The 40,626-nt window shown below is 64.6% G+C and carries 43 protein-coding genes, 1 other RNA gene and 1 pseudogene; 27 read left to right on the forward strand and 18 right to left on the reverse strand.

The genetic code is table 11. The features are described 5' to 3' along the window. The 12 genes and pseudogenes from VIM95_RS07905 to mnmG form a co-directional block, all read right to left on the reverse strand. A pseudogene (locus VIM95_RS07905) lies at positions 1-785 on the reverse strand (F0F1 ATP synthase subunit beta); the annotation flags it as partial. A gap of 40 nt (positions 786-825) precedes the next feature. Then, positions 826-1,692: a F0F1 ATP synthase subunit gamma gene (atpG, locus tag VIM95_RS07910; protein ID WP_331984492.1), complete on the reverse strand. Its 867-nt coding sequence runs from the start codon at positions 1,690-1,692 to the stop codon at positions 826-828. Positions 1,693-1,720: 28 nt separating this feature from the next. Continuing rightward, positions 1,721-3,262 carry a F0F1 ATP synthase subunit alpha gene (gene atpA / locus VIM95_RS07915; protein WP_331984493.1) on the reverse strand — a complete coding sequence of 514 codons (1,542 nt, stop codon included), beginning with the start codon at positions 3,260-3,262 and terminating at the stop codon, positions 1,721-1,723. 11 nt (positions 3,263-3,273) lie between these two features. Then, the gene (locus VIM95_RS07920; protein WP_331984494.1) at positions 3,274-3,810 is read right to left on the reverse strand and encodes a F0F1 ATP synthase subunit delta; all 537 of its coding nucleotides are present in this window, start codon (positions 3,808-3,810) and stop codon (positions 3,274-3,276) included. Between the two features lie 6 nt (positions 3,811-3,816). Next, positions 3,817-4,287 (reverse strand): F0F1 ATP synthase subunit B, encoded by a 471-nt coding sequence (locus VIM95_RS07925; RefSeq protein WP_331984495.1) that lies wholly within the window; start codon positions 4,285-4,287, stop codon positions 3,817-3,819. A gap of 34 nt (positions 4,288-4,321) precedes the next feature. After that, entirely contained in the window at positions 4,322-4,594 is a 273-nt protein-coding gene (gene atpE, locus VIM95_RS07930) for a F0F1 ATP synthase subunit C (protein ID WP_331984496.1), read from the reverse strand. Between the two features lie 54 nt (positions 4,595-4,648). Continuing rightward, positions 4,649-5,500 carry a F0F1 ATP synthase subunit A gene (atpB, locus tag VIM95_RS07935; RefSeq protein ID WP_331984497.1) on the reverse strand — a complete coding sequence of 284 codons (852 nt, stop codon included), beginning with the start codon at positions 5,498-5,500 and terminating at the stop codon, positions 4,649-4,651. A gap of 17 nt (positions 5,501-5,517) precedes the next feature. Continuing rightward, a complete protein-coding gene (locus tag VIM95_RS07940) occupies positions 5,518-5,925 on the reverse strand; it encodes a hypothetical protein (RefSeq protein WP_331984498.1) in 408 nt (135 codons plus the stop codon). A 100-nt stretch (positions 5,926-6,025) separates the two neighbouring features. Then, positions 6,026-6,874: a ParB/RepB/Spo0J family partition protein gene (locus VIM95_RS07945; protein WP_331984499.1), complete on the reverse strand. Its 849-nt coding sequence runs from the start codon at positions 6,872-6,874 to the stop codon at positions 6,026-6,028. A 5-nt stretch (positions 6,875-6,879) separates the two neighbouring features. Beyond that, a complete protein-coding gene (locus VIM95_RS07950) occupies positions 6,880-7,644 on the reverse strand; it encodes a ParA family protein (RefSeq protein ID WP_331984500.1) in 765 nt (254 codons plus the stop codon). Next, positions 7,641-8,282: a 16S rRNA (guanine(527)-N(7))-methyltransferase RsmG gene (rsmG, locus tag VIM95_RS07955; protein WP_331984501.1), complete on the reverse strand. Its 642-nt coding sequence runs from the start codon at positions 8,280-8,282 to the stop codon at positions 7,641-7,643. The genes VIM95_RS07950 and rsmG overlap by 4 nt, the downstream gene beginning before the upstream one ends. Next, the gene (mnmG, locus tag VIM95_RS07960; RefSeq protein WP_331984502.1) at positions 8,279-10,186 is read right to left on the reverse strand and encodes a tRNA uridine-5-carboxymethylaminomethyl(34) synthesis enzyme MnmG; all 1,908 of its coding nucleotides are present in this window, start codon (positions 10,184-10,186) and stop codon (positions 8,279-8,281) included. Before mnmG ends, rsmG begins: the two co-directional genes overlap by 4 nt. Positions 10,187-10,397: 211 nt before the next feature. Between mnmG and VIM95_RS07965 the strand changes: the two genes are divergently transcribed. From VIM95_RS07965 to VIM95_RS07985, 5 genes are all read left to right on the forward strand, one after another. Further along, positions 10,398-10,823, forward strand: coding sequence for an NfeD family protein (locus VIM95_RS07965; protein WP_331984503.1), 426 nt, complete (start codon positions 10,398-10,400; stop codon positions 10,821-10,823). Positions 10,824-11,078: 255 nt separating this feature from the next. Further along, positions 11,079-12,023, forward strand: coding sequence for a stomatin-like protein (locus VIM95_RS07970; RefSeq protein WP_331984504.1), 945 nt, complete (start codon positions 11,079-11,081; stop codon positions 12,021-12,023). 7 nt (positions 12,024-12,030) lie between these two features. Further along, positions 12,031-12,795, forward strand: coding sequence for a substrate-binding periplasmic protein (locus VIM95_RS07975; RefSeq protein ID WP_331984505.1), 765 nt, complete (start codon positions 12,031-12,033; stop codon positions 12,793-12,795). A 43-nt stretch (positions 12,796-12,838) separates the two neighbouring features. After that, the gene (locus VIM95_RS07980) at positions 12,839-13,768 is read left to right on the forward strand and encodes an exopolyphosphatase (protein ID WP_331984506.1); all 930 of its coding nucleotides are present in this window, start codon (positions 12,839-12,841) and stop codon (positions 13,766-13,768) included. Between the two features lie 33 nt (positions 13,769-13,801). Then, complete coding sequence (locus tag VIM95_RS07985) at positions 13,802-14,173, forward strand: TfoX/Sxy family protein (RefSeq protein ID WP_331984507.1); 372 nt, start codon at positions 13,802-13,804, stop codon at positions 14,171-14,173. Between the two features lie 12 nt (positions 14,174-14,185). On the opposite strand, the gene VIM95_RS07990 is transcribed toward VIM95_RS07985, so the two are convergent. Continuing rightward, on the reverse strand, positions 14,186-15,199 hold the full coding sequence (locus VIM95_RS07990) for a cation diffusion facilitator family transporter (protein ID WP_331984508.1): 1,014 nt from the start codon (positions 15,197-15,199) through the stop codon (positions 14,186-14,188). Next, positions 15,196-15,951, reverse strand: coding sequence for an NRDE family protein (locus tag VIM95_RS07995; protein WP_331984509.1), 756 nt, complete (start codon positions 15,949-15,951; stop codon positions 15,196-15,198). The genes VIM95_RS07990 and VIM95_RS07995 overlap by 4 nt, the downstream gene beginning before the upstream one ends. 68 nt (positions 15,952-16,019) lie before the next feature. Between VIM95_RS07995 and VIM95_RS08000 the strand changes: the two genes are divergently transcribed. The 4 genes from VIM95_RS08000 (at position 16,020) to rnpB (ending at position 18,839) form a co-directional block, all read left to right on the forward strand. After that, positions 16,020-16,592 carry a HutD family protein gene (locus tag VIM95_RS08000; RefSeq protein WP_331984510.1) on the forward strand — a complete coding sequence of 191 codons (573 nt, stop codon included), beginning with the start codon at positions 16,020-16,022 and terminating at the stop codon, positions 16,590-16,592. Positions 16,593-16,622: 30 nt separating this feature from the next. Then, positions 16,623-16,859, forward strand: a complete 237-nt coding sequence (locus tag VIM95_RS08005) for a sulfurtransferase TusA family protein (protein WP_331984511.1) — start codon at positions 16,623-16,625, stop codon at positions 16,857-16,859. A gap of 448 nt (positions 16,860-17,307) precedes the next feature. Further along, positions 17,308-18,345: a dihydroorotase gene (gene pyrC / locus VIM95_RS08010; protein WP_331984512.1), complete on the forward strand. Its 1,038-nt coding sequence runs from the start codon at positions 17,308-17,310 to the stop codon at positions 18,343-18,345. Between the two features lie 80 nt (positions 18,346-18,425). Next, positions 18,426-18,839, forward strand: an RNA gene (rnpB, locus tag VIM95_RS08015) — RNase P RNA component class A. Between the two features lie 642 nt (positions 18,840-19,481). On the opposite strand, the gene msrP is transcribed toward rnpB, so the two are convergent. The 3 genes from msrP to VIM95_RS08030 all read right to left on the reverse strand — a co-directional run bounded on the left by msrP (position 19,482) and on the right by VIM95_RS08030 (position 21,039). Beyond that, complete coding sequence (gene msrP / locus VIM95_RS08020) at positions 19,482-20,423, reverse strand: protein-methionine-sulfoxide reductase catalytic subunit MsrP (RefSeq protein ID WP_331984513.1); 942 nt, start codon at positions 20,421-20,423, stop codon at positions 19,482-19,484. 72 nt (positions 20,424-20,495) lie between these two features. Continuing rightward, positions 20,496-20,678: a protein MIGRI gene (locus VIM95_RS08025; protein ID WP_331984514.1), complete on the reverse strand. Its 183-nt coding sequence runs from the start codon at positions 20,676-20,678 to the stop codon at positions 20,496-20,498. A gap of 28 nt (positions 20,679-20,706) precedes the next feature. Further along, positions 20,707-21,039, reverse strand: coding sequence for a hypothetical protein (locus tag VIM95_RS08030; protein ID WP_331984515.1), 333 nt, complete (start codon positions 21,037-21,039; stop codon positions 20,707-20,709). A 277-nt stretch (positions 21,040-21,316) separates the two neighbouring features. Between VIM95_RS08030 and mraZ the strand changes: the two genes are divergently transcribed. The 17 genes from mraZ (at position 21,317) to VIM95_RS08115 (ending at position 39,388) form a co-directional block, all read left to right on the forward strand. After that, positions 21,317-21,763: a division/cell wall cluster transcriptional repressor MraZ gene (gene mraZ, locus VIM95_RS08035; RefSeq protein ID WP_331984516.1), complete on the forward strand. Its 447-nt coding sequence runs from the start codon at positions 21,317-21,319 to the stop codon at positions 21,761-21,763. Next, positions 21,760-22,701, forward strand: a complete 942-nt coding sequence (gene rsmH, locus VIM95_RS08040) for a 16S rRNA (cytosine(1402)-N(4))-methyltransferase RsmH (RefSeq protein ID WP_331984517.1) — start codon at positions 21,760-21,762, stop codon at positions 22,699-22,701. Before mraZ ends, rsmH begins: the two co-directional genes overlap by 4 nt. Continuing rightward, complete coding sequence (gene ftsL / locus VIM95_RS08045; RefSeq protein ID WP_331984518.1) at positions 22,698-22,970, forward strand: cell division protein FtsL; 273 nt, start codon at positions 22,698-22,700, stop codon at positions 22,968-22,970. The genes rsmH and ftsL overlap by 4 nt, the downstream gene beginning before the upstream one ends. Before the next feature lie 6 nt (positions 22,971-22,976). Next, a complete protein-coding gene (locus VIM95_RS08050) occupies positions 22,977-24,710 on the forward strand; it encodes a penicillin-binding protein 2 (RefSeq protein WP_331984519.1) in 1,734 nt (577 codons plus the stop codon). Next, entirely contained in the window at positions 24,707-26,215 is a 1,509-nt protein-coding gene (locus VIM95_RS08055; protein WP_331984520.1) for a UDP-N-acetylmuramoyl-L-alanyl-D-glutamate--2,6-diaminopimelate ligase, read from the forward strand. The genes VIM95_RS08050 and VIM95_RS08055 overlap by 4 nt, the downstream gene beginning before the upstream one ends. 8 nt (positions 26,216-26,223) lie before the next feature. Then, positions 26,224-27,600 (forward strand): UDP-N-acetylmuramoyl-tripeptide--D-alanyl-D-alanine ligase, encoded by a 1,377-nt coding sequence (locus VIM95_RS08060; RefSeq protein ID WP_331984521.1) that lies wholly within the window; start codon positions 26,224-26,226, stop codon positions 27,598-27,600. A gap of 1 nt (position 27,601) precedes the next feature. Then, positions 27,602-28,687 carry a phospho-N-acetylmuramoyl-pentapeptide-transferase gene (gene mraY / locus VIM95_RS08065; protein ID WP_331984522.1) on the forward strand — a complete coding sequence of 362 codons (1,086 nt, stop codon included), beginning with the start codon at positions 27,602-27,604 and terminating at the stop codon, positions 28,685-28,687. Between the two features lie 14 nt (positions 28,688-28,701). Beyond that, positions 28,702-30,075, forward strand: coding sequence for a UDP-N-acetylmuramoyl-L-alanine--D-glutamate ligase (gene murD / locus VIM95_RS08070; RefSeq protein ID WP_331984523.1), 1,374 nt, complete (start codon positions 28,702-28,704; stop codon positions 30,073-30,075). 10 nt (positions 30,076-30,085) lie between these two features. Continuing rightward, positions 30,086-31,246 (forward strand): putative lipid II flippase FtsW, encoded by a 1,161-nt coding sequence (ftsW, locus tag VIM95_RS08075; protein WP_414648498.1) that lies wholly within the window; start codon positions 30,086-30,088, stop codon positions 31,244-31,246. A 109-nt stretch (positions 31,247-31,355) separates the two neighbouring features. After that, a complete protein-coding gene (murG, locus tag VIM95_RS08080) occupies positions 31,356-32,426 on the forward strand; it encodes an undecaprenyldiphospho-muramoylpentapeptide beta-N-acetylglucosaminyltransferase (RefSeq protein ID WP_331984525.1) in 1,071 nt (356 codons plus the stop codon). Beyond that, positions 32,423-33,817, forward strand: a complete 1,395-nt coding sequence (gene murC / locus VIM95_RS08085) for a UDP-N-acetylmuramate--L-alanine ligase (RefSeq protein ID WP_331984526.1) — start codon at positions 32,423-32,425, stop codon at positions 33,815-33,817. Before murG ends, murC begins: the two co-directional genes overlap by 4 nt. Beyond that, the gene (locus VIM95_RS08090; protein WP_331984527.1) at positions 33,814-34,740 is read left to right on the forward strand and encodes a D-alanine--D-alanine ligase; all 927 of its coding nucleotides are present in this window, start codon (positions 33,814-33,816) and stop codon (positions 34,738-34,740) included. The genes murC and VIM95_RS08090 overlap by 4 nt, the downstream gene beginning before the upstream one ends. A gap of 6 nt (positions 34,741-34,746) precedes the next feature. Next, on the forward strand, positions 34,747-35,478 hold the full coding sequence (locus tag VIM95_RS08095; protein ID WP_331984528.1) for a cell division protein FtsQ/DivIB: 732 nt from the start codon (positions 34,747-34,749) through the stop codon (positions 35,476-35,478). A 60-nt stretch (positions 35,479-35,538) separates the two neighbouring features. Then, positions 35,539-36,777, forward strand: coding sequence for a cell division protein FtsA (gene ftsA, locus VIM95_RS08100; RefSeq protein WP_331984529.1), 1,239 nt, complete (start codon positions 35,539-35,541; stop codon positions 36,775-36,777). A gap of 90 nt (positions 36,778-36,867) precedes the next feature. Further along, on the forward strand, positions 36,868-38,049 hold the full coding sequence (gene ftsZ, locus VIM95_RS08105; RefSeq protein ID WP_331984530.1) for a cell division protein FtsZ: 1,182 nt from the start codon (positions 36,868-36,870) through the stop codon (positions 38,047-38,049). A 235-nt stretch (positions 38,050-38,284) separates the two neighbouring features. Then, entirely contained in the window at positions 38,285-39,199 is a 915-nt protein-coding gene (gene lpxC, locus VIM95_RS08110) for a UDP-3-O-acyl-N-acetylglucosamine deacetylase (RefSeq protein ID WP_331984532.1), read from the forward strand. Positions 39,200-39,205: 6 nt separating this feature from the next. Then, complete coding sequence (locus VIM95_RS08115; protein WP_331984531.1) at positions 39,206-39,388, forward strand: hypothetical protein; 183 nt, start codon at positions 39,206-39,208, stop codon at positions 39,386-39,388. A 35-nt stretch (positions 39,389-39,423) separates the two neighbouring features. On the opposite strand, the gene VIM95_RS08120 is transcribed toward VIM95_RS08115, so the two are convergent. Further along, positions 39,424-40,332, reverse strand: a complete 909-nt coding sequence (locus VIM95_RS08120; protein ID WP_331984534.1) for a LysR substrate-binding domain-containing protein — start codon at positions 40,330-40,332, stop codon at positions 39,424-39,426. A gap of 127 nt (positions 40,333-40,459) precedes the next feature. Here VIM95_RS08120 and VIM95_RS23370 point away from each other — a divergent pair. Beyond that, positions 40,460-40,626, forward strand: a 167-nt coding sequence (locus tag VIM95_RS23370; protein ID WP_414648499.1) for a PAS domain-containing protein, incomplete at its 3' end; no start/stop codon positions are given.

A 40,626-nucleotide genomic window follows, 5' to 3' on the forward strand; every position in this document is an offset into this window, starting at 1 on the left:
GCCAGGGTGTAACGGTAGATGTTGTCCACGAAGAACAGCACGTCACGGCCCTTGCCGTTTTCGTCCTTCTCGTCGCGGAAGTACTCGGCCATGGTCAGACCGGTCAGCGCAGCGCGCAGACGGTTGCCCGGGGGCTCGTTCATCTGGCCGTAAACCATGGCGACCTTGGATTCGGCCAGGTTGTCCAGCTTGATAACGCCGGAGTCAGCCATTTCGTGATAGAAGTCGTTACCTTCACGAGTACGCTCACCCACACCAGCGAACACCGACAGACCCGAGTGAGCCTTGGCGATGTTGTTGATGAGTTCCAGCATGTTCACGGTCTTGCCCACACCGGCGCCACCGAACAGACCCACCTTGCCGCCCTTGGCGAACGGGCAGATCAGGTCGATCACCTTGATACCGGTCTCGAGCAGGTCGACGGTCTGGTTCAGCTCGTCGAAGCTCGGGGCCTTGCGGTGGATGGACCAGCGCTCTTCGGCGACCACGGGACCGACTTCGTCCACCGGGTTGCCCAGCACGTCCATGATACGACCCAGCGTAGCCTTGCCCACCGGCACCGAGATCGGGTTGCCAGTGTTCTGCACGGCCAGACCGCGCTTCACGCCATCGGTCGAACCCATGGCGATCGCACGGACTACGCCATCACCCAGTTGCTGCTGAACTTCCAGCGTCAGTTCCGGGTTGGCCAGCGTCAGCGCGTCAAATACCTTCGGCATGGCGTCGCGCGGGAATTCCACGTCGACCACCGGGCCAATGATTTGCACGATTTTACCTTGGCTCATCGTTGCATTCCTTAATGTTAAATACTGTTCCGCGCTGCGATCAGACCGCGGCGGCGCCGGCGACGATTTCCGACAGTTCCTTGGTGATGGCTGCCTGGCGGGTCTTGTTGTAGACCAGCTTGAGCTCATCAATCACCGTTCCGGCGTTGTCGGAAGCGGCCTTCATGGCCACCATCCGCGCGCTTTGTTCGGAAGCGATGTTTTCGGACACTGCCTGGTACACCAGCGCCTCGATGTAACGCACCAGCAGATCGTCGATCACCACTTCGGGCGCCGGTTCGTAGATGTACTCGAACGGGTGCTCGCTGACCGGTTTCATCCGGTCTGCCGGCACCGGCAGGAGTTGTTCCATCACCGGTTCCTGCCGCATCGTGTTGATGAAGCGGGTGTAGACGATATGCAGTTCGTCGATCTGGCCAGCCAGGTATGCGTCGAGCATGACCTTGACCGGGCCGATCAGTTTGTCGAGGTGCGGCGTGTCGCCGAGCTGCGTGACATGCGAAGTCACACGCGCGCCAGCGCGCTGCATGAAGCCAAAGCCCTTGTTACCGATGGCGGTGACATCGACTTCGATGCCGGCTTGTTGCCAAGCCTTCATCTGACCCAGTGCGGTGCGCAACACGTTGGTGTTGAGGCCGCCGCACAGGCCCTTGTCGGTCGTAACCACGATAATGCCGGCGCGCTTCACTTGCGCACGCTTGGTCAGGAAGGGGTGGGCGTAGTCCTGCAGGGCCTGGGCCAGATGGGCGGTCACATTACGGATTTTTTCACCGTAAGGACGAGCCGCCTTCATCCGGGTCTGGGCCTTGCGCATCTTGGACGCGGCCACCATTTCCATGGCGCGGGTGATCTTGCGCGTGTTTTGCACGCTCTTGATCTTGTTGCGTATTTCCTTGCCGCCTGCCATGACTTGACCTTTCTCTCGTTAGATCAAATCAGAAAGCGCCGTTGGCCTTGAACGACTTGATGGCTTCCGCCAGCTTCTTGTCGTTGTCGCCAGACAGCTCACCCTTGCCGTCCATCTCAGCGATGATTTCAGCATGGTTGGCCTTCACATAGGCATACAGCGCGGCTTCGAAGGCCAAGGCCTTCTCGACCGGAACGTCATCGGCCAGGCCCTTTTCCACGGCGTACAGGGTCACGGACAGCTGCGACACCTTGAACGGGGCGTATTGGCCTTGCTTCAGGAGTTCGGTCACCAGACGGCCGCGGTCCAGCTGCTTGCGGGTTGCTTCGTCGAGGTCGGAAGCAAACTGGGCAAAGGCAGCGAGTTCACGGTACTGGGCCAGAGCGGTACGGATACCACCGGCGAGCTTCTTGACGACCTTGGTCTGGGCTGCACCACCGACGCGCGACACCGAGATACCGGCGTTGATGGCGGGGCGGATACCAGCGTTGAACAGGTCCGATTCCAGGAAGATCTGGCCGTCGGTAATCGAGATCACGTTGGTTGGCACGAAGGCGGACACGTCACCGGCTTGGGTTTCGATGATAGGCAGGGCGGTCAGCGAACCGGTCTTGCCCTTCACGGCGCCGTTGGTGATCTTCTCGATGTAGTCTTCGTTGACGCGCGATGCACGCTCGAGCAGACGCGAGTGGATGTAGAACACATCACCCGGGTAGGCTTCACGGCCCGGCGGACGACGCAGCAGCAGCGAGATCTGACGGTAAGCAACGGCTTGCTTGGACAAGTCGTCGTACACGATCAGCGCATCTTCGCCGATGTCGCGGAAGTATTCACCCATGGCGCAACCGGCGTAGGGCGACAGATACTGCATCGCGGCCGATTCGGAAGCCGAGGCGGCCACCACGATGGTGTGGTCCAGGGCGCCGTGTTCTTCCAGCTTGCGCACCACGTTGGCGATCGAGGAAGCCTTCTGGCCGATCGCAACGTAGATACAGGTAACGCCGTTACCCTTCTGGTTGATGATGGCGTCGAGGGCAACAGCGGTCTTGCCGGTCTGGCGGTCACCAATGATCAGCTCACGCTGACCACGGCCGACCGGCACCATGGCGTCAATGGCCTTGATACCGGTTTGCAGCGGCTGCGACACCGATTGACGGGCAATAACGCCCGGGGCGATCTTTTCGATCGGGCTGCTGCTGGTCGCGTTGATCGGACCCTTGCCGTCGATAGGCTGGCCCAGTGCGTTAACGACACGACCCTTCAGTTCCGGACCAACCGGCACTTCCAGGATACGGCCGGTGCACTTCACTTCCGAACCTTCGGAGATGTGCTCGTAGTCGCCCAGAATAACGGCGCCAACGGAGTCACGCTCCAGGTTCAGTGCGAGACCGAAGGTGTTGCCCGCGAATTCGAGCATTTCGCCCTGCATGACTTCAGACAGGCCGTGCACGCGGACGATGCCGTCGGTCACCGAGACCACGGTACCGGTCGTGCGGCTTTCTGCGCCAGCGGACAGGTTCTGAATCTTGCTCTTGATCAGGTCGCTGATCTCGGACGGATTCAATTGCATTGTTTGCACTCCTAACTGGTGAGGCGAGCCGCGAGGGCTGCCAGCTTGCCACGCACCGAGGCGTCGATGACGTCATCGCCCACGGTCATGCGCACGCCGCCGATCAGATCGGCGTTGAGGCTGACGGTGGTCTCGATCTTCTTGCCGACGCGCGCGGTCAGGATGGACTTGATCTCGTCCAGCTGGGCAGCGGTCAACTCGAAGGCCGACTCGATGTGCGCCGTAACCGAACCCTCTTCTGCGGCCTTCAGTTGCTCGAACAGCTCGGCAATGGCAGGCAGCAGGGCAAAGCGGCGGCTCTCCAGCACGGTGGCAACGAAGTTGCTCACCTGCGGGGTGGCGCGCGCGCCCAGGAGTTCGGTCAGGAGCGCTTGTACTTGGCTCGCGGAGAACTTCGGATTGGCGGCGAACTCGACTGCCAGCGGGTCTTGCGCGGCGGCGGCCAACACAGCCAGCGCCTCCGACCAGGCCGGCAGGCTGTTCGCTTCCTTCGCCAGCCGGAACACGGCTTCGGCGTAGGGTCTTGCGACGGTAATGAGTTCAGCCATGAGCGTTTACAGCTCCGCTTTCAGGGAAGCCAAGAGGTCGGCGTGACGCGCGGCATCCACTTCCTTGCGCAGGATCTTCTCTGCGCCGGCAACGGCCAGGGCGGACACTTGCTGACGCAGGGTCTCCTTGGCTTGGTGAACTTGCTGGTCAACTTCGGCCTTGGCACCGGCGATCAGGCGGTCGCCTTCGACGCGAGCTGCGTCCTTGGCTTCTTCCACGATCTGGCTGGCGCGCTTTTCGGCTTGGGCAATGATTTCGGAGGCTTGCGACTTGGCCTTACGCAGTTCCTCGGCAGCGCGCTTTTCAGCGAGCTCGAGGTCGTGCTTGGCGCGGTCGGCGGCGGACAGGCCGTCGGCGATGCGCTTGGCACGCTCATCCAGTGCAGCGACCAGTGGAGGCCAAATGAACTTCCACGTTACCAGCACCAGAATCGCAAAGACCAACGCCTGCAAAAACAGGGTTGCGTTCGGATTCATGGATTAACCCTTTCGATTAAACGGGGGTTAACGATTAGCGAATCAGAGCGACCAGCGGGTTACCGAAGGCGAACATCAGGGCCACAGCAACGGCGATAATGAAGATGGCGTCAACCAGACCGGCGATAACGAACAGCTTGGGTTGCAGGGCAGCAGCGGATTCCGGCTGGCGAGCAGCGCCTTCCAGGAACTTGGCACCAACCAGAGCCACGCCGATAGCGGCGCCAACGCCTGCCAGACCAATCATCAGGCCGATGGCGATAGCGGTGAATTGCTGAACGTTAGCGATCAGGACTGCGTGTTCCATTTGTTACTCCTAGTGAGGATGGTGATTTAAAGAAAAAAGTGAAACGAAATTGTCTTAGTGATCTTCAACGGCGAGGCCGCAGTACACAATGGTCAGCATCATGAAGATGTAGGCCTGCAGCACCACGATCAGGATGTGGAAGATGGCCCACACCGAACCGGCAACCACCTGGCCGAAAGCACCCAGCAGGGAGCCGGCGTCAAAACCGGTCCAACCCATGCCCAAGAGCGCGATCAGCATGAACACCAGTTCACCGGCGAACATGTTGCCGACGAGACGCAGGGCCAGCGACAGGATGCGCGAACCGTATTCGATACACTGCATGGCGGCGTTGACCGGCAGCAGGATGATCTTCATCACGATGTTGTCGGCGTGGAACGGAGCAGTGAAGAATTCCACGAAGAAGCCGACAAAGCCCTTGGCCTGGATGCCGAGGCCGATGGACAGCAGCACCACGGACAGCGACATGGCCAGACCCTGGTTGATGTCGGCGGTGGGCACGACCTTCAGGTGTTGCAGACCGAACCAGGCGCCGACGCGCGGCAGCAGGTCCACAGGCAGGAAGTCCATGGCGTTCATGAGCACAACCCACATGAACACGGTCAGGCCCAGCGGGGCAACGATGGTGCTCTTGCCGTGGAAGATTTCCTTGGCATTGGCGTGAACCATTTCGACGATCATCTCGACGAAGAGCTGGAACTTGGAAGGCTTGTCCACCGAAGCGCGGCGGGCCACCAGGCCGAAGACCGCCACGAACAGGAAGCCCAGCAAGAGGGCGATCCAGAAGGTATCGAGGTGGATGTTGCCCGGATCGTTGGCGGCGAGGTCGTAATTGGCGCGCAGGTTCAGCAGGTGATGCTGGATGTATTCTGTCGCGTTGGCGGGTGCGTGGTGTTCAGCCGACATAGTGTTTGAGTAAAGATTTATTTGGAAATAAGTACCAGCAAGTAGGCCGCCAGGGCGACCACGAATGCGCCGGCAAACCACAGCGCATTCGCTCCGAAAAACACAAAGCCGGCGAGCAAGAGCATCAGCGCGACAATGAGCTTGACGATTTCCGCCAGCAGAAACTGGGCGAGCATCGCTTTCGGAGCCGGAATTCCTCGGAATCGGCTGATCCGGCCGTAGGCAAATACCGCTGCGATCTGGCTCAAGCCACCGGCTAGGGCGGCGAGCATCGCTTTGGCATCGGCGATAAAAAATGCTGTCGCGGCAACGATCCCGGTCAGGATCGACATCACGAGCAGCACGGCGCGTATCTGTTTCCTCAGTTTTTCGGCCGGATCAAGCGGCCGAGAAAACTCGCGGATATTAGCGTTGTGTTGGTGCATAGGTCAAGCCGAACGCCCGATAACAGGGCGTAATCGCCTGTTTTTTCGGGCTAATTCCATCTGGTAGGTGGCGGCGCGTGACTACGCGCCGCCGGGTAAGTTACTTGCCGAGCAACTCAAGGATGGTATCGAGCTGGTCCAGCGAACCATACTCGATAGTCATCTTGCCGCGGCCCTTGCGGCCTGCGGCGATCTGCACCTTGGCGCCGAGCTTGTCCGAGAGGTCGGTCTGCAGGCGGGCGAGGTCCGGGTCCACCTTCTTCTGCACCACGGCGGCCGGCGCCGGCCGGCCGGCCAGCAGGGTCTGCACCAGCTTTTCGGTCTCGCGTACCGACAGGCCCTTCTCGGCCACCAGCTTGGCGGTCTCGATCTGCTTGAGCACCGGCAGGCTCAGGAGTGCACGGGCGTGACCCATGTCCAGCGCGCCCTGCATCAGCTGCTCGCGCACGGGCTCGGCCAGGTTCAGGAGGCGCAAGAGGTTGGTGACCGCCGAGCGCGACTTGCCCACCGCATGGGCGCAAGCCTCGTGAGTCATGCCGAATTCGTCGATCAGGCGTTGCAGGCCGATGGCTTCTTCCAGCGGATTGAGGTTCTCGCGCTGGATGTTCTCGATCAGCGCCATGACCAGCACCACTTCGTCGCTGACCTTGCGCACCACCACCGGTACCTCGGTCAGGCCGGCCTTTTGCGAGGCGCGCCAGCGGCGCTCACCCGCGATGATCTCGTAGCGGTCCACGCCCAGCTCGCGCACCAGGATGGGCTGGATCACGCCCTGGGTGCGGATGCTTTCGGCGAGGTCGGCCAGCGCGTGCTCGTCCATATGACTGCGCGGCTGGTACTTGCCCGGTTGCAGGCGGTGCACCGGCAGTGTCTGCAGTTTGTCGTCAGCCGGCGCGGCGGAACCCAGCAGCGCGTCCAGACCTCGTCCCAGACCTTTGAGTTTGGCCATCTTGATTACTTTCCAAAGCGCGCGATCAGCTCGTCGGCCAGCTCGCGGTATGCCTGCGCACCGCGCGAGGACTTGTCATAGGAGAAAATCGGCTGACCGAAGCTCGGAGCCTCGGCCAAGCGGATATTACGGGGGATCACGGTCTTGAAGACCTTGTCGCCAAAGTGCTGCGCCAACTGCGCCACCACTTGCTGCGCCAGGGTCGAGCGCGGGTCATAGAGCGTGCGCAACAAGCCGTCGATCTCGATGCGCGGGTTGATCGCCAGACGCACCTTGCGCAGGGTGTTGACGAGGTCGGTCAAGCCTTCCAGCGCGTAGTACTCGCACTGCATGGGGATAACCACGCCATCGGCGGCGGCCAGCCCGTTCAGGGTCAGCATATTGAGCGCCGGCGGGCAGTCGATGAGCACGAAGTCGTACTGCTGGCGCACATTGTCCAGCGCCAGGCGCAGCCGCACCTCGCGGTGCTCCACCTCGATCAGCTCGACCTCGGCGCCGCCCAGTTCACGGTTGGCGGGCAGGATGTCGAAGCCATGCTCGGTGGTCACCCGTACATCCTCCAGCTCGGCATGGCCCAGCAGGAGGTGATAGACACTGCGGCCCAGCGCCTGCTTGTCCACGCCGCAACCCATGGTGGCATTGCCCTGGGGGTCAAGGTCGATCAGCAGCACCCGCTTGCCGGCCTGCGCCAAACCGGCCGCCAGGTTGACCGCGCTGGTGGTCTTGCCGACGCCGCCCTTCTGGTTGGTGATCGCGAGGATGCGGCTCATGCGGAAAGCTCCATCCAGACGATGCAACGCTCGGCACCCAGGCCCGGCACGGTCAGGGGTTCGATGCGTTGCTGCACGTCGGCCGGCAGGGCGGCGATCTCTTCAAAGGGCTGCACGCCCTTGAGCGCGGCCCAGACGCCCTTGGGCGCCAGGAGGTGACGGGTCAGGCGGGCAAAGTCGGCCAGGTCGGCAAAGGCACGCGAGGTGATCAGGTCATAACCGCCCTCGGCAGCCACGTTCTCGACCCGGTCGCAGACCACCTTGACCTGTTTGAGACCAAGCTCGATCACGGCCTGCTGCAAGAAGGCGGTCTTCTTGTGGTTGCTGTCGAGCAGGGTGATCTGCCAGTCCGGCCGCACAATGGCGAAGGGGATGCCCGGCTGGCCGCCGCCGCTGCCTACGTCCAAGAGGCGCTGCGGTTGCCTTGCGGCCACCGGCGCCAGTGCCGCCAGGCTGTCGAGTAGATGGTGCGAGACCATGCGCTCCGGCTCGGTGATGGCGGTCAGGCTATAGGTCTTGTTCCATTTCAGGAGCAGGCCGAGGTAGGCCAGCAGGCGGCCCACCGTCGCGTCGTCGAGCGACAGGCCCATGGCCTGCAATCCGTCCCTGAGTTGCGCTTCTTGTTGTTGGCCGATCATGCGGTCTTGGTCGTTTTATCGTCTTGGGCGGCTTTGAAGCCGCGTTTCAGATGTACCAGCAGCAGCCCGATGGCTGCCGGCGTCATGCCTTGCAATCGCGATGCCTGGCCCAGCGTCTCGGGCCGCGCCTCTGTCAGGCGCTGCTGCACTTCCTTGGACAGCCCCGGTACCTTGCCGTAGTCGAGGTCCGAGGGCAAGCGCACGGCTTCGATCTCGCTGTGGCGGGCTACTTCATCCTTCTGCCGCTCCACATAGCCGGCGTACTTGACCTGGATCTCCACCTGCTCGGCCACCAGGGGGTCGCTGACCGCCTCGCCGGCCACCGGCAGGGTCATCAGCTTGCCATAGTCCACGTTGGGGCGACGCAAGAGTTGTTCCAGGGTGTATTCACGCTCGATGCTCTGGCCCAGCACCCGCTCGGCGTCCTCGGCACTCACCAGCCGCGGGTTGACCCAGGTGGAGCGCAGCCGCTCCAGCTCGGCCGCCACGGCGTCGCGCTTTTTACAAAACAGTTCCCACTGCTCGTCCCCCACCACTCCCAGGCGGCGGCCGTCTTCGGTCAGGCGCAGGTCGGCGTTGTCCTCGCGCAACTGCAGGCGGAATTCGGCCCGGCTGGTGAACATGCGGTAGGGCTCGGACACGCCACGGGTGATCAGGTCGTCGACCAGCACGCCCAGGTAGGCCTGGTCGCGGGCTGGAGTCCAGCCTTCCTTGCCCTGTACCTGCAGGGCGGCATTGAGGCCGGCGAACAGGCCCTGGGCTGCTGCCTCCTCGTAGCCGGTGGTGCCATTGATCTGGCCGGCGAAGAAGAGGCCGTTGATGGCCTTGCTCTCGAAGGTGGCCTTGAGCGCGCGCGGGTCGAAGTAGTCGTACTCGATCGCATAGCCCGGGCGCAGGATATGCGCCTGTTCGAGGCCTCGGATGGAGCGCACTGCCGCCAGCTGGATATCAAAGGGCAGCGAGGTGCTGATGCCATTGGGGTAGAACTCGTGGGTCTGCAGACCTTCCGGCTCCAGGAAGATCTGGTGCGAGTCCTTGTCGGCGAAGCGGTTGATCTTGTCCTCGATGGACGGGCAGTAGCGCGGGCCCACCCCTTCGATCACGCCGGTGAACATGGGCGAACGGTCAAAGCCGCTGCGGATGATCTCGTGGGTGCGCTCGTTGGTGTGGGTAATCCAGCACGGCAGCTGCTGCGGGTGCATGGCGCGGTTGCCACGGACCGAGAACACGGGAGTGGGGTCGTCGCCCGGCTGGGCTTCCAGCACGCTGAAGTCGATGCTGCGGCCGTCGATGCGCGGCGGGGTGCCGGTCTTGAGCCGGCCCACCGGCAGCTGCAGCTCGCGCAGGCGCGAGGACAGCGTGACCGAGGCCGGGTCGCCGGCGCGGCCACCGGTGTGGTTCTCCAGGCCGACGTGGATCTTGCCGGCCAAAAAGGTGCCGGCAGTCAGCACCACGGTCGGCGCCTCAAAGCGAATGCCAATCTGGGTCACCACGCCCACCACCTTCTCGCCTTCGACCACGATGTCGTCGACGGCCTGCTGGAACAGGGTCAGGTTGGGCTGGTTCTCCAGCATGCTGCGGATGGCAGCCTTGTACAGCACGCGGTCGGCCTGGGCGCGGGTAGCACGCACCGCCGGGCCCTTGCTGGAATTGAGGGTACGGAACTGGATGCCACCCATATCGGTGGCCAGCGCCATGGCGCCGCCCAGGGCATCCACTTCCTTGACCAGGTGGCCCTTGCCGATGCCGCCGATCGAGGGATTGCAGCTCATCTGCCCCAGTGTCTCGATATTGTGGCTGAGCAACAGCGTGCGCACGCCCATACGGGCGGCAGCCAGCGCAGCTTCGGTGCCGGCGTGGCCGCCACCGATCACGATCACATCGAAACGTTCGGGGTAGAGCATGGTGTTAAGTGCCTGAAAATGAACGGCAAAGGGCGGTATTGTACGACAAAACCAGTCCAACCCGCCAACAGCGCCGCCACAGACCGCCAAGCGGCCCCAGGCCATCATGCCGTCGGCGCCGTGAATAGTTGATGACAGCCCCTAGCGGGCGGCACAAGGGCGCGATATAACAGCGGCAAACACGGGTTTCTTCCACCACGAAAAGCAGGCAATGCAAAACTACGCAGTCTGGTTGGTCCTGGGCCTGGCGCTGGCAGGGGCAGAGATGCTCACCGGCACCTTCTATCTCCTCGTGTACGGCATTTCGGCCGCCGTGGGTGGCGTCGTTGCCTGGCTGGGCTTGGGCCTGCCGCCCCAGCTGATCGCTGCCGCGGTCTGCGCCGTTGGCGGCACGCTCTGGCTGCGCCGTCATCCCATCGTCAAACCGGCCGCCGACAATCACGCCTACGACCTCGGCCAGCAGGTCGAAGTCTCCAGCTGGAAGTCCGCCACCCAGGCCCGCGTGCGCTATCGCGGTTCGGACTGGGATGCCGAACTCGCCACCGAACTGGGTGAGCAACCTTCCACCCTCTATATCGTCGGCCAGCGCGGCAATACCCTGCTCGTTGCCAAGGCCCCGCCGGCCGGGCAACGCTGATAGCCTGCCAGGAAATAGATCATAGATACGGGTAGAGGGTAGCGCAGGTGCCAGGGAAACCCGGCGCCGGGTGACAGAGAAACCTGATACGGTGGGCTCCCCCTGTTTTATCCACACCCCTCCGCCCCGCCGCCGCGGGGAACCTCGCTGGCGCTCGTCCGCGCTTTGAATGGACTGTTTCAAACGCTCGCATAGCACGTACGACGCCAAGTCACATATATAGAGAGATAGAAAACTGTTTGCCTGGGAGGCTAGATGGAAATCGCCGTCGTACTCTTTGTCGTTGCCCTGATCTTTGCCCTGAAGTCGCTCAAGGTGGTGCCGCAGCAGCACGCCTTCCTGGTCGAGCGACTGGGCCGCTTCCACGGTCTCTTGAACCCCGGCCTCAATATCGTCGTCCCCTTTGTCGACCGCATTGCCTACCGGCACGACCTGCGCGAGATCCCGCTCGACGTACCGAGCCAGATCTGTATCACCAAGGACAACACCCAGCTGCAGGTGGACGGCATCCTCTACTTCCAGATCACCGACCCGCAGCTGGCCTCCTACGGCTCCAGCAACTATGTGGTCGCCATCACCCAGCTGGCGCAGACCACGCTGCGCTCCATCGTCGGCCGCATGGAGCTCGACAAGACCTTCGAGGAACGCGACCATATCAACAGCGGCGTGGTGGCAGCGCTCGACGAAGCGGCGGCCAACTGGGGCGTGAAGGTGCTGCGCTACGAGATCAAGGACCTCACCCCGCCCAAGGAGATCCTGCACTCCATGCAGGCGCAGATCACCGCTGAGCGCGAGAAGCGCGCCCTGATTGCCGCCTCGGAAGGCCGCAAGCAGGAACAGATCAATATCGCCACCGGCCAGCGCGAATCGGCCATCCAGCGCTCTGAGGGCGAGAAGCAGGCACAGATCAACGCCTCCGAAGGCGACAAGCAGGCCGCCATCAACCGCGCCGAGGGCGAGGCCGAGTCGATCCGACTGGTAGCGCGCGCCACCGCCGAGGCCATCCATATGGTGGCGCAGACCATACGCCAACCCGGCGGCATGGAGGCGGTCAACCTCAAGGTGGCGGAGCAATACATCGGAGCCTTTGGCAATATCGCCAAGGAGAGCACCACCATGCTGCTGCCCAGCAATGCCGCCGACGTGGCCGGCATCGTGGCGACCGCCATGAAGGTGGTGAAGCAGCAATCCGACACCTGATGCCAACATGCGGTGGCTGCGCTGGTTCCTGCTCTGCCTGGGCAGCCTAGCCTGGGCCCAGGACCCGCCGCTGCGGGTCGGGGTGGGGAATTTTCCGCCGTACAGCTACTTGGTGGAGGGCGAGCCGGCCGGTATAGAGATCGACATCCTGCGTGAGCTCGAGTCCATCGACCCAGGCCTGCGCTTCACCGGCCTCAATCAGGTGCTGCTGGTCAAACGGGTGGTCACCGAGGTGGACGCCGGCCGCATCGACCTGGCGCTGAGCGCCCGTACCCCCGAGCGGCTGGCGCGCTACCAGATGCTGGAGCCGCCCATCCACACGGCCCGGCTGCGGCTCCTGGGCCGCCGCGACGAGGCCTTGCAGATCGACAATCTGGAGCAACTGGCCGAGCTGGGCAACGAAGCGGTCGTGCTGGTCGCGCCTGGCTCTTCGCCACACGCCTATCTGCTGCGCCAAGCCGGCCTGAGCCTGGATGCCGCTCCCATAGACAGCCAGCAGATGCTGCAGAAGCTGCTGCTCGGGCGCGGCCGCTTTGTCTTCGGCTTTGAACCGGCACTGGCCGCCGCCGCCAACCGGTTGGGCGTAAGCGATCAGCTGCGCTGGCAGCCGCTACAGGCCGGCATGCTGGAGATGAGCCTGCTCGCATCACGCCAACTGGCACCGGCGCGCTGGGCAAAATTGAACGCGGCCTGGAAAAAACTCGCGGCGAGTCCGAAACTGAAGCTGATCCTGGCCCGCTATAGCACTGCCACGATCGTCGAATCCCCCTGACCCGGCCAAGCCGGCCTCCGCCCACCGCTCCAGGAGCCGTTCCATGTCCAAGCAGAAATACCGCCTGATCACCCGCAGCGACTTCGACGGCCTGGTCTGCGCCGTCCTGCTCAAGGAGCTGGACATGATCGACGACATCCTCTTCGTCCACCCCAAGGACATGCAGGACGGCAAGATCAGCGTCAGCGAGCGCGATATCAGTACCAACCTGCCCTATGTGCCGGGCATACACCTGGCCTTTGACCACCACCTGTCCGAGACCCTGCGCAACCAGAAGCGCGACAACCACATCATCATCCCCAGTGCCCCTTCGGCAGCACGGGTGGTGTACGACCACTACGGCGGCAAGAAGACCTTCCCGCGCGTGCGTGAGGACATGATGGAGGCGGTGGACAAGGGCGACTCGGCCGACTTCACCGCCGACGAGATACTCAGCCCCGAGGGCTGGGTGCTGCTCAACTACCTGATGGACGCCCGCACCGGCCTGGGGCGCTTCCGTGAATTCCGCGTCAGCAACTACCAGCTGATGATGGATCTGATCGAATACTGTCGCAGCCACGGCATTGAGGACATCCTGACCCTGCCCGATGTGCGCGAGCGGGTGGAGCTGTATTTCGAGCATGAACCCAAGGCGAAGGAACAGATCCAGCGCTGCACCACGGTGCACGGCAATCTGGCGGTGTTGGACCTGCGCGATGAGGAGATCATCTACGCCACCAACCGCTTCATGATCTACGCCCTCTTCCCCGAGACCAATATCTCCATCCACGTGCTATGGGGCCGGGACAAGCAGAACACCGTGTTCGCCGTCGGCAAGTCCATCCTCGACCGCGGCTCCAAGACCAATGTGGGCGAGCTGTGCCTGCAGTACGGCGGCGGCGGCCACCAGGCGGCCGGTACCTGCCAGGTCAGCAATGACGATGCAGCCAAGGTACTGGCGGCACTGACCAAGCGCATCAATACCGATGGTTGAAGCCGCCCGACATCTGCCGGAGAGTCCGGACGGATGAGGCGCAGCGAGTTCGTCGACTGGCTGTGCGAGCAGCTGGCGCCCATGGGTTTCGTCAATGGGCGGGCCATGTTCGGCGGCTGGGGCATCTACTGCGACGGGCTGATGTTCGCCATCGTGATCGACGAGGTGCTCTACCTCAAGACCGATGCCGAGACCCGGCCGCAGCATGAGGCAGCCGGCTGCGGGCCGTTCGAGTACCAGCAGAAGGACGGCCGGGTCATGCAGCTGAGCTACTACCGTATTCCCGACGAAGCGCTGGAGGAAAGACTGGACCTGCTGGCCTGGTCACGCGCCGCCTTGGGCGTCGCCCTGCGCGCCCAGGCGGCCAAACCGGCCAGGAAACCGCGCAAGCCAGCGCCGCCGTGATCGTTTAATCCGTCAATGATGGTGGCCGTGGCCGCCGTGGTCATGAACATGATCGTGGGCGTGGCCGTGCTCATGACCGCCATGGTCGTGACCATGGCCGGCCGTGCTCCCCGCCACCGTAGCCAGCGGGATCACCTTGCCGGCCGGCACCTGGCCCAGCCAGGAAGGCTGCAAAGTGACATGGTCGATCTGGTATTCCTTGGCCAGCAGGGTCTGGGTCGCGGCCAACAGGCGCGGCCACAGTTCGGGGTTGTCGATCACCATGTGAGCCGACAGCGCCACCTTGTCCGGCCCCAGGTGCCAGACATGCAGGTCGTGCACCGACTGCACCCCCGGCTGGGACGCGAGGGTATTGCCCACGGCGTTGAGGTCCAGATGCGCCGGCACCCCTTCCATCAGCACATGGCTGGACTGCAGCACCAGGGCCCAGGTCGAGCGCAGGATCAGCACCACCACCAGCAGCGAGAGGATGGGGTCGATGGGCTTCCAGCCGGTGGCCCAGATGATGGCGCCGGCCGCGATGGCCGCCACCGAACCCAGCAGATCACCCAGCACATGCATCAGTGCGGCGCGGGAATTCATATTGTGGCTATCGCCCGACAGCAGCCAGGCTGCCACCAGATTGACCGCCAGGCCGATGACGGCGATCAGCATCACCCCGCCACCGTCCACGTCGGAAGGATGGATCAGCCGCCCTATGGCCTCGAAGGCGATCCAGCCCACCATGGCCAGCATCAAGAGGCTGTTGATGAGGGCCCCCAGCACCTCGGCCCGGGCGTAACCGTAGGAATTGCGCGCCGTGGCCGGCCGCAGCGCCACCATCTGGGCAAATAGCGCCAGACCCAGCGCTGCCGCGTCGGTCAGCATATGGCCTGCGTCGGAAAGCAATGCCAGCGAGCCGGTCCAGAGCCCCCCACCGGCTTCCACCACCGCGTAGCCGGCAGTCAGGAACAGCGCCAGCAGCAAACGGCGGCGGCTGGCATGGTGGGCGTGATTGTGGTGGGGATGGTGGTGTTCGTGGCTCATGACTGATTCAAAGATAGCGCAAATTCGTAGCGGCTCTCGCCGGCCGGCTCGCCACGCTCGAAGCGGCGTTCGGTCAAGATCACCCTATCCAGCCCCAAGCGCAACAGGCTGGAGGCACGGGTGCCGTACTCGGGAGTGCGGATAAAGGCGGCCGACAGCGCCCGCTCCCACTCCAACGATACCCCTGTCTGCGGTAGCCGGGCGTCCTCGGCCAGGCGCGGGTCGGCCAGCAGCGCAAACAGCGCCGCATCGTCATCAGCCCGCAGGGCCAAGCCGGCCTTGAGTGCCTCCAGCTTGGGCCAGGCACTGTCAAAGCCGGCGTTCGATACGCCATGTACCCCGCGGCCAAAACGCAAGGTGCGGTCGGTGTGGCTTTCATACCCCAGCAGGCGCTGACCGTCGTAGAGCAGCAGATTGAAGTCGTTGTAGTCCGCAATCTTGCCGCGCAGGGCCGCGATATAGTCGGCTGTGCTGGCTTCACCCTGCAGAAAGGCCGCCACCAGCGCGCCGCGCGAAGGCGCCTGCGGCTTGATGCGGCGTGGATCACGGTAGTTGGTCAGGGCGGCGAAGCGGCCCTGCCGGCTCACGCCCATCCAGGTACCGCCGGCCTGCAGGTCGCGGCCGCCTAGGGTATTCGCATCGTCCCACCAGCCGGCGGGCGCGGTCGGGCGGGCGTAGAATTCGTCGCGGTTGGCGGCGACCACCAGCGGCTGTTCCGCCTCGGGTTGCCAGAGAAATCCGATCAGACACATGGGGGCATTGTCGGCCAGGCCCGGTCCCACGCCAAGCCATGATGTGCAATATAAGAAATGGAGTAGCCATGATCCTGCTAGGCCCGCCGGACTACCGCGACATGCCCTGGAAGAACGGTGGTGGCACCACCTGCGAGCTGTTCCGCCTACCCCATCCGCAGCGGGTGGACGATTTTGCCCTGCGCCTGTCCATTGCCCAGGTCAGCCAGGGCGGGCCCTTCTCTTACTTCCCTGGCGTGGACCGCCAGCTCATGCTGCTGCGGGGCGCCGGCATGCAACTGGCGTTCGAGGACGGCCGTACCGCCAGGCTGGACCAACCGCTGCAGCCTATTGCCTTTGCCGGCGAGTCGTCCGTCGATTGCGCCCTGCTAGACGGCCCGCTGCAGGACTTCAACCTGATGGTGGCGCGCGACTGGGGGCGGGCCGAACTGACCGTGCAGCGGTTGGCTGAGGGGGCCGTGCTGTCCTTGCCCGCGGTATCACTGCGACTGGCCTACCTGGTGAGCGGCGCCATGGCCGGGCCGGCCGGGATGCAATCGGCCGAACAGTTGCTCCAGCTGCGGGCCCAGGCCTGCGTGCTCACAGCGCAGCAACCATCGGTGTTGATCGTGGTCGAAGCGCATCCGGGCGGCGCGCTATAATCGCCGCCAGTCACTGCCAAAAGACCCGCCATGTCCGCACCCGAAGCCCAACTCAGCGTCGACCTCTCCGGCCTGAACTGCCCGCTGCCCATATTGCGCGCCAAGAAGGCCTTGGCCGACCTGCCCAGCGGCACCGTGCTGCACCTGATCTGCACCGACCCTGGCACCCCGGCCGACTTCGAAGCCTTCTGCCGCCAGACCGGCCATGAGCTGGCCCACCAAGAGACGGTGGAGGGGAAGTTCCTGTTCTGGTTGCGGCGGCGGTGAGTTACGCATACGGCTGAGAGACCTGAAACGGCAGCACTACGCCCGGCACAGCCGTGCGTTCAGCAGCAGCGCAGCTCCGCGATCGCCGCCTGGTCTTTATAGAATCCGCTCCCCCCGGCCTAGCCGGACACTCGGTGGCATTCGATGCTCAGGCGCGCTCCGCTTTTTCCCCCCACTCCCCCCGCCCTCGCCGCCGCGACTGCGTGGTTGTTGCCCCTTCAGGGGCTTACAACCACGGCGTCCTCCTTGCGGGGGTGGAGCCTCGCTGACGCTCGTTAGTGAAAGTTGGAAACATTCGTTCCTGCTAAATCATTGTTGTCGCTCGCCGGACAATCGTGTCGACCGCCTGGCAGCCGATATGCTTTAGCTTGCGCTTACCAGACGGTATCGCGCCCGAGGGCGGCTTGCCGGATAATAGCGACCTTCCCTACGCCTACCGCTTTCCGCCATGACGCAACTGACCCTGATCCGCCCCGATGACTGGCACCTGCACCTGCGCGACGGTGACGCGCTGAAGGCGGTACTGCCCGATACCGCGCGCCGCTTTGGCCGTGCCATCGTGATGCCCAACCTCAAGCCGCCGGTCCGCACCGTGGCCGATGCCGCCGCCTACCGCGAGCGCATCCTGGCTGCCGTCCCTGCCGGCATGCAGTTCGAACCCTTGATGACGCTGTACCTGACCGACGTGACCCCGCCGGAGGAGATTGCGCGTATCAAGGAGAGCGGCTTTGTGAAGGCGGTCAAGCTCTACCCGGCCGGCGCCACCACCAATTCCGACGCCGGCCTGACCGATATCGCCAAGGCCATGCCCACCCTCGCCGCCATGGCCGAGCTGGGTGTACCGCTGCTGGTGCACGGCGAGGTCACCGACCAGAGCGTGGACGTGTTCGACCGCGAAGCGGTATTCATTGAGCGCGTCATGAAGCCGCTCTTGGAAAAGCTGCCCAACCTCAAGGTGGTGTTCGAACACATCACCACCCGCCAGGCGGCGCACTTTGTCTGGAGCGCACCGGCCAATGTGGGCGCCACCATCACCGCCCACCACCTCTTGATGAACCGCAACGCCCTCTTCCAGGGTGGCATCCGCCCGCATCACTACTGCCTGCCGGTGCTCAAGCGCGAGACCCACCGCGAGGCCCTGGTCGAAGTGGCCATCAGCGGCAGCCCCAAGTTCTTCCTCGGCACCGACAGCGCCCCGCATGGCAAGAGCACCAAGGAAGCCGCCTGCGGCTGCGCCGGCATGTACACCGCCAACAACGGCATCGAGCTGTACGCCGAAGCCTTCGAGGCGGCCGGTGCGCTGGACCGGCTGGAAGGCTTTGCCAGCCGCTTTGGCCCGCTGTTCTACGGCCTGCCGGCCAACGAGGGCACCATCACCCTGATCAAGCAAGCCACCCCGGTCCCCGCCGAGCTGCCCTACCTGGCCGGCGACACCCTGGTACCGCTGCGCGCCGGCGAGACGGTGGCCTGGCGCCTGGCCGACTGAGTGTTACGCCGCCTCCCAGTGCCCCCGCCGGCCGATGGCCGGAGCGAGGGGGCTTGACGGGGGTGGTAGACTAGCTGTGCGAAGTCGGCCGGACAGTCGCCGCGTGGCTTGCCACGGGGAGGAAAGTCCGGGCTTCACAGGGCAGGATGCTGGCTAACGGCCAGGCGCCGCGAGGCGACGGAAAGTGGAACAGAGAGCTGAACCGCCGATGGCTGTGCTCCTCGGAGCCAGCACAGGCAAGGGTGAAAAGGTGGCCGCGCAAGCGGTGGCTGGTCGCAAGACCGGCCCGGTAAGAGCGCACCGCTCGGCTGGTAACAGACCGAGGCAGGCTAAACCCCATCCGAAGCAAGACCAAATAGGCAAGCGTTGACGGGGCCCCCTGAGCTTGCGGGTAGGTTGCTTGAGGCGTGCAGCAATGTACGTCCTAGAGGAATGACTGTCGGTGGCGGGCAACCGCCGCGTCACAGGACCCGGCTTACAGGCCGACTTTGCACTGCACACGAAACAAAAGGCCACCCTTGGGGTGGCTTTTTGTTTGGGGGAACACGACACGTTCAGTTCAGCGCCCTGGCAACCCGGGCGTTTTGCTGCATATGATGTTCAGGCGCGCTTCGCTTCATTGATCCCACTCCCCCCTCCCTCGCTCCGCGACTGCGTGGTTGTCGCCCCTTCAGGGGCATACAACTACGGCGCCCTCCTTGCGGGGGTGGAGCCTCGCTGACGCTCGTTCGCATCTCCATTTAGCGACGGTGCCTATTCAACGGGCGATACGGCGCAATGCCCTGCGGGGATTCTGCCCTTGTAACGCTTGCCAGCCACGTCCATCGAAGCCACTGACGAGCGTCAGCGAGGCTCCCTCGCCCGAGGCGAGGGCGGGAGGAGTGGTTGATATGAAAGCGAAGCGCGCCTGAACATCAAATGCCGGCAAGCGCCCGGCTCCGCCGGGCGAGGATCGAATGCTTCCGCCCGACCTGCATTCAATCCGTGATCCTCAGCGAGGCTCCCTCGCCCGAGGCGAGGGCGGGGGGAGTGGTTGATATAAAAGCGAAGCGCGCCCGAACATCGATTGCCGGTAAGCGCACGGCTCTGCCGGGCGATAAACCAATGCTTCCGCCCGACCTACATTCAATCCGTGTTCAATAGTACCGGCGTAGATCCATCCCCTTGTACATCGCCGCCACCTCCTCCGCATAGCCATTGAACATCAGGGTCTTGCGCTTGGAGAATTCGCCGATGCGCCGCTCGGTGGCCTGGCTCCAGCGCGGGTGGTCCACCTCGGGGTTCACGTTCGAGTAGAAGCCGTACTCGCTGGGAATGGAGCGGGTCCAGCTACTGGTAGGTTGCTGCTCGACGAGGCGGATGCGGACAATGGACTTGATGCTCTTGAAGCCGTACTTCCAGGGCACCACCAGGCGGATGGGCGCACCGTTCTGGTTGGGCAGCGGGCGGCCGTAGAGGCCGACGGCCAGGATGGTCAGCGGGTGCATGGCCTCGTCGATGCGCAGACCCTCCACATAGGGCCAGTCCAGTACGCGCGTGCGCTGGCCGGGCATCTGCTCCGGCGACTGCAGGGTCGTGAACTCGACAAACTTGCCGCGCGAGGTCGGCTCCACCTGCTTGAGCAGGGCCGCCAGCGGCAGGCCCACCCAGGGGATGACCATGGACCAGCCTTCCACACAGCGCAGCCGATAGATGCGCTCTTCCAGCGGTGCCAGCTTGAGCAGGCTATCGAGGTCAAAGCGGCGTGGCTTGGCCACCTCGCCACCCACCTCCACGCTCCACGGCGTGGGCCGCAAGGTATGGGCGTTTTCGGCCGGGTCGCCCTTGTCGGTGCCAAATTCGTAGAAATTGTTGTAGCTGGTGATCTGCTCGTAACTGTTCTTGTCCTCAGCCGTGCTGTAGCGGCTCTTGTAGAAGGTCGGCAGGGTAATGCCCGGCGCGGTGGCAGCGGCCTCGGCCGGCAATAGGCTGGCCAGGGCGAGGCCGGCGGCCCCCTGCATCCAGTCGCGGCGGTTCAGGTAGACGCCCTCCGGAGTGATCTCGCTCGGGTCGATGCGTGGGGGACGGTAGACGGACATGGGGGGCTCCAGGAGATAGGCATTTCGACCCTACTTGGTCGTACAGGTTCGACCAAGCTGACACCGCAGCGCTCACACTGCGCCGTATTGCCACCAGTGCCAGACCGCCATCACCAGGGAAGAGGCCAGCAAGGCGATGGCCAGTACCTCCACATAGCCGCGCACCTTCTGCCGGGTGGCAGGCTTGAGCAGTACGTTCCAGACCAGCAGCACCACCGCCAGCAAGAGCATGAGGCGGGCCAAGCGGGATATCATGCCGCCCCCTGCCCAGACCCAATACGTCTTACAAGCACTCGATCACGCCCTCGGCGTACTGGCGCGCGCCCAGAAAGGTGTTCTCGGTGCCGGAACGGTACTCCAGCATGCGCCAGCTGCGGCAACCCATCTTCTGGCTGACGCCCTCGGCGCGACGGCGGAAGAACTGCTCGGCCTGACCGTCGAACAGCACGGTGGAGCCGGTCACCCGCACCTGGTAACGGCGCTGGCCGAGCGAGCGCACCTCGCCGTCCTGCAGCACACCATTGTTCTCGGCCAGAGCGGTGCCGGTCTGCTGCAGTTGCGAGCACGCCGCCAGCAATATGAGGCCTAGCGGCAGGGAAAGAAGACGAATGCGCATGGAGCGTTCCGCGGCAAAGTTAAAGCCATACCTTCATACTTTCACATAAACCCTTATTTGCAAAGGGATATCTGCTTTACATCCCACACCACAAATCAGTCGTAAGTGATTGTAGCAAAAACAAAAATCCCCTCTGCGCCCGCTTGACCCAGCTTGTTCCATTGCCCTATAGTGGGGCGTAGTGGGTAAAAGTGGTGAAAAGTGTTTCACCAGCCCAAAAACTCCTGAAAGCTTAAGACCAGCTTTCACCCCCACAGCGGGAACTTTGGCGGTAATCATGTTTGGCGGCGTAGCACTCCTCAACCTCGACAGCAAAGGGCGATTGGCCATCCCGGCCAAGCATCGTGACGCCCTGCTCGAGGGCTGCGGCGGCCGCCTGACCGTGACCGTCGACCCGAGCCAGTGTCTGCTGATCTACCCCCAACCCGCCTGGGAACCGGTCCGCGACAAGCTCAACAATCTCCCCGCCTTCAATCCCCAGGCCCGTGCACTGCAACGGCTGATCCTCGGCCACGCCGAGGAGCTGGAGCTCGACTCGGCCGGCCGCATCCTGCTGTCCCCCACCCTGCGCAGCTTCGCTCGCCTCGACAAGGCCGTCGCGCTGGTGGGCCTGGGCAGCAAGTTCGAGCTGTGGGACGAAGCGCAGTGGAATGCCCAAACCGCCGCCGCGCTGGCCATGTCGCCAGCCGATATCGCGGCTCAACTCGATGGTTTCGTGCTGTGAGCGCCGCCGCCTTTACCCACCGCACGGTGCTGCTGACCGAAGCGGTGGACGGACTGGCCTTGCGGCCGGACGGTATCTACGTCGATTGCACCTATGGCCGTGGCGGCCATAGCCGGCTGATCCTGAGCCGGCTCGGCCCCGCCGGCCGGTTGATCGCCTTTGACAAGGACCCGCAGGCCGTCGCCGACGCCCGCACCATCACCGACCCCCGGTTCAACATCGTCCACGAACCCTATGCGGCCTTCGATGCCGGCCTCGATGCCCTGGGCATCGGCCAGGTCGACGGCGTGCTGATGGACCTGGGCGTCTCCTCCCCCCAGATCGACGACGGCGCACGCGGCTTCAGCTTCCGCTTTGATGCGCCGCTCGACATGCGCATGGATACGACCCGCGGGCAGACCGCCGCGGAATGGCTGGCCTCGGCTGAACAGGCCGAGATTGCAGAGGTGATCAGAGATTATGGCGAAGAACGGTTTGCTAAACAGATTGCAGGCGCGATTGTTGCGGCTCGGCTCGAAAACCCTGTCGTCACAACAGGGCAACTTACCCAGATCGTGGCAAAGAGCGTCCGCACCCGGGAGCCGGGCCAGGACCCGGCGACGCGCACCTTCCAAGCTATACGGATTTACATCAATCGTGAGCTTGAAGAGCTGTCGCTGACATTGCCGCAGGCCTTCCGCCGTCTGCGGCAGGGGGGCCGACTGTCGGTCATCGCCTTCCACTCGCTGGAAGACCGTATCGTCAAACGCTTCATGGCCGACGCCGCCGAAGCGGACAAGCTGCCCTCGCGGCTGCCGGTCCGTGCCGCCGACATCGGCGAAGCCCCGTTGAAGCTGGTCGGCAAGCCGATCCGTGCTTCGCAAACCGAAGTTGATGCGAATCCGCGCGCCCGTAGTGCCATCCTCCGCGTCGCCGAAAGGACCGGAGCGGCACTGTGACGCGGTTGAACTTGTTGTTGCTCTTTGTCCTGATCGCCTGCGCGCTGGGGGTCGTCACCTCGCAGCACAAAGCGCGGCGAGCCTATATCGAGTTGCAGAAGGCGCAAGGCGAAGCCCGTCGGCTGGATGTCGAATGGGGCCAGCTGCAGCTGGAGCAGAGCACCTGGGCCATGCACTCGCGTATTGAGAAGGAAGCAATCAACCGTCTCAATATGCGCGTGGCCGACGCCGCCCACACCCAAGTGGCGCCTGTCGCCGGAAAGCCATGAGCTGAGATGGCCTACCGGACCAACAAGAACCTCGCGCTCAAGCTGCAGATGTGGCGGACCTGGCTGGTGCTCGGCGCACTGGTGGGCTTGTTCCTGCTGCTGATCGGCCGTGCCGCCTACCTCATGGGCTACAAGGAGGAGTTCCTGCGCGAGCAGGGCGAGGCGCGCTATAGCCGCCGGCTCACGCTGGAGGCCAACCGCGGCATGATCACCGACCGCAATGGCGAGCCACTGGCCATCTCCACCCCGGTGCAGTCCATCTGGGCCAGCCCCGCCGACATCCCCGAGCTGACCAGCACCCAGCTGGCCAACCTGAGCCGCGCGCTGGGGCTGGATGCCGGTGAGGTCAAGCGCAAGCTGTCGGACCAGAAGCGCGACTTCGTCTACCTGCGCCGGCAGATGAGCCCGGATGCGGCCGAGCGGGTGCTTGGCCTCGGCATTCCCGGCATCTCCAAGCAGACCGAGTACCGCCGCTACTACCCGGCCGGCGAAGTGCTGGCGCACGTGATCGGCTTCACCGGTATCGACAACAAGGGCCAGGAAGGCTTCGAGCTGACCCGCGAACCGATGTTGGCCGGCAAGCCCGGCAGCCGCCAGGTGATCAAGGACCGCCGTGGCTATATCGTCGAGGACGTCACCAGCATCGAAAAGCCGCGCGACGGCCAGACCCTGACGCTGAGCATAGACAGCAAGATCCAGTACCTGGCCTACCGCGAGCTGAAGAAGGCGGTCGATGACAACAAGGCCAAGGGTGGCGGCATCGTGGTACTCGACGCGCGCACCGGTGAAGTGCTGGCGCTGGCCAATATGCCGAGCTTCAACCCCAACAACCGGGAGAAGCTCGACCCGGCCGCACGCCGCAACCGCGCGCTGACCGACGCCTACGAACCCGGCTCGACCATGAAGCCGATGACCGCCGCGGCCGCGCTGGAAACTGGCGAGGTCACCCCGCAGAGCATCGTGCAGACCGGCGGCGGCACCCTGAGCATCGGCCCCGCCACCATCCACGACACCCATGCGCATGGCCCGATCACGGTGGAGCAGGTGATCCAGGTATCGAGCAACGTCGGCGCCGCCAAGCTGCAACTCGGCATGGAGAGGGAATATCTCTGGAATTTCTACGACAGCCTGGGCTTTGGGCAACCGCCGCATAGCGGCTTTCCAGGCGAGTCGGGAGGCAGATTGAGACCATGGAAGAACTGGGTCCCCATCGACCAGGCCACCATGTCTTATGGCCACGGCATATCAGTAAGCCTGCTGCAGATTGCGCGGGCTTATCAGATTTTTGCCACGGACGGAGAGATCCGTCCGATCAGCTTTCAGAAACTGGTCGCCCCCTTGCCGGGGCGTTCGATATTGAAGCCGGAAACGGCGCAGGCGGTGCGCAAGATGCTGGAAATGGTCACGCAGCCCGGTGGTACGGCCCGTAAGGCGCAGGTGCTCGGCTACCGTGTCGGCGGCAAGACCGGTACCGCGCACAAGTTGGAAGGCGGCAGCTACGACGGCAACAAGTACGTCGGTTCCTTTGTCGGCATTGCGCCGATCTCGGACCCGCGGCTGATCGTGGCGGTCATGATCGACGAGCCGAGCAACGGCAAGTATTACGGTGGCGACGTGGCCGCACCGGTGTTCAGTGCCGTGGTGGCCGGCGGCCTGCGGGTAATGGGCGTGGCCCCCGACGCACCGCAGAACGTGCTGCAGCTTGAAACCAATGACAGCAACGTGAAGGAGGAAATGTGAAGCCCGCCAGCTGGAACCTGCCTCCTCTCGATTGGCCCGCCATCGAGGCCCTCGCCCACGGCCGGAGGCTGGTCGCCGACAGCCGCCGCGTGGGCCAGGGTGACGTCTTCCTGGCTGCCCGAGGCATCCATGCCGATGGCCGAGACCATATCCCGGCCGCCATCGCCGCTGGTGCCGCCGCCGTGCTCTGGGACGCTGGCGATACCGCCCAGGGCCCCTTCCAATGGCAGGCCGAGTGGACTGTACCCAATCTGGCGGTGCCTGAACTCACGGCCCAGATGGGTCTGATCGCCGGCCGCCTGGCCGGCGACCCGAGCGTGGCCATGCTGTGCGTGGGCGTGACCGGCACCAATGGCAAGACCAGCTGCACCCACTGGCTGGCGCAGGCCTTTGCGCTGCTGGGTGGCAAGCCGGCGCTGATCGGCACTCTGGGCTACGGCTTTCTCGACGCCTTGAGCGAGGCCAGCCACACCACCCCCGATACCCTGCAGCTGCACCAGCTGATCACCGACTACCGGAGCCAAGGGGCGACCCACCTGGCCATGGAAGTGTCCTCGCACGCGCTGGAGCAGGCCCGTGCCCATGGCGTAGCCTTTGCCATGGCGGTGTTCACCAACCTGACCCGCGACCACCTCGACTACCACGGCACCATGGCGGCCTACGGCGCCGCCAAGCGCAAGTTGTTCGAGTGGGAGGGGCTCAGCGCCGCCATCATCAATGCCGACGATCCCTTCGGCGCCGAGCTGCTAGCCAGCTTGCCTCGCGGCCTGACCCTGGGCTACGGCCTCAACGCCGGCGAGCTGCGCGCCAGCGAGGTCGAGACCAGCCTCAACGGCGTCCGCCTGCATATCGACTCCCCCTGGGGCAAGGCCGAACTCGCCAGTCCGTTGCTGGGCCGCTTCAACGCCTACAACCTGCTGGCCTGCCTGGGCGTGCTGCTCAAGGCCGGCGTGCCGCTCCAGGAAGCGGTGGACGTACTGGGCAGGATCGAATCGGCCAAAGGCCGCATGCAAAGGCTGGGCGGCGGCGACAAGCCGCTGGTGGTGATCGACTACGCCCACACTCCGGATGCACTGGAAAAAGCCCTCAGCACCCTGCGCGAGGTCATGCCCAGCCGCCGCCGGCTGTTCTGCGTGTTCGGCTGTGGTGGCGACCGCGACCGCGGCAAGCGGCCGGAGATGGGCCGCATTGCCTGCACGCTGTCCAATACCGTGATCATCACCAATGACAACCCGCGCACCGAGGACCCCAAGCGCATCATCCGCGACATCCTCGACGGCGTGGATGGTGCCGATGCCGAGCACCAGCAGCATGGCGACTACAGCGTGCAGAGCGACCGCGCCGCCGCAATCCGTTCGGCCGTCGAGCTCGCAGAGCCCGGCGACGTGGTGCTGATCGCCGGCAAGGGCCATGAGGAATACCAGGACGTGAAGGGCGTGAAGACGCCCTTCAGCGACGAGCAACAAGCAACGGCCGCCCTGGCGGTCTGGAAACCGATGAAGTGATTGAAACCATGCTGAGCCTCGCTGCCGCCGCGACCGCCCTTAACGCCACCCTGCGTGGCGAAGGCTCGGTCGCGTTCGCGCGCGTGGGCACCGACAGCCGGGACGTACGCCCTGGCGATCTGTTCGTCGCACTGCCGGGCGAGCGCTTCGACGGCCACGATTTTGTGGCGGCCGTACTGGCACGGGGCGCCGTCGGCGCGCTGGTGCAGCGGGGCCACCCGGCGCTGGCCGGCCTGCCGCCGGATGCCCCGCTGATCGAGGTCGACGACACCTTGGCCGCACTAGGCAAGTTGGCGGCATTCTGGCGCCGTCGCTTCAGCCTGCCCCTGGTCGCCCTGACTGGCTCCAGCGGCAAGACCACGGTCAAGGAAATGATTGCCGCAGTGCTGCGCCAGCATGTTGGCGCCGAGGCCGTCCTCGCCACCAGTGGCAACCTCAACAACCATATCGGCGTACCGCTGATGCTGCTGCGCCTGCGCGAGCAGCACCGCTATGCGGTGATCGAGATGGGCATGAACCATTTCGGCGAGATCGCCTACCTCAGCCAACTGGCGGCGCCTACGGTGGCCCTGGTCAACAATGCCGGTACCGCCCATATCGAGTATCTGGGCTCGCGCGCCGGCATTGCCCAGGCCAAGGGCGAGATCTTCGAGAGCCTGGGCGACCACGCTCACGCCATCATCAATCTCGATGACGACTTCGCCGACTACTGGCAGAGCCTCAACCAGAGCCGGCCGAGGCTGGGCTTTGGCCTGCAGCAGGGCGAAATCCAGGCACGTGCGCTCGTGAGTGAACCGCTATCGAGCCGCTTTACCCTGGTCACGCCCAGTGGTGAGGCCGTAGTCACCCTGCCGGCACCCGGCCTGCACAATGTCCGCAATGCCTTGGCCGCCGCTGCCGCCTGCCACGCCCTGGGCCTTGATGTCGCCGCCATCGCCGAGGGCCTGGCCCACTATGCCGGCGCCAAGGGCCGTTTGCAGCAGCAACGTGCCGCCTGCGGTGCGCTGCTGATCGACGACACCTACAACGCCAACCCCGATTCCATGCATGCCGCCATGGACGTGCTGGCCGCCCTGCCGGCGCCGCGCTTCCTGGTACTGGGCGATATCGGCGAGATCGACGAGGTGGCCGAGCGCCACGCCGAGCTGGGCCGTTACGCCCGCAGCAAGGGTCTGGACACGCTGTACGCCACCGGCCAGGGCATGCGCCACGCGGTCGACGCCTTCGGCGTCGGTGGCCACTGGTTCGCCAGCCACGCCGAACTGGTCGCCGCACTGGCGCCCAAGCTGAGCGCTGGCGCCGCCGTGCTGGTCAAGGGATCGCGCTTCATGCGCATGGAACAAGTCGTCGCGGCCCTGGCCGCGACAGAAAGCAAAGGAGCCTGACGTGCTGCTATGGCTCGCTAATCTGCTCGGTGAAAACGTCCGGGCCTTCAACGTCTTCAACTACATCACCCTGCGTACCGTGCTGGCCACGATGACGGCGCTGCTGATCAGCTTTGTGCTCGGCCCCTGGGTGATCCGCCGGCTGACCGCGCTCAAGGTCGGCCAGGCTGTGCGTGACGATGGTCCGCAGACCCACCTCGTGAAGGCTGGCACGCCCACCATGGGCGGCACGCTGATCCTGTTGTCGATCGGCCTGACCACGCTCTTGTGGTCCGACCTCAGCAATAAGTACGTCTGGCTGGTACTGGGCGTGACCATGCTCACCGGCATCATCGGCTTCGTCGATGACTACAAGAAGGTGGCGCTGAAGAACCCCAAGGGTCTGAGCAGCAGGCAGAAGCTGATCTGGCAGTCGGTGATCGCCATCGCTGCCGGCAGCTATCTGGCCAATACCGCCACCCTGCCGGCCAATACCGAATTCATCGTGCCCTTCTTCAAGCACATCGCCTACCCCTTCGGCGGGCTGGGCTTCATGGTATTGACCTATTTCGTGATCGTCGGCACCTCCAACGCGGTCAACCTTACCGATGGACTCGATGGCCTCGCCATCCTGCCGACCGTGATGGTCGCGGGCGCCCTGGCGATCTTCGCCTACGTGGCCGGTAACGCCAAATTTGCCGGCTACCTTCTGCTGCCACATATCCCCGGTGCCGGCGAGCTGGCCGTGTTCTGTGCCGCCATGGGCGGCGCGGGCCTGGGCTTTCTGTGGTTCAACGCCTACCCGGCCGAAGTCTTCATGGGCGACGTCGGTGCGCTGGCGCTGGGCGCCGCACTGGGTACCGTGGCCGTGATCGTCCGCCAGGAAATCGTGCTCTTCATCATGGGCGGCGTGTTCGTGATGGAAGCCCTGTCGGTGATGATCCAGGTCGCCAGCTTCAAGCTGACCGGCAAGCGGGTGTTCCGCATGGCCCCGCTACACCACCACTACGAGCTCAAGGGCTGGAAAGAGACCCAGGTCGTGGTCCGCTTCTGGATCATCACCATGCTGCTGGTACTGGCGGGTCTCGCCACCCTGAAATTGCGCTGAGGAGACAGAGGCAGATGGAAGTCGCAGGCAAGCACATTACCGTCGTCGGGCTCGGCATCACCGGCCTGTCTGCCGCCCGTTGGCTGGTGCGCCACGGCGCCCGCGTGACGGTGGCCGACAGCCGTACCGAGCCGCCCGGTCTGGCCGAGCTGCGCGCTGCCCTGCCCGAGCTGCCCATCAAGCTGGGTCCGTTTAGCGAGGCCACCTTTGCCGGTGCCGAACTGCTGGTCGCCAGCCCCGGTGTGCCGCTGGCCGATCCGGCCATCGCCGCCGTGCTTGACCGTGGCATCGAAGTGATCGGCGACATCGAGCTGTTTGCCCGCGCCCGGAAATTCCGTTCGGCCAAGTCCAAGGTGATCGCGATCACCGGCTCCAACGGCAAATCCACCGTCACCAGCATGGTGGGGGCCATGTGCGAGGCCGCCGGCCTGACCACCATCGTGGCCGGCAACATCGGCCTGCCGGTGCTCGACGCCCTGACCGAGATCGAGACCGAGGCGCGGCCGCGCCCGGATGTGTGGGTGCTGGAACTGTCGAGCTTCCAGCTCGAGACCACCCATAGCCTGACGCCGGATGCCGCCACGGTGCTCAACGTCAGCGAGGACCACCTCGACCGCTACGACAGCATGCTGCACTACGCCATCGCCAAGGCCCGCGTCTTTGAAGGCCTGGGCGCCATGGTGCTGAACCGCGAGGACGGCTACTGCCGCGGCATGACCCGGCCCGGCCGGCAGGTGTTCTGGTTCGGCCTCGACGCCCCGCGCACGCCCACCGAGTATGGCCTGCGCAAAGTGGGCGACGACCATGAGCTGGTCTGCGGTGACTTCACCCTGATGCTGGCCAGCGAGTTGCCACTGGCAGGTTTGCACAACGCCGCCAACGCCCTGGCTGCGCTGGCGCTGACCCGTGCCATCGGCCTGCCCACCCTGCCGCTGGTGAGCGCACTCAAGCGCTTCAAGGGTCTGCCGCACCGGGTCGAGTTCGTCGCCCGCATCAAGGACGTCAGCTACTACGACGACTCCAAGGGCACCAATGTCGGCGCCACCGAGGCCGCCCTCAAGGGCATGACCCAACCGGTGATCCTGATCGCCGGTGGCGACGGCAAGGGTCAGGACTTCGGTCCGCTGGCCGACGCCTGCCGCGGCAAGTGCCGCGCCGTGGTGCTGATCGGCCGCGACGGCCCGCAGATCCGCGCGGCCCTGGCCGGCACCGGCATCAAGCTGATCGACGCCGGCAGCATGGAAGAAGCGGTACGCCTGTCGGCCGCGGAGGCCCAGGCCGGCGACGTGGTGCTGATGTCGCCCGCCTGCGCCAGCCTCGATATGTTCAAGAACTACAGTCACCGCGCGGAAGTCTTCATCGCCGCGGTGCGAGCCCTGGAGGCATAAGGCAGTGAAGCTGTTCTATCAGGCCCTCAAGCGCCGCCCCACCATGCTCGGCTACGACCAGTCCCTGGTCTGGGCCGTGCTGGTGCTGCTCGCCATCGGCCTGGTCATGGTCTATTCGGCCTCCATCGCCGCCGCAGAGGTGGACAAGGACACAGGTTTCCGCTCGACCTACTTCCTGGTACGCCACTGCATCTTCCTGGTGATCGGCTTTACCGCCGCCTTCGTCACCTTCCAGATCCCCATCCGGGTCTGGCAGCAGTACGCGCCCTATCTTTTCCTGCTCGGCACCGGTCTTTTGGTACTGGTGCTGATCCCGCACGTGGGCCGCGAGGTCAACGGCTCCAAGCGCTGGCTGAGTCTCTTTGTGGTCAACTTCCAGCCCTCCGAGGCCATGAAGTTCTTCGTGGTGCTGTATGCCGCCGACTACACGGTGCGCAAAGCTGCCTACATGCACAGCCTGGTGAAGGGCTTCTTCCCCATGTTCGTGGTCATGCTGGTCACCGGCGTGCTGCTGCTGTCCGAACCGGACTTCGGTGCGCTGTCGGTGATCACCGCCATCGCCATGGGTACCCTCTTCCTGGGTGGCTTCGACTGGCGTTTGTTCGCTGGCCTGGTGGTGATGCTGGTGCTCGGTTTTATTGGGTTTATTTTGATCTCGCCCTACCGTATGGCGCGGGTGATCGGCTTTATGGACCCCTGGAAGGACCCCTACGGCAAGGGCTATCAGCTCAGCCACAGCCTGATCGCCTTCGGCCGCGGCGAGTGGACCGGGGTCGGCCTGGGCGGATCGGTGGAGAAACTCAGCTACCTGCCCGAGGCCCATACCGACTTCCTGATGGCCATCATTGCCGAGGAGTTCGGCTTTGTCGGCGTCACCCTGGTGGTACTGCTGTTCGGTTGGGTGGTGTTCCGCGCCTTTGCCATCGGCATGCAGGCCGCCAAACTGGAACGCTACTACTCTGCCCTGGTCGCCCAGGGCATCGGCATCTGGCTGGGCGTGCAGACTGTCATCAACGTCGGCGTGAACATGGGCATCCTGCCCACCAAGGGCCTGACCCTGCCACTCCTGTCCTTCGGTGGTTCCGGCATCCTCGCCAACCTGATCGCCCTGGCCGTGCTGCTGCGGGTGGATTGGGAAAACCGCCAGATGATGCGGGGGTACACCGTATGAGTACCTTCATCGTCCTCATGCGGGCAACGGTTTCGCCGCAGGCAGAACCGGCAAGGTCGGCGCAGCCGGCGGGCGGCGTGCAGCGCCGCATGATGCGGGGGTACACGGTATGAGTAACAACCGTACCCTCATGGTCATGGCCGGTGGCACCGGTGGACATATCTTCCCGGCCCTGGCGGTAGCCAAGGAAATGCAGGCGCGCGGCTGGCAGATCGTCTGGCTGGGTGCGCGCGGCAAGATGGAAGCCGAGCTGGTGCCGCGCCATGGCATCCGCATCGAGCTCCTGCCCATAGGTGGCGTGCGTGGCCAGGGCCTCGCGCGCAAGCTGGTGCAGCCGCTGGAGCAGGCACGCGCGCTCATGCTGGCGGTAGCCGCCATCGTGCACTACCGGCCGGATGCCCTGATCGGCTTTGGCGGCTTTACCGGCTTCCCCGGTGGCCTCGCCGGCGCGCTGCTGTGGAAGCCGCTGATCGTGCACGAACAGAACTCGGTCGCCGGCCTGACCAACAAGGTCTTGTCGCACCTGGCCCGCCGCGTGCTGTCTGCCTTCCCCAGTGCCTTCCAGGGCAAGGCCGAGCTGGTGGGCAACCCGGTGCGGCCCGATATCGCCAGCCTGCCCACGCCGGCCGAACGCTATGCCGGCCGCAGCGGTCCGCTGCGCCTGCTGGTGGTGGGTGGCAGCCTGGGCGCGGCCGCGCTCAACGAGGTGGTGCCCAAGGCGCTGGCCCTGCTCGACCCAGCCGAGCGGCCGCAGGTGCTGCACCAAGCCGGCCAGAAGCAGATCGAGGCGCTGCGCGAGAACTACCGCGCCGCCCAGGTCGAGGGGGACTGCCAGCCTTTTATCGAAGACATGGCGCGCGCCTATGGCGAGGCCGACCTGGTGATCTGCCGTGCCGGCGCCCTGACCGTGGCTGAGCTGGCCGCAGCCGGCGCGCCCGCCATCCTGGTGCCCTTCCCGCATGCTGTGGACGACCACCAGACCGGCAATGCCGCCTACCTCGCCGAGGCCGGTGCCGCCATCCTGATCCAGCAGCACGAGCTGACCGCCGACTGGCTGGCGCAGCGTCTGCGGGAGTTGAACCGAGACCGCCTCCTGGCCATGGCCGAGGCAGCAAGAACACGGGCTTTGCCCAATGCGACGAAGGTCGTGGCCGACATCGTCGAGGAAGTCGCACTATGAAACACAAGGTCAAACGCATTCACTTCGTGGGCATCGGCGGTGCCGGCATGAGCGCCATCGCCGAGGTCCTGGTGACCCAGGGCTTCGAGGTCAGCGGGAGCGACCTCGCCGAGGGCGCCAGCACCCAGCGGCTGCGTGCCGCCGGAGCGACCATTGCCATCGGCCATGCCGCCGCCAATGTGGCGAACGCCCAGGTAGTGGTCACCTCCACCGCGGTACGTGGCGACAACCCCGAGGTATTGGCCGCCCGCGAGCTGGGTGTGCCGGTGATCCCGCGCGCCATGATGTTGGCCGAACTGATGCGCTTCCGGCATGGCATTGCCGTGGCCGGCACACACGGTAAGACCACCACCACCAGCCTGATCGCCTCCATCCTGGTGGAAGCCGGGCTGGACCCCAGCTATGTGATCGGCGGCAAGCTCAATGCCGCCGGTGGCAATGCCAAGGCCGGCCATGGCGAGTACATCGTGGTCGAGGCGGACGAATCGGATGCCTCCTTCCTGATGCTGCAGCCCATGCTGGCGGTGATCACCAATATCGATGCCGACCATATGGACACCTATGGCCACGATTTCGAGCGGCTCAAGCAGGCCTTCCTCGATTTTCTCGGCCACCTGCCTTTCTATGGCCGTGCCGCCGTCTGCATCGACGACCCGAATATCCGTGCCATCCTGCCGCAGGTCACCAAGCCGGTGACCACCTACGGGGTCAGCGCGGACGCCACCCTGCGGGCCGAGAACATCGAAGCCCTGCCGGGCGGCCGCATGCGCTACACCGCGGTGTGGAAGAACGGTGTGGAGAGCCGCTTGGCGATCGAGCTGAACGCGGCCGGCCACCACAATGTGCTCAACAGCCTGGCGGCAATCGCCATCTGCCTGGAAGTGGGCGCCGCCGAGGCCGCCATCCAGAAGGCGCTGAGCGAATTCGGCGGCGTGGGCCGGCGCTTCCAACGTTATGGCGAGGCCAGCCTGCCCGGCGGTGGTACCGCCCTGGTGATCGACGACTACGGCCACCACCCGGTGGAGATGGCCGCCACCTTGGCTGCCGTACGCGGCGCCTACCCCAACAACCGCTTGCTGCTGGCCTTCCAGCCACACCGCTATAGCCGCACCCGCGACTGCTTCGAGGACTTCGCCCGGGTCCTCTCGACCGTGGACGCGCTGGTGCTGACCGAGGTCTACGCCGCCGGCGAGGCGCCCATCGTGGCTGCCGACGGCCGCGCCCTGAGCCGCGCCGTGCGCGTGCAGGGCAAGGTCGAGCCGCTGTTCGTGGAAGACATCAACGCGCTGCCCGCCGCCGTGCTGGCGCATGCGCAAGCCGGTGACGTGATCGTGACGATGGGCGCAGGCTCCATCGGCGCCGTACCGGCCAAATTGGTAGCAAAGTCATGAAGCAATACGGAAAAGTCGCCGTCGTCATGGGTGGCACCTCCTCGGAACGCGACGTCTCGCTGATGAGCGGCGCAGGCGTGCTGCAAGCGCTGCAGAGCCGCGGCGTGGATGCGCACGCCTTCGATCCCAAGACCCAGCCGCTGTCCGAGCTCAAGGCACAGGGCTTCGATCGCGCCTTTTTGATCCTGCACGGCCCCTTTGGCGAGGACGGCACGGTACAGGGCGCGCTGGAAGTCATGGGCATCCCCTACACCGGCTGCGGCGTGATGGCCTCGGCCATCGGCCTCGACAAGCTGCGCACCAAGCTGATCTGGCAGGCCCTGGGCCTGCCCATCCCGGCCTTCGAGCTGCTCGACGAAGACAGCGACTTCGCCGCCATCGAAAAGAAGCTGGGCCTGCCGCTGTTCGTCAAACCGGCCACCGAGGGTTCCAGCTTTGGCGTCAGCAAGGTCAAGGAGGCCGGTGGCCTCAAGGCGGCGTTTGAAGAAGCCCGCCGTTACGACCGGCTGGTGCTGGCCGAGACCTTTATCGGCGGCGGCGAGTACAGCGCGCCCATCATCGGCGACGCCGAGACCGGCTACACCGTGCTGCCGGCGATCAAGATCGAGCCGGCCACCGAGTTCTACGACTACCAGGCCAAGTACTTCCGCGACGACACGGTCTACCGCTGCCCCTGCGGCCTGCCGGCCGAGAAGGAAGCGGAGATTGCCAAGCTGGTGGAGAAGGCTTTCTGGGGCATAGGCGGCCGCAGCTGGGCACGGGTGGACTTCCTGATGGACGAGGCTGGCCAGCCTTACCTGCTGGAAGTGAACACCGCACCCGGCATGACCAGCCATAGCCTGTTCCCCATGGGGGCGCGGGCAGCCGGCATGAGTTACGAGGACGTGGTGCTGAAGATCCTCGACACCACGGTGAAGGAGTAAGCGAACGTGTGGGACAAGCCGCAAGCCTTGAACTGGCTCGCCAACCTGTTGATCGGGTTGGCCGTGCTCATGTTCCTGTACGCGGCGCTGCTGCTGGTGGTGCATTCGCCGCTGTTCCCGGTCCGGCAGATCCGGGTCGAGGGCAGCCTCTCGCACGTCACCCGCGAGCAGTTGCAGTACATCGTCAAGAACGAGCTCAAGGGCACCTTCTTTACGCTGGACCTGAACCGCACGCGGTCGGCCTTCGAGAAGCTGCCCTGGGTGCGCCAGGTCAGCCTGCGCCGGCGCTGGCCAGACCGGCTGGACGTGAATATCGAAGAACACGTCGCGCTGGCTCGCTGGGGCACGGTGGGCCTGGTGAATACGCTGGGCGAGCGCTTCGACGCCGCCAGCAACGACCCGCTGCCGGTGCTGGAAGGCCCGGATGGCAGCGAGGCGGAACTGGCGCGCGGTTATGTCAGCTTCCGCGACCGGCTGGCCGTGGTCAGCCGCAAGCCCAGCCATGTATGGCTGTCGGCGCGACGCGCCTGGCGGCTGGAGCTGGACCACGTACTGACGGTGGAAGTCGGTCGTGAAGATGTGGAAGCAAGGCTGGACAAGTTCATCAAGGCCTACCCCAACACCCTGGCGGTGTTGAAGCGGCCGGTGAGCTATGTGGATTTGCGTTACCCGAATGGATTCTCGGTGCGCCTGCCGGCAGGAACGGCAGCGCCCAAGGCGGGCGAGAAAGCCGCCTGACAGGACAAGCGCGCAGCCTGGCTTGCGCGCATTGAGCTAAGCAGTATGGAGAAATACACGGTGAACAAACCGAACACAACGAAGAACCTGCTGGTCGGCCTCGACATCGGTACCTCGAAGATCGTGGCGCTGGTGGCCGAAGTGCTGCCCGATGGCCGCATGGACATCATCGGCCTCGGCCAGGCGCCCTCCAAAGGGCTGAAGAAGGGCGTGGTGGTGAACATCGAATCCACCGTCGGCGCCATCCAGCGGGCCCTGGAAGAAGCGGAGCTGATGGCGGACTGCAAGATCCGCGAAGTGCTGACCGGCATTGCCGGCAGCCATATCCGCAGCTTCAACTCGCACGGCATGGTGGCGATCAAGGACAAGGAGGTCACCCAGGCCGACGTCGACCGGGTGATCGAGACCGCGCGCGCGGTCAATATCCCGACCGAGCACCAGATCCTGCACATCCTGACCCAGGAATTCATCATCGACGGGCAGGAAGACGTGAAGGAGCCGCTGGGCATGAGCGGCGTGCGGCTCGAGGTCAAGGTACACATCGTCACCGGCGCCATCTCGGCGGCGCAGAACATCACCAAGTGCGTGCGCCGCTGCGGCCTGGAGATGAACGACCTGATCCTGCAGCCCCTGGCGTCGGCCATGTCGGTGCTGTCCGAGGACGAGAAGGAACTGGGCGTCTGCCTGATCGATATCGGTGGCGGCACTACCGATATCGCCGTGTTCTGCGACGGTGCGATCCGCCATACCGCGGTCATACCCATCGCCGGTGACCAGATCACCAACGATATCGCCATGGCGCTGCGCACCCCGACCAAGGAGGCCGAGGACATCAAGCGCGCGCACGGCATCGCCCTGCGCCAGCTGGCCGACCCGCAGCAAAGCATCGAGGTCCCCGGCGTGGGTGAGCGCGGCCCGCGCCAGCTCAACCGCCAGACCCTGGCAGAGGTGATCGAGCCGCGGGTCGAGGAACTGTACAGCCTGGTGCAGGCCGAACTGCGCCGCTCCGGCTTCGAGGAGCGGCTGTCCAGCGGCATCGTGATTACCGGTGGCTCGGCCCAGATGCAGGGCATGGTCGAGCTGGGCGAAGAAGTATTCCATCTTCCGGTGCGCTTGGGGGTTCCCAAGTACGTCGGCGGGTTGGCCGAAGTCGTGAAGAATCCACGTTTCTCCACGGCTGTAGGCCTGCTCTTGCTGGGCAAGCAACAAGCCCAGCGCAATGGTTTGAAGACGATGCAGGGTGCCAGTATCGGCAGCCTGATCGATCGGATGAAAACGTGGTTTCAAGGCAATTTCTAGGAGCCTCGCCCCGTCGTTTCCAGCGTGAGGAACGGCCAGGCGACGCAGGTTTTGGATTTTTGAGTTAGTTCGGGCAAAGAGGAGAGAGCAATGCCTATTTCGTTTCTGGAAGCAGCGCAGGACATCGTCCCGGTCGCCAGAATCAAGGTGATCGGCGTGGGTGGCTGCGGCGGCAACGCCGTGGACCACATGATTGACGCCGGCGTCACCGGCGTGGAGTTCATCTGCGCCAATACCGACGCGCAAGCGCTCAAGCGCAACCGCGCCGACAACGTGGTGCAGCTGGGCAGCACCCTGACCAAGGGTCTGGGCGCGGGTGCCAACCCCGAGGTCGGCCGCGCCGCCGCCGAGGAAGACCGCGCCCGCATCGCCGACATGATCGACGGTGCGGACATGATCTTCATCACCGCCGGCATGGGTGGTGGCACCGGTACCGGCGCCGCCCCCATCGTGGCCGAGATCGCCCGTGAAAAGGGCATCCTGACCGTGGGCGTGGTGACCCGTCCCTTCGCCTTCGAAGGCAAGCGTCAGAAGGCTGCGCAGGCCGGTATCGACGAGCTGCAGAAGTATGTCGACTCGCTGATCATCATCCCCAACGAGCGTCTGATGCAGGTGCTGGGTGACGACGTCTCGTTCAAGGATGCCTTCAAGGCTGCCGACGACGTGCTCAAGGGCGCGGTTGCCGGTATCGCCGAGATCATCAACGTCCCCGGCCTCGTCAACGTCGACTTTGCCGACGTGAAGGCCGTGATGACCGAGATGGGCATGGCCATGATGGGTTCGGCCGTGGCCTCGGGCATGGATCGCGCCCGCGTCGCCGCCGAAGCGGCTGTCGCCAGCCCCTTGCTGGAAGACATCAGCCTCAACGGTGCCCGTGGCGTGCTGGTGAACATCACCGCCGACTACAGCCTGAAGATGCGCGAAGTCCACGAAGTCATGGACACCGTCAAGGCCTACACCGCCGAAGACGCCCGCATCATCTTCGGTACCGCCTTCGACGAGAACATGGGCGACCAGATCCGCGTGACTCTGGTGGCCACCGGTCTGGGCGGCCGTGAAGCCAAGAAGATGCCGAACCTGCATGTGGTTCAGCGCACCGGTACCGACGATATGCCCGGCGGCGTGGACTACGAGCAGTTCGACCAACCGGCGGTGTTCCGTAACCGCAATCGTGCAGGCACGGTCGGCGCCGCGGTGGAATCGCCGCGCGGCACCGTGTTCGCCGGTGGCGACATGGACATCCCGGCCTTCCTGCGCAAGCAGGCGGACTGAGCGGCCTAGCCGCCCGCGTAGCGAGCGCCCAGGTGGGCGCAACCCGTCCGCCGTACATCGGGTACGGCGCGGCAGGTTGCCGCCCGGCGCCGGGGACTTGTTACGATGGCAGCACAGCCACGGCGACCCGGCCTGACATATAGGCTAAGGTCGTCATAGCAAGGTTCAATCGAGAACGATTTTGCGATATGGCAAAATCGGAGGCTGACTGTCCCTGAAGGTATTGCCGTCCATGATCTACCAACGCACCTTGAAAGAGCCGATCCGCGCGGTCGGTGTGGGCCTGCACTCGGGCGAGAAGGTCGAACTGACCCTCTCACCGGCTGCTGCCGACACCGGCATCGTGTTCCGGCGCGCTGACCTGCCCGGACAGCCCAGCTTCAAGGTCGGTCCGGAGCTGGTCAACGACACCCGACTCTCTTCCACATTGGTCAAAGACAATGTGCGGGTGGCGACCATCGAGCACCTGATGTCGGCCTTTGCGGGCCTGGGCATCGACAATGTGCTGGTGGATGTGACCGCTTCGGAAATGCCCATCATGGATGGCAGTGCCGCGCCCTTCCTCTACCTCTTGCAGCAAGCCGGGGTAAAGGAGCAGAAGCCGGCCCACAAGCGCTATGTGCGCGTACTCAAGCCGGTGGAAGCAGTCGAGGGCGACAAGTGGGTACGCCTCAGCCCGCACGAGGGCTACAAGGTCAGCCTGACCATCGAATTCAAGCACCCGGCCTTTCAGAAGTCGGCCCAGACGGTGGAGCTGGACTTCGCCGAGACCTCCTATATCAAGGAAGTGGCACGCGCCCGCACCTTCGGCTTCATGCATGAGGTCGAGTACATGCGCACCAACAACCTCGGTCAGGGCGGCAGCATGGAAAACGCCATCGTGCTCGACGAGTACAAGGTGCTCAACCAGGGCGGCCTGCGCTTCGAAGATGAATTCGTGCGCCACAAGGTGCTCGACGCCATCGGCGACCTCTATATCCTCGGCTACCCCCTGATCGCCTCGTTCGAAGGCTTCAAGTCCGGCCACGCCATGAACAACAAGCTGCTACGTGCGCTGCTGGCCGACCCGGAAGCCTGGGAATACGTGACCTTCCATTCGGCCGACGACGCCCCGGCCGCCTTCCACCGCTACGTCCCCGCCAATATCTAAGGGACCATGTTCGCGCTACTGCGCTTCCTGTTTGTGCTGCTGGTCCTGCTCTGGGGGCTCTGCCTCTGGCAGGAGAAGCGCACCGGCGACCGCTTCTGGCGCCGTGCGCGCGGCTGGCTGCTGCGCTTTACCGGCGTACTGCTGCTGATTATCGTGGTCGGGCTCTTTGTCGAGCGGCTGACGACTTAAGCAGCGCCACCCGCCAGACAGCCCGTAACTGTCTCTTATCGTGAATGCGCACGACTATGCTCGCGCGCCACGATCAGAAAGTTCTGGGTTGCTTCCGAAATCCCCGAGCCGCGCCGCCAGGCGATGCCGATCTCCAGCTTGGGCATCTCCTCCAGGATGTTGCGCACCTCCAGCCGATCGCCGTCCAAGGACCACGGCCGGTACAAGAGGTCAGGCAGGATGGAGAGGCCGGCCCCGGTCGCCACCAGTGAGCGCACCGCCTCCACCGACTCAGTCCTGAGGGCCATCTTGGGCTTGAGCCCGGCCGCCCGCCACCAGGCGCGGGTATTCTCTTCCAGCTCGTCCACTTTGAGCATGATCAGCGCCTCGTCGCCGATCTCGGCCAGCGAGATGCTGCCCAGTTCGCGCAAGGGATGATTGGCCGGCAGCCATAGCCGCCAGGGCGCCTCGATCAGCGTCTCCGCCTCCAGCGCCTGTTTGTTCTCGATATTGGAGACCATCATCAGCGCCACATCGAGCTCACCGTTCACGAGCAGATGCTCGAGATAGTCGCGCCTGTCCTCCACCACCTGGATCTGTACCTTGGGGAAGACCCGCCGGTAACGGTCCAGCAGATAGGGCAGGAAGTAGCCGGTCATCAGCGGCGTCACCCCGACATTGAGGCTGCCGACCATGGTATCCGGTCGGGCCGACAGGGCCTGCTGGGCGTTGCGCACCGCCGCCAGGATCTGGTGGGCATGGCGCAGGAACTGGTGACCGGCATGGGTCAGCACCATGCCACGGGCGTGGCGCTGGAACAGGATGGCACCGAGCTCGGCCTCGAGCGACTTGATCGCCTCCGTCACCACCGACTGCGAAATATTCAATGACTGGGTCGCGCCGGTAATGGACTCGGCTTCGGCCACGGCAATGAAGTAACGGATGCTCTTGAGCGAGAGGCTCATGGGCGGCAAGGGGTGGATGCAGACGCCGCACTCTAGCACAGCGCACGCAGGCACCCCCGGCCCACCAAGGCAGTAGCAACGGCAGAAGTGCCCTATAACAACAGAGCAGCAGCGCGAGGAGGAAGGCATGGCCGATCCAGGACCAGCCCAGGACCAGGCGGCGTTCTTTCGCCACCTAGTGGAGGAAGCCGCCGATGGCGTCTGGGTGATCGACGCCGACAGCCGCACGACCTATATGAACACCCGCATGGCCGGCATGCTGGGTGGAGAGGCGCGCGCCCTGCACGGCGCGCC

The organism is Chitinimonas sp. (assembly GCF_036568685.1).
Taxonomy (GTDB): Bacteria; Pseudomonadota; Gammaproteobacteria; order Burkholderiales; family Chitinimonadaceae; genus Chitinimonas.

Coding starts and splice junctions, on each gene's coding strand:
- VIM95_RS07965 (WP_331984503.1), top strand. CDS start 10,398: ATGCAAAACTACGCAGTCTGGTTGGTCCTGGGCCTGGCGCTGGCAGGG.
- mnmG (WP_331984502.1), bottom strand. CDS start 10,186: ATGCTCTACCCCGAACGTTTCGATGTGATCGTGATCGGTGGCGGCCAC.
- VIM95_RS08060 (WP_331984521.1), top strand. CDS start 26,224: ATGCTGAGCCTCGCTGCCGCCGCGACCGCCCTTAACGCCACCCTGCGT.
- VIM95_RS08050 (WP_331984519.1), top strand. CDS start 22,977: ATGGCCTACCGGACCAACAAGAACCTCGCGCTCAAGCTGCAGATGTGG.
- VIM95_RS08000 (WP_331984510.1), top strand. CDS start 16,020: ATGATCCTGCTAGGCCCGCCGGACTACCGCGACATGCCCTGGAAGAAC.
- VIM95_RS07920 (WP_331984494.1), bottom strand. CDS start 3,810: ATGGCTGAACTCATTACCGTCGCAAGACCCTACGCCGAAGCCGTGTTC.
- VIM95_RS07975 (WP_331984505.1), top strand. CDS start 12,031: ATGCGGTGGCTGCGCTGGTTCCTGCTCTGCCTGGGCAGCCTAGCCTGG.
- atpG (WP_331984492.1), bottom strand. CDS start 1,692: ATGGCAGGCGGCAAGGAAATACGCAACAAGATCAAGAGCGTGCAAAAC.
- murC (WP_331984526.1), top strand. CDS start 32,423: ATGAAACACAAGGTCAAACGCATTCACTTCGTGGGCATCGGCGGTGCC.
- VIM95_RS08030 (WP_331984515.1), bottom strand. CDS start 21,039: ATGCGCATTCGTCTTCTTTCCCTGCCGCTAGGCCTCATATTGCTGGCG.
- VIM95_RS07945 (WP_331984499.1), bottom strand. CDS start 6,874: ATGGCCAAACTCAAAGGTCTGGGACGAGGTCTGGACGCGCTGCTGGGT.
- atpB (WP_331984497.1), bottom strand. CDS start 5,500: ATGTCGGCTGAACACCACGCACCCGCCAACGCGACAGAATACATCCAG.
- VIM95_RS07990 (WP_331984508.1), bottom strand. CDS start 15,199: ATGAGCCACGAACACCACCATCCCCACCACAATCACGCCCACCATGCC.
- VIM95_RS08005 (WP_331984511.1), top strand. CDS start 16,623: ATGTCCGCACCCGAAGCCCAACTCAGCGTCGACCTCTCCGGCCTGAAC.
- mraZ (WP_331984516.1), top strand. CDS start 21,317: ATGTTTGGCGGCGTAGCACTCCTCAACCTCGACAGCAAAGGGCGATTG.
- VIM95_RS07950 (WP_331984500.1), bottom strand. CDS start 7,644: ATGAGCCGCATCCTCGCGATCACCAACCAGAAGGGCGGCGTCGGCAAG.
- msrP (WP_331984513.1), bottom strand. CDS start 20,423: ATGTCCGTCTACCGTCCCCCACGCATCGACCCGAGCGAGATCACTCCG.
- VIM95_RS07925 (WP_331984495.1), bottom strand. CDS start 4,287: ATGAATCCGAACGCAACCCTGTTTTTGCAGGCGTTGGTCTTTGCGATT.
- murD (WP_331984523.1), top strand. CDS start 28,702: ATGGAAGTCGCAGGCAAGCACATTACCGTCGTCGGGCTCGGCATCACC.
- VIM95_RS07940 (WP_331984498.1), bottom strand. CDS start 5,925: ATGCACCAACACAACGCTAATATCCGCGAGTTTTCTCGGCCGCTTGAT.
- VIM95_RS08120 (WP_331984534.1), bottom strand. CDS start 40,332: ATGAGCCTCTCGCTCAAGAGCATCCGTTACTTCATTGCCGTGGCCGAA.
- murG (WP_331984525.1), top strand. CDS start 31,356: ATGAGTAACAACCGTACCCTCATGGTCATGGCCGGTGGCACCGGTGGA.
- VIM95_RS07995 (WP_331984509.1), bottom strand. CDS start 15,951: ATGTGTCTGATCGGATTTCTCTGGCAACCCGAGGCGGAACAGCCGCTG.
- atpA (WP_331984493.1), bottom strand. CDS start 3,262: ATGCAATTGAATCCGTCCGAGATCAGCGACCTGATCAAGAGCAAGATT.
- ftsZ (WP_331984530.1), top strand. CDS start 36,868: ATGCCTATTTCGTTTCTGGAAGCAGCGCAGGACATCGTCCCGGTCGCC.
- atpE (WP_331984496.1), bottom strand. CDS start 4,594: ATGGAACACGCAGTCCTGATCGCTAACGTTCAGCAATTCACCGCTATC.
- VIM95_RS08090 (WP_331984527.1), top strand. CDS start 33,814: ATGAAGCAATACGGAAAAGTCGCCGTCGTCATGGGTGGCACCTCCTCG.
- rsmG (WP_331984501.1), bottom strand. CDS start 8,282: ATGATCGGCCAACAACAAGAAGCGCAACTCAGGGACGGATTGCAGGCC.
- VIM95_RS07985 (WP_331984507.1), top strand. CDS start 13,802: ATGAGGCGCAGCGAGTTCGTCGACTGGCTGTGCGAGCAGCTGGCGCCC.
- pyrC (WP_331984512.1), top strand. CDS start 17,308: ATGACGCAACTGACCCTGATCCGCCCCGATGACTGGCACCTGCACCTG.
- VIM95_RS08115 (WP_331984531.1), top strand. CDS start 39,206: ATGTTCGCGCTACTGCGCTTCCTGTTTGTGCTGCTGGTCCTGCTCTGG.
- VIM95_RS08025 (WP_331984514.1), bottom strand. CDS start 20,678: ATGATATCCCGCTTGGCCCGCCTCATGCTCTTGCTGGCGGTGGTGCTG.
- VIM95_RS07970 (WP_331984504.1), top strand. CDS start 11,079: ATGGAAATCGCCGTCGTACTCTTTGTCGTTGCCCTGATCTTTGCCCTG.
- VIM95_RS07980 (WP_331984506.1), top strand. CDS start 12,839: ATGTCCAAGCAGAAATACCGCCTGATCACCCGCAGCGACTTCGACGGC.